Genomic DNA, 50660 nt, shown 5'->3' on the forward strand with positions numbered 1-50660 from the left:
CGCCCACCGGCCCGATCTCACCCGCCGCGAAGAAGCCGGCGACACCTTCGGCACCCAGGGCGTCGCGGACCGTGCGGACGTCATGGTCGGCGTCGGGGAACATCGTGGTGCCGCGGCCGTTGCAGGAGAACAGCAGCGCCCCGCGGGCCGGGTCGTCCGTGCCGCCGAGCAGCTCGGTGAGGTCCTCCCCCGCGCCGGCGGCGTCGCGCACCTGGAAGCGCACCGTCTGCCCGACCTCCACGACGTCACCGACGGCCACCGCGCCGGTCTCCTCGTCGGCGCCGACCACGCCGCGGATGAGGAAGTCGCCGCGGACGTGGTCCTCGGCGTACTCGTCCACGGCGATGCCCAGGTGCAGCCCCCGGGCGGCCAGCTCCTGCTCCGCGACGGGCAGTGCGGTGACGATCTCCACCAGCCGCGTGTAGGCGGGTGTGCCGGCCAGCTCCAGGAGGACGTTGCGGTCGGCGCGGGTGACGGTCATCGGTGGGCCGATCGGGCGGCACCCCTGGCTCACGACGACACGCGCCGAGACCTCCCCACCGAGCACGACGCCGACGCCGCCACGCGAGTGCACTTCGCCGTCGACGAACAACCGGTTGGCGCCGGGCCCTCCCGCCGCGCCCGCCAGCCCACCGACCAGCGGGAACCCGGGCATGATCGCGTTGCTGCGGTCGAGGAACCCGGCGACCGGGAACGAGTAGGGGTCGACGAGCATGGCCGCGACCCTGTCGTCGGACAGCAGCTGCGGAAGGCCGGTGACCTGCACGCCGTCGCCACTGCGTTCCGCCTCGAGCCGGTAGGGCCGGATGCGGGTGCCGGGCAGCGTGGCCGCCCACACGGCGACGGCGGGCCCGTTCTCCTCGCCGCGGCCGTCGCCGATCACCCCACCGGCGGTGGCGCCGATGGCGGTGCCCGCACCGGCCAGCTCCATCGCCCGCACTCCCGCGGCTCCGGCCTGGTCGGCCGTGTGGCCGGGACCGGGGGCGACGAAGACGCACATCAGGTCGGGCGTGGCCCCGTCCAGAGCGGCGAGCGCCTGCCCGACGGCCACCTCGGCCGCGCCCTCGAGGTCGGGTCCGACGGCGAGGCCGTCACCGAACCGGCGCCCGCTGGGCACGTCCTCACGTTCTTCCGCCATCGCTCCATCGTGACAGGAGCGGGGGTCGGCCGCCGTTCCCGAGCTTGCTGCACTTTACGTGCAGGACGCTCGGGCATGCGACACACCGCCGCCGTCTGAACGACCTCGTGCGCGGAAATCAGTGCCCTGGCACTGATTTCCGCGCACGGGCGCCGGAGGCGCGCAGCAGCAGGTGCATGGCCATGTCCGTCGAGCGCTCGCGGATGTCGGCCCGGGACCCGGGCATGACGGGGTCGCGGGAGAGAACCTCCCCGGACGACGTCGTCACGCAGAAGCACACGTAGCCGACCGGCTTCGCCTCCGTGCCCCCACCCGGCCCGGCCACCCCGGTGATGCCCACGCCGACGTCGGCGCCGAACCGTGCCCGGGCGCCGTCGGCCAGCGCCCGGGCCACCTCCGGTGACACGGCACCGTGCTCGGCGATCATCTCGGCCGGCACGCCGAGCAGCGCGGTCTTGGCCTCGTTGGAGTACGCCACCACCCCGCCCGCCACGTACGCGCTGGACCCGGCCCGGTCCACCAGCCGCGACGCCAGCATCCCGCCGGTGCAGGACTCCCCCGTGGCCACCGTCCAGCCCTGCTCCAGCAGCGCCGTGGCCAGCAGCTCGTCGGTGGTGGCGCCATCGGCGCTGACGAGGTGCTTCGCGTGCCGGGCAGCGAGCTCCGCGTGCAGCTCGGCGGCGACGTCCTCCGAGCCGGGCAGCGGGCGGATGTCCACCTCCAGCTCGGAGCGGCGCAGGCACGTGGTGACCTCGACGCCGGACAGGTCGCGGGACGCGCCGATCTCGCGGAGCGTGGCCGCGATCTCCGACTCGGGGAACCCGAAGAACCGCAGCTCCCTCGACGCCGCCGCCGGCACGCCCGCGAGCAGCTCCGCCACCGGCGCGGACGCGAGCGCCGAGGGCCACATCCCCTGCAGCTCGCGCGGCGGTCCGGGCAGCACGACGACGAGCGGCCCGTCCGGCCGACGCACGACCAGCCCCGGCGCGGTGCCCACCGGCATCAGCACGACGGCGCCGCGGGGCACCATCGCCTGCTTGCGGTTGGCCTCGTCCAGCGCCGGCCCGGAGAAGCCCGTGCGTGCGGCCCAGCCCGCGAGGATCCCGGCGATGTGGTCGCGCATCTCCTCGTCGAGCACCATGTCGGCGCCCGCGAACGACGCCACGACCTCGGCGGTGAGGTCGTCGGCGGTGGGTCCGAGCCCGCCGCTGGTGACGACGAGCGCCACCCCGGCGTCGGCGACGAAGGTCAGGGCGGCGACGAGGTCGTCGGGCCGGTCGCCCACCACCAGCAGGTGCGCCACCTCGAAGCCCAGCTCGCCGAGGGCCGCGGCCAGGAACGGCCCGTTGCGGTCGGAGATGACGCCGGTCAGCAGCTCGCTCCCGGTGACGACGACGGCGGCGCGGGGGCGCGAGTGGGTGTCCATGGTCCCGACCCTATGCCGGATCGAGGTCCCGCTCCGCCGCCGTGATCGCGGCCGTGACCGACTCGTCGCCGATCGTCACGGCGGCCTCGACGGGACCCGCGTCGACGCACAGCGCCCCGACGTCCGCCGACCGTGCGGGCCCGATCGCCATCAGGTGCCCGGGGCCGCGGTCGGGGTGGGCCGCGTCGGTGACGATGCGCAGGTCGGCGCCGTAGCGCCGCGAGCCCTGGGCGACCGTGCCGAGGCCGGGCACGAGCCGGTCGAGCCCGCGGGCCCACAGCGACAGTCCCGCGTCGGCGTCGGGATGGATGGCCTCGGTGCCGCGCGGCATCATCACGAGCACGTGGGTGGCGCCCCCGCGCAGCGCCCGGGCCATGGCCAGCGGCTCCCCCACCGAGCCGTCCACCCAGCGGCGCCCGCCGTAGGACACGGGCGGCCCGGCCAGCAGCGGGATCGACGCGCTGGCCTGCAGCGCCTGCCGCCACTCGGCGACCGTGCTCATCCCGAGGAGCTCGTCCGCCCGCAGGTCGGCGGTGTCGGTGGCCACCACGCGCAGCGGGGCGGGCGTGCGGCCGAGCGAGGCCCAGTCCAGCGGTTTGCGCACCCGCAAGACCTCGTCGAGGAGGTGGTCGAGCCGCACCACGGGACGACGCCCGCCGAGCCGGCGCATGCTGATGAACTCGGGCGTGCTGAGGTCCTCGTGGAAGCACGCGGCGCACTCGGCGGCGCTGCCGGTGAGGAACGCGGCCGCGCTGATCGCCCCGGACGACGAGCCGTAGACCTCGTCGAAGCCGGGTCGCAGGCCGGCCCGGTCGAGCGCGCGCAGCATGCCGGCCACGTACGAGCCGCGCATGCCGCCACCGCCGATCACGAGCGCCACCCGGTGCTCGTCGGTGCGCGTGCCGGGCGTGGTGCCCGCGTCGCGGCGGTCGAGCAGCACACGCAGGACGTCACGGTCGCCGTGCACGAACGGGAGGCGCTCTTCCACGGCGCCAGGGTACGGGCGCCCCGGGGCCGGGGCCAGACAAGGAGGGCGGGCCGGATCTCCCCGGTCCGCCCTCCCGTCCCCCGCCGCGGGTCAGCGGCCGGCTCCCCTCGTGCCGCTCACCCACTCCTGGTCGGTCATCCGCAGCCCGGCAACGCCCACGAGCACCATGAACAGGCCCAGGCAGGCACCCATCGCGATGTTCGGCAGGGCGCCGACCGGCGCCGCCATCGGCAGGACGTTCGCGACGACGACGAGCAGCGCGGCCGTCCAGTGGAAGAACCCGGCCCGCCAGGCGGCCACGCTCAGCAGGATCATCCCGACGAACGTCAGCATGATCATCGGTCCGGAGATGAGCACCCCGAGCGGCAGGGCCTGGGCGGCGTCGGAGACCGCGACGGCCTGGTCGGCCGGGAGGTTCTGGCGGATCGCCATGTCGTAGAAGTCGGTGACGAGCAGGCCGGGCAGCGACAGCGCGCCGAGCATGCTCAGCGCCAGCCCGACGTTGCCCGCCACGCGCCACGTCCGCCGGGTCATGATCGCGAGGACCAGCAGCATCGGCACCAGCGCGCAGTAGCCGAAGTGCAGGAGCACCGCGGCGACCTGGCTGCGCAGGGGGTCCACCACCAACGAGTCGAGGTAGCTGAGCTTGTCGGTGCCGCTCTCCCACTCCGTGGCGGCGAAGCCCGCGGCGGTGAGCAGGCCGCCGACCACCGTGCTGACGGCGAGCGCGCGGCGGCGGAACGGGGTGGCGGGTGCGACCGGGACGTCGGCGGCGGGGGCGGTGGGGGCGAGGGCGGTGGCGGTCACGGCGGGCTCCTGGGTGTGGGGTGGGCGGATCTGACGGGAATGACTCTGCTGGGGACGGGCGTCCGGCTCGACCCTGCTTCCTGGCCGGTCGGCGGTGTGGCCAGCACCCCCCTCGGGGTGCGGGTGGCGTTCAGTAGCCGGGTGCGCGGTGCCCGTCGGTCTTCTGCTCGTCGCCGACGCGGACGTGCACGACGGGCACACCGGGGGTGAGCACCGTGACGACGAGCGCGTGGGGGCCGGGAGTGGTGGGGGTGAACTCCGCGGACCACGCGTCCCAGTCGCACCGGTCGGTCTCGCCGTCGCAGCGGGGTTCGAGCGTCTCCGTCCGGTCGAGCAGCACGTGGCCCGCCGGGTCGCTGAGCTGCACCCGGATCTCGGCCGGCGCGTCGACGTCGACGTCGCTGGTGGGGGCGACGAGCAGGTCGTGCACGGCGCCGGGATGCTCCACGGGGACGTCGAACTCGATCCCGGCCGGCACGGCCGCACCGGGCCCCTCGGCGTCGATCTCGTAGAGGGTCTTCTCCGCCAGTCCCGAGTCGAGCAGGTAGGCGAGCCCGCCGAACGCGGTGGCGCCGAGCAGCAGCGCGACCGGCGCGGTCCAGCGCACCCGCTTGAACCCCGCATCGCGCGTCTGGGCGTACACGGCGAGCGCCGAGAACAGCAGGCCGCACCCCGTGGCGGTGAGGAACAGGATCGTGCTGGTGGTCATCGTGGGGCCTCCGGTGGGTGTGTCCGACCCCCTCGACACTTCCCGGTCGGCCCCGACCGGACGACCGTGTCTCCTGGCCGGTCCCGGTGTGGCCAGTACCCCTGCCGGGCCCCGCCGTCCTAGGCTCGCGGCGTGACGATCGGAGTGGTCCTCGCCGAGGACAACGCCCTGCTGCGCCACGGGTTGGCACGGCTCATCGAGGCCTCTGAGGGCATCGGGCTCCTCGGCGCGGCGGCCGACCTGCCCGGGCTGAACGCGCTCATCGAGCAGCACCGGCCGGACGTGGTGGTCACCGACATCCGGATGCCCCCGACCCACACCGACGAGGGCATCTCGGTGGCCGCGGACCTGCGCACGCGCCGCCCGGAGACGGGTGTCGTGCTGCTGAGCCAGTTCGCGGAGGCGACCTACGCGCTCGCCTTGCTGGCCGAGGGCACCGCACGGCGCGGGTACCTGCTCAAGGAACGGGTGGCCGACGGCGACGAGCTCGCCGACGCGATCCGGCGGGTGGCCGAGGGCGGGTCGGTGATCGACCCGACCGTCATCGAGGGCCTGGTGGCCGCCAACCGCGCGAAGCCGTCCGAGCTCGACGCCCTGACGCCCCGCGAGCTGGAGGTGCTGGGCGAGATGGCCCAGGGCAAGTCCAACGCCTCGGTGGCCGCCACGCTGGTGCTTTCCGAGCGCGCGATCGAGAAGCACACCAACTCGATCTTCTCGAAGCTCGGGCTCTCGGAGGAGCGTGACCTCAACCGGCGCGTCAGCGCCGTGCTGGTCTACCTGCAGAACCGCTGAGGGGTCAGGTGCCGGCCATCGCCTGACGGCGCCAGCGGACGAGCATCTGCACGAGCGGCGGCGCGGCGCCGTCGTCAATGATGCGGTCGCACCGGATGTCCTCGATCAGCTGGTCGTCGGCCAGTATCGACCGGCGGTCCGCCGGGCGACGCTGCTGGGGGATGGCATCGAACAGCTCGAAGGGGCGTGTGTCCCGGCCCTTTCGGTAGGAGTCCATCACGTTGGTTTGCCGTTCCGGTCCTCGATCATGTACGGGTGCGGAGTGACCTCTGTCACAGACGCTGGGAGCCCGGAACCGCTCGGCGGTCACCGAGGGGTTCCGGGCCCGGGGTCGTTCGCCGGCGTCACCAGCGGCCGGTGCCGCAGGCGCCGCAGAACCGGATGCGCGGGTCGCTCTCGGTTCCGCAGCCGCTGCAGGCCTGCGCGGGCGCGCGATCCGTCACGAGGGTCGCCCCGGCTGCGGGTGCCGCGGCCGCTCCGTCCGCCGGGGTGCCGACGGACCGGCCGTTCAGCGACGGGCCGCCCGCCGGGCCGCTCGACGGGCCGTAGGACGGACCGTAGGACGGGCCGTAGGACGGACCACTGAACGCCGGGACCGGGGGCACCGCGCCGACCGCAACGCCCGAGGCCTCCGCGGGCAGCGCCGGGGCCTGCCGGCGACGGCGGCCCAGCACGATCAGCAGCAGCGCCAGCCCGCTGAGCAGGACGGTCGCGCCGCCCACGATCGACCAGAACAGCACCGCTCCCAGCCCGAACGGCAGCCCCGACGAGGAGTCGGCGGGAGCCGGGGCCACGGGGACGTCACCGAACTTGTCCCGGGCCTTGGCCGCGGCGGTGCGGAACTGCATCGCCTGGGCGTGCTGCGGCGCCACCTGCAGCAGCTTGTCGAAGCCGGCGAGCGCGTCGGTGTAGTGGCCGGCGTAGTAGGCGCCGAGCGCATCCCGGAAGGCGTGGTCGTCGGGACCGAGCTCGTTGCGCACGCCGTTGCGGGTCATCAGCTCCGTGAGCCCGGACGAGGGCGCGATGAAGTTGAACGCCTGCGACTCCCCCGCCGGCATGAAGCTGTTGACACCCAGCACCCGACCCCCGAGGTCGACGGTGGGTCCGCCGCTCATGCCGGGGGTGAGGGCCGCGCTGGTCTCGTAGACCGGCGCCGAGCCGACGGTCTTGCGCGAGCTGACCTGCCCGTCCTTGTTCGACGGCTCCAGGCTCGGGTCGGTGACGGCGTCGGCGCTGGCCGGGTAGCCGACCGAAAGCAGCGGCGTGCCGATCTGCACGTCGGCGTCGGTCGCGAGCTCGATCGAGGGCAGGTCGGTGGTCGCCACCTTGAGCAGCGCGACGTCGCCCTGCTCGAAGGACCGCGCGTCGACGACGCGGGCGGGGAGGCTGCGGCCGCTGGCGCCGCCGTCGGTGGAGCCCGTGACGACGGTGATCGTGCTGTCGAGGGGTGATCCCTTGGCGAGACCCTCCACCGACCAGTTCGCGCTGCCGAACTCCACCAGCTGCCCGACCGTCACGCCCGGGACCACGGCAGCGGCGCCCCTGGCGGCGGCCGCGATGAACTCGGCCTTGATGCCGTTGGCGCTGGTGGTGTCGACGCAGTGCCCGGCGGTGGCGACGTAGCCGTCGGGGTTCACCCCGAAGCCGGTACAGGTGACGGTCAGCGTGTACGGGTTGCCGTCGTTGAAGAAGGTGCCGGTCTCGTCGGCCACGTAGCCGGAGAAGGTCTCCTTCAGGTAGACGACGGCGGGCCGGACCTCCGCCGCCGCGCGTTCGGCGGGCGTCGCCGCGGTGGGCGCATGGGCCTGGGCCGACGGCGTCGGCGGGGGTGGGGCCGGGGTCTGGGCGAGCGCCGGCCCGGCGGCGGCGAACGTGATCGCCAGCGCACTGGCGCCGACGGCGGCACCGTTCGCGACCCGGCGGGTGAGGGTGCGGTGGGTGGGGGTGTGACGTGCGGGCATCTTCGGTCCTCCGGGAGCCTGCGCCGGTCGATCCGGCGTCGGGGCAACGATGCGCCGGTCCGGGGCGGGTTCCGAGGTCACCACCTTGCCGGTCGGGGGTGCGGCCAGCCACACCCCCGACCGGTGCGGTTGCCTCCTGGGCACACCCGCCGTCGGGGGTCCACACTGGCGCGCATGACCGGTCCGAGGGTGCGCGTGCTGGTGGTCGACGATCACCGGCCCTTCCGCACGGCCGCGGCCGCGGTGCTCAAGCGCATGCCCGACTTCGAGCTGGTCGGGCAGTCGGAGACCGGCGAGGAGGCCGTCGACGCGGCGCGGGAGCTGCACCCCGACCTCGTGCTGATGGACGTCCGGCTGCCCGGGATCAGCGGCATCGACGCCGCGGCGCAGGTCACGGCGTCCGTGCCCGCTGCCGTCGTGGTGCTCTGCTCCACCTACGCCCGCGCCGACCTGCCGTTCCGGATCGACCAGCCGGGCGTCGCGGGCTACCTGCACAAGGAGGAGCTGCGCGCACCCGCGCTGCGCGAGCTGTGGGAGGGCCTCCGCCCGCCCGTCACCAACCTCTGACCGTCACCGGGCCGCGGCCCGCGCCGCGCGTGGCAGCACCGCCAGCACGAGGGCCGCCCCCAGCGCTATCGGGGCGGCGACGGCGAGCACCCCCCACGGCACGGACAGCTCGCCCGACACCCCGATCGACGTCGCGACCTGCCACCACAGGACGCGGGCGATCCCCAGCCCCAGCGGCACGCCGAGCAGCAGCGCGGGCACCACGGTCGTCGCGGCGAGTACGGCGAGCGTGGCCCGGACCTGACCCGGTGTCGCCCCCAGTGCCGCCAGGACGGTGAGCTCGCGGCGGTGGCGGCGGGCCGCCGAGAGCAGGGAGTGCGCCAGGGCCAGGCCGGCCACGAGGGTCAGGGTGACCGCGAGGATCTCCGGCAGCCGCAGCAGGTCGGCGAGGTTGCGCACCTCCGCCGGCATCTCCCGCCCGCTGAGCTCGAGGTCACGTCCCAGGTCCGCGGCCAGCGCGTCGGCCCGGCCCGGCGCGGCGACGATCTGGGCCGAGACGAGCGGTACGCCCTGCGACACCTGCCCCAGCTGCAGCGGTGCGACCAGCGCGCCGTCCCCGAGGCCGCCGCCCTCGTCCACCACCGCGACGGTGCCCACGACCCGGAAGTCGATGGGCCGCAGCCCGGAGGTCTGCACCGGCAGGACGTCGCCGACGCCGACGCCCAGCTCCCGGGCGACACGGGGGCTCAGCGCGATCTCGCCGTACCCGGTCGGCAACCGCCCGGTGGCGACGGCGACCGGGATCACGCCCTTGCGGGCGACAGCGGCCGAGCCCGGCAGCGGCCGTCCGTCGGCGAGCAGCACGGTGGAGGAGTAGACGGTGGCCAGTGCGGCCACACGCGGGTCGCCGACGAGCCGCGCCATGTCGGGCTCGCGGGCGTCCACGACCGTCAGGTCGGCGGCCTGCCCGTAGCGGGCGGGCTCGTGCACCAGTCGGTCGACGCTGGCCCCGAAGGCCAGCGTCGCGACGATCCCGGCCACGGACAGCACGGCCACCGCCACCGCCATGACCGCGCCGGGGCCGCCACCGCGGCCACGCACCGCCATGCGCACGCCCACGGTCACCGCGGGCCACCGCGACCACCACGTCACCGCCGGACGCACCGCGGGTGGACGGCGGCGGCGCACGGAGCCGGTGACGGCCGCGGCGACCCCGACGATCGCGAGGAACAGGGCCGCCGTGGCCACCGCGCCCACGGCCGCGATCGCCCACGGCGGGCGGAGACCGGGTTCGGGCTCGAACCGGGCCAGGCTGCCCAGCGGTTCGAGCCGGCCGGCAGCGAGGCCGAGTGCACCGGCCAGCAGGGCCGCGACGACGGCCGCGGGGGCTGCGGCGAGCAACCGGGCGGTCACCCGTTGGCCAGCCCCCATCCCCAGCGCCGACTCCACGAGCTGAGGCTCCCGGCGGAGCTGGTGGTGGCGCCCGACGCCCTGCCCGACGACGACCGCGCCACCCATCCCCAGCACCGCCGCGACGACGGCCAGCCCGACCACGAGCGTCTGCTCGGTGGTGGCGAGCGCGGGATCGGCGTCGCTGCGGGGCAGCTCCACGGTGCGCGGCACGTAGTCGGCCACGATCGAGCGTGACACCGCATCGGCCCGGGCGGCCGCGGCCGTGAACCCGGCGGTGAACGCCGCGGCGGAGCCGGGGTCGTCGGTGAGCCGGACGAAGACGGGACGGGCCGCCGCGTAGCCGGCGTGGCGCTGCGCGAAGGCGGGCCCGGCCAGGACGTTGGCGAGCGCGCCGCCCCACGCGGGCATGCGGCCGACGCCCACCACCGTCAGCTCCGTCGACGGGCCTTCGGGCGGGCCGAACCCGACATCGAAGTCGGAGACCTGGCGCAGCGTCAGCAGGGCCACCGGGATCCGCGAGCCGACGGTCAGCCCGCGGCGTTCCGCCAGCGGCTCGCTGACCAGAACCTCGTCCGGGGCGTCGGGGGCCGGCGTGCGGCCGGCGACCAGCACCGGGTGCAGCAGGTCGGCGGGCTGGTTCTGGCCGGCGCCGATCGAGACGAACAGCAGGGACTGGCCCCGCACCTGCGCGACCCAGGAGTAGGTGGCCCAGGCCTCCCGCACGCCCGGCAGCCGCCGGACGTCGGCGAGCAGCTGCGGCTGGTCGGCGGCCACCGCGACGCGGGCGTCGTCGAGCCCGACGGCGTCGACGAGGCGCGGGTAGGCCCCGCGCGTGCGCTCGGCCAGCGCGACGGTGCCGAGCACGACGCCGGCCACCAGTCCGAAGAGGACACCCAGGAGCAGCAGGCCGCGCAGGCCGGTGCGCCGCGCGGCCCGGGCCACCGCCCGGACCGCGCCCAATGCCGGCACGTCAACCCGCCCGGACGGGTGAGATCCGCGAGGCCACGCTGCGCGGGGGACGCGCCGGCATCCCGCCGACGTCCGGCAGCCGGACCTCCACCGTCGTGCCGTGCCCCGGCGCCGACCGCAGCGCGACGGTGCCGCCGATGGCGCCGATGCGGTCGACCATGCTCTCCGACCCGCCGCCGGCGGTGGCAGTGGTCGGGTCGAAGCCGGGACCGTCGTCGGTGACCGTGACGGTCGGCGAGCCGTCCCCGCCGTCGAGCGTGACGGTGACCGACGAGCCCGGGGCGTGCTTGGCCGCGTTCTGCAGGGCCTCCAGGCAGCAGAAGTACACCGCCACCTCCACGGGCTCGGGCAGCCGGCCCAGGCCGCGGTCGTGGACCGTCACGGCCAGGGGGCTGCGCTGGGCCGCCACCCGCAACGCCTCGGCCAGCCCGGCGTCGCGCAGCAGCGGCGGGTAGATCCCGTGGGCGAGGTCGCGCAGGTCCCGCACGGACTCGCGGGCGGCCAGATCGAGCTCGTCGAGCAGCTCCAGGTCGGGCCAGTCCGGCGGCAGACCGTCGCGCAGCAGCCGCAGCCCGACGGCCAGTGCCACGAGGTGCTGCTGCGCCCCGTCGTGCAGGTCGCGCTCGATCCGCCTGCGCTCGGCGTTGCCCGCCGTGACCAGACGCGCCCGGGACGCCTGCAGCTCGGTGTTGCTGCGCTGCAGGTCGGCCAGGGTCACGGCCAGCGCGTCGTCGAGGGCGCGGTTGCGCAGCGCGATCCCCAACCGCCGCGCCACCCCGGCCAGGGCCCGCTCGTCGGCCGCGGAGAACGCCGTGGCCGTGGCCGGCCGCTCGATCACGACGAGGGCCAGCACGCGTCCGCCGTGCACCGCGGGGGCCAGGCGCAGCTGGCGCGGCCCGGCGTCGGGGGCGGGGCGCAGGCGGGGCAACCACATCTCGAGCCAGCCCGGCCCGGCCACACCGGCCCGGGCCAGCACCTCCAGCTCGGGGCCGCGGAGCGGGTCGACGTCCACGTCGTCCAGCGGCGCCGGGACGACGACGCCGCGGTGCAGCACGTCGGAGGCGAGGTCGCCGTCGGGCCCGGACCAGATCTCGACGGTGGACAGGCGCCAGTCGCGACGCATCGACTCGGCCACCTGCCGCAGCAGCTCGGGCACCGGGGTGCCGCGGCCGGCGCGGTCGCCGAAGTCGGCGACCAGCTCGTCGGGCGAGCGGCGGACGCCGCTGAGCACCGAGCGGGCCGAACGCCCCGCCCAGCGCCCCAGCGGGCCGGCCAGCGTGGCCACGAGCAGCAGCCCGAGCAGCACCGGGTTCACCAGCTCCACCTGCATGCCCACCGGGACGCGACCGAACACGAGCAGCACCAGCAGCAGTCCCAGGTCCACCGCCACGGCGAGGCCCGCGAAGTCCGACGCCGCCACGAGCACGACGGCGCTGGCCCGGCAGGCCCGCGCGCTGACGCCGGCCGCGACGGCGAGCACCAGCGGCGCGGCGACCAGCGCCAGGGCCACCGGTAACGGCGGCCCCCCGCCGAGCAGCCCCACGCACAGCCCGACCGAGGCGATCCCGGCCGCGACGACGAGCCCCGACAGCAGCAGCGACCGCCGCTCCCGGCGGCCCGGTCCGGCGCTCATCCCGCGCCCACCGGGCTCGGCTGAGCACCCTGGGGCTCCACGACCTGGCCGTCGCGCATGTGGACCAGCCGCTGCGCACCCGCGGCCACCTCCGGGCTGTGGGTGACCATCAGGATCGTCTGCCCGGCCCCGTGCAGTCGGCCGAACAGGTCGAGCACCTCCGCGGCCCCCTCGGAGTCCAGCGCGCCGGTCGGCTCGTCGGCGAGCAGGATCGTGGGCCGGTTGGCCAGCGCCCGGGCGATCGCCACCCGCTGGCGCTGCCCGCCCGACAGCGCGGCGGGCAGCTCGCCGGACTTGTCCAGCAGGCCCAGCGTGTCGAGCAGGTCCCGCGCCCGGGCGGTGGCCTCCGGTGGCCGTAGCCCCGCCACCAGCGCGGCCAGCGCCACGTTCTCCAGCGCCGTCATGTGGTCGATGAGGTGGAAGAACTGGAACACCAGGCCGACGTGGCGGCGGCGCATCCGGGCCAGCCCCGGTACGTCCAGCGACTCGAGGAGCACCCCGGCGAGCTCGACGCTGCCCTCGTCCGCCGGCTCCAGCCCGGCGAGCAGGTGCAGCAGCGTCGACTTGCCGCTGCCCGAGGGCCCCATCAGCGCGACGAACTCACCGCGCGCCAACACCAGGTCCACCCCGCGCAGGGCCCGCACCGGGGCCGCGTCGGCGTCGTAGGTGCGGCGCAGGCCGCGCACCACCAGATCGTTCGGCACCGTTCCACTCCCGTGCACTCGTCAGCGAAGTCGTAATCGGCCGGTGGTCGTGCGGCGTTAGCCGTACAGGGACCCGGCCGCGAGGTAGGCCTCCGACTCCTGCTTGTGCCTCCGCTCGTCGTGCCCGATCTGGCGGAGCAGATCGGCGACGGAGTCGAACGCGCCGTACTGCGCGGCGAACCGGGAGAAGTGGTGCTGCGTCTCGAACTCGGGGTGCTCGGCGACGAACAGGGCGTACTCGTGCTCGGCGTGGTCCTCGAAGTCGGCGTTGAGGCGGTAGCTCCACCGCGGCGCGACGACGAACAGCAGCCAGGACACGTGGTAGTAGCCGCACGCCATCAGCCACGGCAGGACGCCGAACCACAGCCTCGACTGCCGGCGGCCCGTCGCCGCCACCAGCTCGGAGGTGATCAGCAGGTGCCACTGCTCGTTGTCCTGCTGCTCCCGGTTCTCCACGATCCGCTCGGTGATGCGGTGGGCCAGGCCCGCGTCGCGGTGGCGGCGGCCCAGCGTGCGGTAGGCCCGGGCGACGAGGCAGTAGTCGCGGCGCGGCGTGTCGAGCGTGGCCTGCTGCTCGCGGCGCAGGGCCCGGCGGCCCAGGCGGGGGGTCCGTGCGGCGGTGACGGGCTCGGCGACGGCCGGCGCGCGGTGGACGGGGACGAGGGTGGGGGCGGACATGGCGTGCTCCTGAGCTGGCGGTGCCGCGGGGTGTTCCGCGGTGGGGACGAGCGTGCTGCGCGGGCCGCGTCCGTTCACCGGTGCTGCCCGGCCGATCACCCGGCCCGATCCCGACGCCCCCGCGCCGCGCTGCCCACCCCGGCGCAGGTGTGGCCAGCACCCCTCCGGTCACACCGGGTCGAGCAGCTCCGGTGCCGTGGCCAGCTCCCGCAGCCGGGTCCCGGGGTCGGCGACCAGGCGGCGGGCGGCCGCGTCCAGCAGCCCCATCGTGCAGGTGATCTCGGCCGCCGCGACGTCGTCGGAGACGCGGCGCAGGGTGTGCTCCATCCGAAAGGTCCTCCCCTCCCCGAACGACAGCCGCGAGTCGATCTCCACCTCGTCGCCGTAGCGGAGCTCGCGCTGGAACCGGCAGGTGGTCTCCAGGAGCACGATGCCGAGCCCGTTCTCGGTGAAGCGGTCGATCGAGCAGCCCGCCGCGTTCATGTGCTCGGTGCGGGCGTGCTCGGCGTAGCGGTGGTAGTTGGCGTGGTTGACGTGCCCGTTCACGTCGATCTCGTAGCTACGGACGCCCACGCGGACCGCGAAGTGATCAGCCATTCCGGCAGGATCTCCCACCATGGACGACGAGATGCGACCGCCCCGCGTGACCATCCGGCGGCAGGTCGAATGGGCGCAGACGGACGCGGCCGGCCATCACCACTGGACGGCGGTGCTGCACTGGGCGGAGCAGGCCGAGACCGCGCTGCACGAGCGGCTGGGCGTGGCCGGGCAGATCTGGGGACGGGAGCCACGCGTGCACGTGTCCGTCGACTTCACCGCGCGGCTCTACTTCCGCGACGAGGTGGACATCGCGCTGTGGGTGGAGCGGCTCGGCACGACGTCGGCGACCTACGCGTTCACCGCCACGAAGGTGGCCACCGGCGAGCAGGCCGCCGCGGGCACGCTCGTGACCGCCTACGTCGACCTCGACTCGGGCCGCGCCACCGGATGGCCCGACGCGCTCCGGGCCGCGCTCAGCCGGGGCGCTGCTCCCGCGCCGCCGCCTGGATCCGGGGCTGCGGACGGTAGCCCACCGCCGGACGCGCCGGGACGGTGACCAGCCCGAGCGCGACCAGCACGTCGGTCAGCGTCGGGTAGTCGCCCGCCGGGAGCACCCACAGGTCGGTGCGGGTCGCGGAGTCGGCGCCGTACTGCTCCGCGTGCATGAGGAGCTGCCACTTCGCGGCCGGGAACGTGGCGTCGGCCAGCACCTGCGAGAGGCGTTCGACGTCGGCGCGGGAGTTGCTGCGATGCACGGTGTCCTCCTCGTGAGGCGTTCGCCCGCCGCGTCCGCCGAGTGTGGTGTACCCCACGTCACACTTCCCCAAACCACGGGAGAGGGGGCGTGTTGTGCGCCTCCCGGCGGGCGCCGTAGGGTTCCCCGGGGCGGTTGAGCAGCCAGTCGCGCCACAAGTCCGCGACGTCCATCAAGGAGCCGGTGCGCAGTATGAACGTCGATCCGCCTGTCGACACGGGTGCCGGTGACGGCACCGATGTCGGCGAGATCATCCGCTTCGACGTGGTCGACCACGGCCCGGACGCGCGCGTCCTGCACGTCGTCGGGGAGCTCGACACGCTCACCGCGCCGCTGCTGCAGGTCCGCCTCCTGGAGCAGCTGGCCCAGGTCAAGCACCTCGTGCTCGACCTCTCCGATGTCACGTTCCTCGGCTCGGCCGGCCTCGCCGTGCTGGTGGGAGCCAAGGACGACGCCGAGAACCGCGGCTGCCGGCTCGTGGTGGTGCCCGGCTCGCGCATCGTCAAGCGGGCGCTCGAGGCCACCGGTCTGCTCCAGCTCTTCACGATCGCCGACGACATCACCGAGGCCCTGGGCGCGGCGCACTAGTCGCCCCCGGTACGCCGGAATGGGTCCTCGACGGAGTGGAGGGCCGGGCCCGGATTGAGCCGGATCGGCTCAACCCGTACCTCACCTGAACGGAAGCGGCGGGTCGGTCGCGCATAACCCCAGATCAGTGCCATGGTGGTCGGATGGAGGACGCCGACCTGACCACGCTCACCGCGGCCGGGATCGTCGAGCGCGTGCACGACGGCCGCAGCAGCGCGGTGGAGGTGGCCCGGGCGCACCTGGTCCGCATCGCCGAACGCGATCCGGAGATCGGCGCGTTCCAGGCCCACGACCCGCAGCGGGTACTCGCCGAGGCGGGCGGCGTCGACAGTCGCGCCGACCGGTTCGCCCTGCCGCTGGCCGGGGTGCCCGTCGCCATCAAGGACTGCGTCGACGTGGCCGGCTACCCCACCCGGCACGGTTCCGCGGCCACCTCCACCGAACCCGCCCGCCGCGACGACGAGCTGGTCAAGCGGCTGCGTGCCGCCGGGGCGGTCGTCGTGGGCAAGACGAGGATGCCCGAGCTGGCGGTGTGGGGCTTCACCCAGTCCGCGCTGGGCGTCACCCGCAACCCGCTCGACCCGGCCCTGGACCCCGGTGGCTCCAGCGGGGGCAGCGCCGCCGCGGTCGCGGCCGGGATGGCCGCACTCGCCCTGGGCACCGACGGCGGCGGGTCGATCCGCATCCCGGCCGCCTACTGCGGCATCGTCGGGCTCAAGCCCGGTACCGGCGTGGTGCCCCTGCCGGGCGGCGCGGAGGAGCACTGGTGCGGGCTCTCCGCGGCCGGGCCGCTGGCGCGCACCGCCGGCGACGCCGCCCTGATGCTCGCCGTGCTCAGCGGCGGAGCCTGCGACCTCGACGTGCCCGGCCCCGCGCGCATCGCGCTGTCGGTGCGCAACCCGTCACCGGTCGGGAAGCTGCACCCCGACCACCGCGCGGCCGCCGTGGGGGCCGCGGCCCGGCTGCGCGCCGGCCCCGGCGGCGCCGTCGTCACGCTCGCCGACCCGCCCTACCCGCGCGGGCTCACGTCGCAGTGGATGCGGCGCTGGCACACCGGAGTGGCCCGCGACGTCGCCGCGCTCGATCTCGACCCGTCCCGGCTCGACCGGCGCACGGCCGTGATCGCCCGCAAGGGACGCCGCTTCGGGCTCCTCACCCGCCCCCGTCCCGCCGCGGCCCGGGCCTGGCGCGCGCAGATGATCGCCTGGTTCGACGAGGGCGGGCACGACATGCTGCTCGGGCCCGCCGTCGCCGGGCCGCCCGTGCGCGCCGGGTCGATGGCCGGGCGCGGCTACCTGTCCACGCTGCGGATCTCCGCCGCCCGCGTGCCGTTCACGCAGGCCTGGAACCTGGCCGGGCTGCCCGCCGTGGTGGCGCCGGTGCTGGTCGGCGGCCGGGCCGTCGGCGTGCAGCTCGTGGGCCGGCCCGGGTCGGAGGCCGCGCTGCTCGCGGCGGCCGCCCGGCTGGAACAGCAGGTGGTGCCGATGGCGGGGGCCGCGCCCCGGCGTTCCTACGCCTGACCCTCCTCCGGGAACGGCTCCAGCAGCCGCCGTGGCCACCGCGTCGAGCTTCAGCTCGTCGTCGGCCTCGCCGCCCTGGCGCCCCGTCCCGGTCGCGACGACGGTGAGCCCGGCGAGCCGGTGCCTGACGTCGGCGGCGAGGTCGACGGTGCGCGGCGGGAGCCCGAGCCACTGCTGCAGCGGCCCGCGCCGGGTGTCGACGGTCTGCACGCGCGACAGCGGCGCCACCCGCCAGTCCTGCAGGATCTCCGTACCGGCTGTGGTGGGACTACTCCTGACTCCGCCACGGGCCGGTGATGGCGAACATGTAGCCCGGCTCCTGGATGTTGGCGAACAGGATCTTCCCGTCGGGCGAGTAGACGGGCCCGGTGAACTCGACGTTCTTCGTGGCGTCCGAGAAGTCGTTGCGGGCCACGGGGAAGGTCCTGCCGCTGTCGGTGGCGCCCACGAGGTGCTGGATGCCCTCGCCGTCCTCGGCGAGGATCACGCCGCCGTAGGGCGAGACGCTGACGTTGTCCGGGCCGTCGAACGCGCCGTCGACGGCGGGGTCGGGGTTCTTGCCGAACAGCAGCTTCAGCGTGATCGTCGACCGCTTCGGGTCGTAGAACCAGATCTGCCCGTCGTGCACCTTCGACACACCCGGGTTGTCGGTCTCGCGGGAGAAGCTGGAGACGATGTAGGCACCGCCGTCGCCCCACCAGGCGCCCTCGAGCTTCTTCGACCGGGTGATCTCGGTGTCGGGGAGCTGCTTGCGGGTGGGGGTGGTGCGGGCGTCGCGGTCGGGGATGGCCTTCCACTCCACCTTCAGCACGGTGCCGGGCACGGTCACCAGCGACAGGTCGGCGACGTGCTTGCCGGCCCTGTCCGAGGCCTTCAGCGCCGCCAGCACGCCGTCCGTCGGCCCGAGCCGGCGCAGCACCCTTCCTGCCGCGGTAGCCCTTCGGGGGCTCCCAGCGGTAGAGCAGGCCGGTGGGCGTGGACGCGTCCTCGGTGAGGTAGATGTGGCCGCGGTGGGGGTCCACGGCCACGGCCTCGTGCTCGAAGCGGCCGAGCGCCTTGATCGGCTGCGGGTTCTTGTTGGCCTCCCGGTCGAACAGGTCCACCTCGAAGACGTAGCCGTGGTCCTTCTGGAACCCGTCGGTGCCGGGTCAGGTCGTCGAGGTGGGGCACGGGGAGGTCGGTGCCGAAGGGCTCGCGGATCTCGTGGTTGTTGACCAGGACCGTGCGCCCGCCCTCGCCCTTGAAGGTGCCGGTGCCGTCGTGGTTGCGGGGGGTGAACTCCCCCGACTCCAGCAACGTGGAACCCGCCTGCGTGACGATCGTGTACGAGAAGCCCTTCGGCAGGGCCAGCCGCCCGGCCGGGTCGGCGACCAGCGCGCCGTATCCGGCGGCCGGGGCGGGGCGGGCCGTGGTGGCCGCGGACGCCTCCGGCGTGGTCAGCAGCATCTCGGTGCTGCCGATCAGCGCCACTCCCGCGCCCGCCATGGCGCTGCGCGCCAGGAAGTCCCGCCGGTTCAGTCCGTCAGTCATGCGATGTCTCCCGTTTCCGTGCACGGCCGATCGAGATCCTTCGATCGGGTGGTGGCCGTGCGTCACCGTCTCTGACCGAACCGTCCAGAAGGTGAACAACGGATATACAGCCGCTATCGGACACACCTGCTCAACCGGGCGGAGGGGACCATTCACCGCTGCTCATGAACTCCTCGAGTGCGGCCGTGTACGGAGCGAGATCCATGCCCTGCTCCGCCACCCAGCCGTCGTCGTAGTAGCTGTGGCGGTAGCGCTCGCCGCCGTCGCAGATGAGCGTGACGACGCTGCCGCGCACGCCCTCGTCCCGCATCCGGGCCACCAGCTGCCAGACACCCCACAGGTTGGTGCCCGTGGAGCCGCCCGCCCAGCGCCCCGTGACGGCGTGCAGGTGCCGTGCCGCGGCGACGCTGGCCGCGTCCGGGACGGCGATCATGCGGTCGATCACCCCGACCACGAAGCTGGGCTCCATCCGCGGCCGCCCGATGCCCTCGATGCGCGAGGAGATGCCGGTGGTGTGGTCGGGCGTGCCGCTCGCCCACCCCGGCAGGAACGCCGAGTTCTCCGGGTCGACGACGGCCAGCTGCGTCGGGTGGCGCCGGTAGCGCAGGTAACGGCCGATCGTGGCCGACGTGCCGCCCGTGCCGGCGCCCACGACGATCCATGCCGGCACGGGGTACCGCTCCAGCGCGAGCTGATGGAAGATCGATTCGGCGATGTTGTTGTTGCCGCGCCAGTCCGTGGCGCTCTCGGCGTGGGTGAACTGGTCGAGGTAGTGCCCACCCGAGGCCGTGGCCAGCTCCTGGGCCTCGCCGTACATGTCCGCGGCCCGGTCGACGAAGTGGCAGCGCCCGCCGTACCGCTCGATCAGCGCGATCTTCTCCGGACTGGTGGAGCGCGGCATGACGGCGACGAACGGCACCTCGATCAGCCGCGCGAAGTACGCCTCCGACACGGCGGTGGATCCGGAGCTGGCCTCCACCACCGTGGTGCCCTCGACGATCCAGCCGTTGACCAGCGCGTGCAGGAACAGCGACCGCGCCAGCCGGTGCTTGAGGCTGCCGGTCGGGTGCACCGACTCGTCCTTGAGGTAGACGTCGACGCCCCACTCGGCCGGCAGCGGGAAGACGTGCAGGTGGGTGTCGGCCGAGCGGTTGGCGTCGGCCTCGACGCGCCGGATCGCCTCGTCGACCCAGGCGCGGGTGCGGGAGCAGGAGCGGTCGACGGTGGCGGTCACCGGCCGAGGCTAGTGCTTGAAGTGGCAGGTGGAGCCCGGGAGCCCTACGGTGTCCCCGATGTCTGAGACGCGAGAGAACCCCGCCTTCGATCCGCCGCCGGTACCCCGCGGCGGGGAGGCCGACGACCAGATCACCCTCTCGCTGAGCTCCCCGGGCGAGAAGCAGACCGTGATCGAGGTGGGCGGCGAGGTCGACATGGTCACCTCACCGCATCTGCGCTCGTCCGTGCTCGACCAGTACGCGGCGGGAGCCGAGCTCGTCGTCCTCGATCTCGACGGGGTGACGTTCCTCGGCACGAGCGGGCTCGCCGTCCTCATCGAGGTGCGCGAGGCCGCCCACGCGGCCGGGGTGGAGCTCCGCCTCGCCTGCACCGCCCGGCGGGTGCTGCGCCCGCTGTCGATCGCGGGCCTCGTCCCGCTGTTCGACATCCACGACACGATCGACCAGGCGCTCGCCGAGACCTGATCGGCCGTGACGTACGTCACATCTGCCCGCCGGAGTGGATGCGGAGTCCCTCCTGCGCAAACGCCCTGAGCTGCGGAATCGCCGCCGGGAACGGCGCCGCGCGACACCACTGCTCTGGGTACCGCGCAATCCAGGCGTTTGGCCGTGCAACGACCCGGGAAGTTGCTCCTCGATCGCCCGGCCAGCCCGGGCACGAGTGAAGAGGTGACGATGAGCGACGTTTCCCGGCTTCCCGGTCCCATGGACTTCGCCTGGCAGTGGCAGCGCCTCGGCTCCTGCCGCGGCATGGACAGCGGCGTGTTCTTCCACCCGGACGGCGAGCGCAACCCGTCCCGGGCCCGACGCACCGCCCAGGCCAAGGAGGTGTGCGGCCGCTGCCCCGTGGTGGAGCAGTGCCGTGAGTTCGCCCTGCAGACGCGGGAGCCGTTCGGGGTGTGGGGCGGTCTCGCCGAGGCGGAGCGCCGCGTCATCCTGGAGCGCCAGGGGATCCCGCTGGCGAGCTAGTCCTCCACGACCACGACCGACAGCTCGAGACAGCGGTAGCGCAGGAGCGGGATGCCGTAGACCTGCGCGATCCGCTGCGCCGCCCGTCCGACCGCCGTCCGGCCGGCGTCGGACGGCGACACGGCCGGGGCCAGGCAGTACACGCCGGGCTCCGGGTCGAACCCCACGAGCTCGCTCATCGCGGCCACCATGTCGGCCTCCGCCGCGGGGCCGAGCGGGCCCGTCAGGCCCAGCCGGTGGACCTTCAGGTCGGTGAGGTCGAGCGCCGACGCCCTGGCCTGGACGTCATCCGGCTCGTCGTCGCCGTCGTCACCATCGCCGTCGTCGAGCACGATCGGCTCGCTCCCCGCAGGGCCCAGGACGTGCACGGACCCGCAGGCCTGCACCGGGATGTCGTCGGCCGCCAGCAGCAGGTCGACCTCCTGGAAGCTCTCCAGCAGGCGGGCGAGATCCGACTCGGGCCGGAACAGCTCCATGGCGCTCGCGGCCACCGCGACCGCCCGCCGGTGCCGCACGGGAACACCGATCCGGTCGGCGGCGCCCAGCGCGACCGGAGCGGCGGAGGCGGGGAGCTCCGGGACCGCGACCATCGAGTACGTCTCCTTCGACGTGAGCCCTTCACGGAGCCTGCAGGTCTTCCACCGTGCAGTAGACAGGTCGTGCACCGCACGAATCCAGCCCGGAGGGCCGAGCGGCCGACCGAGGTCCGTGAACGGTGAACTACCCGCGGGTAGGGTGATCGGGATCTGCCCTGTCCACGGTGGACGGTCGACCGGCTGTCAGTCGTCGAGCCGCACCGCGAGCAGCGCCACGTCGTCCCGGAGCCCGTCCGGCACGCAGACCCGGAGCACCTCCTCCACCACGCTCTCGGCGTCCGTGCCCGGCTCGAGGTGCGCCACGGTGCGCTCGAGCAGGTCGGTGCGCTCGTCGGCGTCCTCGCCCGCGATGTCGGTGATGCCGTCGGTGTAGAGCAGCAGGATCGAGCCGGGGGCGCACGAGACCTCCGCCTCCGCCCGGCCCGGGCCGCTGCGCCGGCCGAAGTCGGGCACCGCCCCGATCATCGGGCTGCGCTGCCGGTCGAGACGCACGAGCGTGCCGTCCGGCTCCAGCAGCAGCGGCGCCGGGTGCCCGGCGTTGGCGTAGCGGACGATCCGGTGACCGGCCAGGTCCGGTTCCTCGATGCGCGCGTACACCGCGGTGGCCATGGCCGCCATCTCCAGGCCCTGCACCAGCTGGTCGCAGCGGTCGAGCACCGATCCGGGCAGCCCGCCGTCCCAGGCGTAGGAGCGCACCACACCGCGGAGCTGGCCCATGGCGGCCGCGGCGCGCAGGTCGTGCCCCACGACGTCGCCGACGGCGATGCCCACGGCGCCGTCGGGCAGCGGGAGCACGTCGTACCAGTCGCCGCCGACCTGGTTGCCGTCCATGCCGACGAGGTAGCGCGCGGCGAGCCGCAGCCCCTTCACGGTGGGCAGGGCGGGCAACAGGCTGTGCTGCAGCGTGACGGCCGCCGCGTGCTCGGTCTCGTAGAGCCGGGCGTTGTCGACGGTGAGCCCGGCCCGCCCGGCCAGGTCGGTGGCCAGGTGCAGGTCGCGCGAGGTGTAGCGGCGGCCGTAGGGGTGCTGCGTCATCAGGGTCAGCGAGCCGAGCACCCGGCCCCTCGCCCGCACCGGCACCACCATCGCCGAGCGCATCCGCAGCCGCTCGTAGGTGGCCGCGGCCGGTGACCCGACCGCGGCGTCGTAGCGATCGGTACCGCTCTCGGGCAGCTCGGACAGCAGCACCGGCTCCAGGCCCGCGAGCACCGCTCCCGTGTCGCTGCCGGCGCCCACCCGGTAGTCACGCAGCTCGCCGAGGGTGCGCAGCCGCGCCTCGTCGTCGGCGTCGCGGGCGGCCACGGCCATGCGGACCGGCGTGGCCGAGCCGGGACGGTCCAGCAGGTCCACCGCGCAGAGGTCGGCCAGCTGCGGCACGACGATGCGTGCGAGGCGCTCGCAGGCGTCCGCCACGTCGAGCGCGCCGGTCATCTGCGTGGTGGCCTCGGCCAGCAGCCGCAGCTGCCCCCGGGCCTCCTCGGCGTCGGCGAGCGCCGTCCGGCGCTCCTGCTCGACGAGCACGCGCTCGGTGACGTCGTTCTGGACCCCGACGAAGTTGACGAGCTCGCCGGTGCCGTCGAACACCGGGGAGATCGACACCTGGTTCCAGTAGGCCGTGCCGTCGCGCCGGTAGTTGAGCAGGATCTCGGTGATCGGCTCGCGCCGGCGCAGCGCGCCCACGATCCGGTCGACCGCCGACCGGTCGGTGTTGGGCCCTTGCAGGAGCCGGCAGTTCTTGCCCACCACCTCGTGCAGCGGGTAGCCGGTGAGGCGGGTGAACGCCGGGTTCACCCAGATCAGCGGGTCGTCCTCGCGACGCGGGTCGGTGATCGTGAACGACATCTCGGTGGCGACCACGGCCCGGTCGCGCAGCACCTCGAGTCGGCGCCGCTCGCCGTGCTCGGTGTTGGAGAGCTGCTGGAACACCACGAGGGCACGGGACTCCAGGTCGCGCTCGTCGTCCGGGCCGTCCACCGGCATGTCGAGGACGCCCGACAGCGCGAAGCCGGTGACCCAGAGCAACCGCCCCTCGGTGGCCTCCCGCTGCTCCGAGGTGGCCGACGAGCCGCGGCGCGCGGCATCGTGCACGGCCACCGGCTCGCCCGCCACCGGGATCCCACCCGCCACCAGCGACAACGGCGACTGGGTCTCGCTCATGCGCTTGCCGCCGAGGTCGGTGAGGCCCGCCGCGTCGCCCCACACGTCGATGTCGACGGGCAGGCTGACGCGGTCGCCCGTCAGCTCGATGGCCGAGGAGTTGGCGTAGACGACCTTGCGCTCCCGCAGGTCGATCATGAGGATCGCAGCCGGCGCACCACCCAGGACCTGCGGCAGCTGTGCGGCGGTGGTCGCCGCCGCCGTCATTCCCTGAACATCCACCACCGCAGCAGCCTAGGACGCGACGCCCCGGAGTCGCGAGACGAAGCAGCGCGGCTAATGTTGGGCACAACGTGGTTGAGACTCCAGCCGCTCCCGAGAACTGCTGCCGTGACCAGCCGGAGGTGACCCACCGTGAGCGACCCCGTCGCGCCCTGCTCCCGGCCCACCGCCGACGCCCCGCCGCTGCGGACCTCCATCACCCTGCCGCAGCCCGGCACGGTCCTCCTCGACGTCCACGGCGAGGTGGACACCCTCACCGCTCCCCCGCTGGAGCAGGCCCTGAGCGACCTGCTCGCGGAGCAGGAGGCGGACCGCCTCGTGGTGGACCTGAGCGGCGTCACGTTCCTCGCGTCCAGCGGCCTGGCGGTGCTCATCCGGGCCGCCCACCGGGCCGCCGACCGCCGGCTCCGGCTGCGTCTCGTCACCGCTTCGCGGGCCGTGCGGAGGCCGTTGCAGATCACCGGTTCCGAGCAGCTTTTCGACATGTACGAGGATGTGTCCGCAGCGGTCGATTGAACGATCGCCCGCGCGGGTAGCAAGATGACCGGCACGACCCTCGCCAGTTCCACCGGAAGGAGATCGCCAGCGTGTCCGACCTGGACTTCCCCACATCCGCCGAGACGCTCGACGGGGTGTCCACCGTGGAGGTCCGGACGTCGGCGAACGCCGCGCTGATCCCCACCATCCGGGCGGTCGCCTCCGATCTCGCCGCCCGGGCCGACTTCGACCTCGACGCGATCTCCGACCTCCGGATGGCCGTGGACGAGGCCTGCGCCACGCTCGTGGACGTCGCGGCGCCGTCGTCCTCGCTGCGGTGCACGTTCCTCGTGCGCCGGGAGCGCATCGAGGTCCGCGCCGAGGTCAACGCCGGGCAGCCCGACGCGGCCGTCTCCACCGACACGTTCGGCTGGCGCGTGCTCCAGACACTGGCCGACGACGTGCAGGCGCTGCGCACGCCCGGCGTCGACGGCAACGGCCCGACGGTCGGGATCCGGCTGGACAAGCACGCCGGCGACGCCCCCCGGTGACCCAAGGCGACCCCGAGTACGGCCACCTCTCTCCTCTACTCGAGAAGTACGCCGCTCTCGATCCCGACGACCCCCGCCGCGAGGCGCTGCGCGACGAGCTGGTCACCGGCTTCCTGCCCGTCGCCCAGCACATCGCGCGGCGGTTCAACAACCGCGGTGAACCACTGGACGACCTCGTGCAGGTCGCCACGGTCGGTCTCATCAACGCCGTCGACCGCTACTCCCCCGAACGCGGCACCGACTTCTTCTCCTTTGCCGTGCCCACCATCAGTGGCGAGGTGCGTCGGCACTTCCGGGACCTCGGCTGGTCGATGCGCGTGCCGCGGCGGCTGAAGGACCTGCACGTGTCGATCAACACCGCCGTGTCGAACCTCTCCCAGGACCTCGGCCGGGCCCCGCGCCCCAGCGAGATCGCCGACCAGCTCGGCGTCCCCGTCGCCGACGTGCTGGAGGGGCTCGAGGCGTCGGAGGCGTACCGCAGTTCGTCGCTGGACGAGATGCTCTCGTCCGAGCAGGGCAGCGCCACCGTCGGCGAGCTGGTGGGCGAGGCCGACGCCGAGCTCACCCGCGTCGACTTCCAGCAGGCCCTGCGGCCCGTCCTCGCCGAGCTGCCCGAGCGCGAGCGCACCATCGTGCTGCTGCGGTTCTTCGGCAACATGACGCAGACCCAGATCGCCGACAAGGTCGGCATCTCGCAGATGCACGTCTCGCGGCTGCTGGCCCAGACGCTCGACCGGCTGCGCACCCGACTCGACCCGGACACGCGCTCCGGTTGAGCGTCGGCGACGATCAGGGCATGCGTCTCCCCGCCCACCCCCATCACGGCACCGGTAGCGGCCGCCTCGCCGGAAGGAGCACTCGGTGACCAACCCTGAACATGTCCTCGTGGTGGGCGCGGGCCTCGGTGGCCTGCGCACCGTGGAGCAGCTGCGCGCCACGGGCTACGAGGGCCGCATCAGCCTCGTCGGGGCCGAGGAGCACGCGCCCTACGACCGGCCGCCGCTGTCCAAGCAGGTGCTCACCGGCGACTGGGAGCCCGAGCGCACCGGGCTGCGCACCGTCGAGGAGCTCGAGAACCTCGGCGTGCGCACCCACCTGGGGCTGCGGGCCGTCGCGCTGCGCCCGGGCGAGGTCGAGCTGTCCGACGGCGCCACGCTCTACGCCGACGCGATCGTCGTCGCCACCGGGCTGGTGGCCCGTCGGCTCCCCGACCAGCCCGCGTCGGTCCACACGCTGCGCACCCTCGACGACGCGCTGGCCCTGCGTGCGCAGCTCGAGAAGATCGGGTCGCTGCTCGTCGTGGGCGGCGGGTTCATCGGGGCCGAGGTGGCCAGCTCCGCGCGATCCCGGGGTGTGGAGGTGACGGTCCTGGAGGCGCTGCCGGCGCCGTCCTCGCGCGCGCTGGGGGCCGATCTGGGCGCCGTGGCCGGCCGCCTGCTCACCGAGGGGGGCGTGGACCTGCGCACGAACGTCCGCATCACCGGGTTCGTCGACGGGGGCGTCGCGCTGGAGGACGGAAGCACCGTCACCGCGGACGCCGTCGTCGTCGGGATCGGCGGCGTGCCGGACCTGGACTGGATCGAGGGCGTCGACGCCTCCCGTGGTCTGCTCTGCGGCCCCAGCGGGCGCGTGGAGGGCCTGGAGGGCGTCTGGGCGGTCGGCGACGTCGCGTCCTGGGACGGGCACCGCAGCGAGCACTGGACGAGCGCGGGAGACCAGGCGGCGGTGGTGGCCCGCGACATCGTCGGCGAGGAGGCCCCGCCCGCCACCGTGCCGTACTTCTGGTCCGACCAGTTCGGGCTCAAGATCCAGCTGATCGGACGGCCCGACGGGGCCGACGAGGTGCTCCCGCTGCACGGCACGGGGCTGGACGGCGGCCCGATCAAGGGCACGGTGGCCGGGTACCTGGCGGGCGGGAAGCTCGTGGCCGTGGCCGGATTCGGCGCGGCGCGGCTGATCGCCCGCTACCGGGCGCTGGTGGCCGACGGGGCGGACCGGGCCGCGGCGCTGGAGTTCGCCGCGACCCTGTAGGCCCTACCTACCTGAAGAGCTTGCGCAGGATCGCGAGCCCGACGATCGCGCCGACCGCGATCAGGGCGTAGCGGACCTTCGGCTGGTTGAGCGTGTCGGTCACGCTCTGCTTGCCCGCGTCGACGAACTTCTTCGGGTTCGCCCGCTCGCTGAGCACGTCGAGGCTGTCGGCGAGGGCGTCCCTCGCCTTCTCGATCTCGCGCTGGATGGTGTCCGGGTCGCGCGCCACGACGCCTCCTGACGTACAGATGGTTGCTGAGGTGGTCACCGTAGATCACACCCGCCGTCACCGTCGGAGGGGCGTGCCAGGATCGCGTCATGAGCACCCGACTCGCGGCCGGCGACCCGGCCCCCGACTTCACCCTCCCCGACGCCGACGAGAAGCCCGTCTCGCTCTCCGACTACCGCGGCCGCCGCGTCGTCGTCTACTTCTACCCGGCCGCCAGCACGCCCGGCTGCACCAAGCAGGCCTGCGACTTCCGCGACAACCTGGCCGAGCTGAACGACGCCGGCCTCGACGTCCTGGGCGTCTCCCCCGACAAGCCCGCCAAGCTCGCGAGGTTCCGCGACAAGGAGGGCCTGACGTTCCCGCTGCTGTCGGACCCGGGGAAGACGGTCCTCAACGCCTACGGCGCGTTCGGGGAGAAGCAGATGTACGGCAAGACGGTCACGGGCGTCATCCGTTCCACGTTCGTCATCGACGCCGACGGGAAGATCGAGGAGGCGCAGTACAACGTCCGCGCCACCGGCCACGTGGCGAAGCTGCGCAAGGACCTCAAGGTCTGACCCTGTGGACAACTCCACATCGATCGAACTGACGTTCGGTACGATTCGGGCATGCCGAGACCTCGGAGCTGGACCGCCGAGGCCGGCCCTCCACCAGGGCGCCACACCGCTGCAGGACCTTCCGGCGCAGGGCTCCATCGTCCGTTCGAGCCTGCTGCGGAGGCGTCTCATCGCGGCCGGCCTGAGCGACCGGCGAGGAGAGCCACTCCCCTTGGTCCTGGACCACATCAACGGCGACCACACCGACAATCGGCCGGGGAACCTCCGTATTCTGTGCCCGAACTGCCACGCGCCGACCGACACATGGTGCGGGCGGAACAGGAGCCGGCGTACTCCAACTGGCAGAGAGGCGGCACTTAGAATGCCGACAGTGCGGGTTCGAATCCCGTCGCCGGCACCACCGCGGGGGTCCGCCCTCTGCGCCGCAGCGAGCTATGCGGCCGTTTCCGGGCCGGTTTCCGGGGCTGCCGCGGAGGGGGCGAGCTCCGGGCGGGCCGCCGGTCCCCGCCGCGACGCGATGGCCGCCCCGGCCAGGCCCAGGAGGCCACCGGCGATCGAGACCGCGAACGAGGCCGGGTTGATGCTGCCGCCGGTGGCCGCGTCGCCCAGCACCACGATGGCCACCGTGCCGGGCAGCACGCCGAGCACCGTGCCCACCGCGTACGGCAGCACGCGCACCTTCGCCAGCCCCGCGGCGTAGTTCATCACCGCGAACGGCACCGCCGGGATCAGCCGCAGCGACACCACCGCGAGCAGGCCGTTGTGGTCGAGCCGCCCGCGCACCCAGGCCACGCCCGGGCGGTGGGAGTGCCGGTCCACGAACGCGCCACCCACGAACCCCACCAGCCAGTACGCGGCCAGGGCGGCGAGCAGCGTGGCCAGCACGGTGAGCACGACCCCGAAGACCGCGCCGAAGAGCACCCCGGCGGCCACGGTGAAGACCGTGCGCGGCAACGGGGTGATCGTCACCACGCCCTGCAGCAGCACGAACAGCACGGGCGCCCACGCGCCGGCCTCGGCCACCGTGCGGCGCACGTGGTGGATGCCGCCCGAGCGGACCAGCAGCACCACCACCACGAGCAGGGCGAGCAGCACGAGCACGCCGGCGACCGCGCGCCACCATGTCGCGGCACGCCACGTCCCGGGTCGGGTCATGGCACCGACGGTACCCACGTCCGGGTGCCGCCCGCGGGAAGGGTGGGCCGATCGTCTCCCGGCTACCGTGATCGATCGTGGACACACCCGATCTCGACCTCGATCCCGACGGCCTCGCGGTGCGCCGTGAGGTGCTCGGCCCCGAGTACGTCGACGCCGCGCTGGCGAAGGCCGACGCCACCACCGCCGAGTTCCAGAAGATGATCACCGAGTACGCCTGGGGCCACGTCTGGACCCGCCCGGGCATCGACCGCCGCATGCGCAGCGCCGTGACGCTCACCGCACTGGTCGCCCACGGCCACCTCGCCGAGCTGGAGCTGCACCTGCGCGCCGCCCTGCGCAACGGGCTGACCCGTGAGGAGATCGTCGAAATCCTCCTGCAGACCGCGATCTACTGCGGCGTGCCGGCGGCCAACAGCGCGTTCGGGGTGGCCCGCCGGGTGCTGGCCGAGGAGGACCCCGTCACACCCTGAGCGCCGCCAGGTGCGGCACCAGCGCCCGCAGGGCGCGGCCGCGGTGGGAGGCCGCGTCCTTCTCCCCGGCGGACAGCTCCGCCGAGGAGCGCTCCTCCCCCTCGGGCACGAAGATCGGGTCGTAGCCGAAGCCGTTGGTGCCGCGCGGGGCCCGGATGATCCGCCCCGGCCACTCGCCGTGCACCACCGTCTCGGCGCCTCCCGGGACGGCCAGGGCGGCGGCGCAGACGAACGCGGCGCCGCGACGCTCGTCGGGCACGTCACCGAGCTGGCCGAGCAGCAGCTCCAGGTTGGCGACGTCGTCGCCGTGCTTGCCGCACCAGCGCGCCGAGAGCACCCCGGGCATGCCGTTGAGGGCGTCGACGGTCAGCCCGGAGTCGTCGGCCACCGCCGGGAGCCCGGTGGCCGCCGCCGCGTCCCGGGCCTTGGCCAGCGCGTTCTCCGCGAAGGTGGCGCCGGTCTCCGGAACCTCGGGGAACTCGGGCACGTCGGCGAGCCCGAGGACCGTCAGGCCGCCGAGGTCCGCCGTCTCCACGATGCGGCGCAGCTCGACGAGCTTGCCGGCGTTGCGGGTGGCGAGCAGGAGCCTGGTCATGCCGAGTTCTCCTCGACCGGTGCGGCCGATGCCACGAGAGCCGTGATGGTGGCGGGCGACATCACGGAGCGAGCTCCCCGGGGTAGGGCAGCGCGAGCGCCTCGGCCTGGATCTGCGCGATGCGCTCGATGCCGGCGAGCGCGGAGTCGAGCATGGCGTCGAGGGTGCGACGGCTGAACGTGGCGCCCTCACCGGTGCCCTGGACCTCGATCAACGTGCCGGTGTTGGTGGCGACGACGTTCGTGTCGACCTCGGCGCGCGAGTCCTCCTCGTAGGGCAGGTCGAGCCGGACCCGGCCGTCCACCACGCCGACGCTGACCGCGGCCACCTGGCACGACAGCGGCTTGGGGTCCGACAGCTTCCCGTGCGCGCCCAGCCAGGTGACGGCGTCGGCCAGCGCGACGTAGGCGCCGGTGATGGCGGCGGTGCGGGTGCCCCCGTCGGCCTGCAGGACGTCGCAGTCCAGGGCGATGGTGTTCTCCCCAAGTGCCTTGAGGTCGATGCAGGCCCGGAGCGAACGGCCGACGAGCCGGCTGATCTCGTGGGTGCGGCCGCCGACGCGACCCCTGACCGACTCGCGGTCGCTGCGGGTGTTGGTGGCCGAGGGCAGCATCGCGTACTCGGCGGTGAGCCAGCCCAGGCCGGAGCCCTTGCGCCAGCGCGGCACGCCCTCGGTGACGCTGGCCGCGCACAGCACCTTCGTGTCGCCGAACTCCACCAGCACCGAGCCTGCGGGGTGCTTCTGGAAGCCGCGGGTGATGGTCACCGGTCGGAGTTCGTCGTCGGTCCTGCCGTCTGCGCGTGCGGTCGCCTGGGTCACGGCGCCCAGCTTAAGGACGGCGCTTCACGCGGACCTCTTGACCTCACCGGTTTACTCCTTGAATGTTCACCATCAACGGGATCCCGGCGCACCCTCTGGTGATCCACGCTGTGGTCGTCCTCCTGCCACTGGCCACCCTGGGCGCGCTGCTGATCGCCGTCCGCCCCCGGTTGCGCCGCACCTTCGGCATCCCGGTGCTGCTGATGGCGCTGGTGGGCGTGGCCGCGGTGCCGGTCGCCACGCAGACGGGTGAGCAGCTGCAACGGGTGCTGCCCGGCCCGAACCCGTTGATCCAGATCCACGAGCAGCGCGGCAACACGCTGCTGCCGTGGGCGGTGGCGTTCCTGGTGGTGCTGGCGGTGGCGGTGGTGACCGAGTTCCGGACGAGCCGCCCGGTCGACGGGGCCACCACCCGGACCTCGTCGCGGGTCACCACGATCGCCACCGTGCTGGCGGCCGTGCTCGGGCTCGTCGTCACCGGCCTCGTCGTCTGGATCGGCGACGCCGGCGCGACGGCGGTCTGGAAGGGCGTGGGCAGGGGCTAGACCTCGTAGGCGGCATCCGGGGCCACCAGCTCCACCGGGCCGTCGAACGCCTCCTTGGCCTCGGCCATGAGCTGCTCGCCGTCGAACCAGACGGGCACGTGCGTGAGCAGCAGCCGCCCGACGCCGGCGGCGGCCGCGTGCTCCCCCGCCTCGCGCCCGGACAGGTGGACGCCGGGCGGGGCGTCGTCGTGGTGGGGCCAGGTGGCCTCGCAGAGCAGGACGTCGGCGCCGCGCGCGATCTCGACCAGCCCGGCGCAGGGGCCGGTGTCGCCGCTGTAGACGATGGTGCGACCCCCGGCCTCGACGCGGAGGCCGTAGGCGTCGCACGGGTGGTCGACGCGGCCGGCGCGCACGGTGGCCCCGGCCAGCTCGGACGAGCTGCCGTCGGAGATCGGGCGGAAGTCGAACACGTCGGTCATGTCGGTCTCGGCCAGCTCGGCCGCCGACGGCGCGTACGCGGCCGCGAAACGCGTCGGGGCCTCGGCGGGGGCCAGCACCGGCAGCCGGCGCGCGGTGACGTCGTAGGGCGGGCGCGGGTGGTAGCGGCGGAACACCGCTAGCGAGGCGAAGTCGGAGCAGTGGTCGGGGTGCAGGTGCGAGAACAGCACGCCGTCGAGCGTCCAGGGGTCGCAGTGGCGTTGCAGCGCACCGAACGTACCGTTGCCCAGATCGAGGACGAACCGCGCGTCACCGGCCTCCAGCAGGTACCCGGACGCGGGCGAGACCGGCCCCGGCCCGCTGCCCGAACAGCCCAGCACGATCAGCCTCATGGCCGAACGTTAGCCCTCGTGCGCCGCAGCCACCACAGTCCGATGAGGGGGAGCACGAGCGGGATGAACCCGTATCCGCGGCCGTAGACCGACCAGACCGTGTCGTCCGGGAAGTCGCCGCTGTCGAGCACCGTGAACGTGCCGACGGCCAGCACCCCGACCAGCTCGATCACGACGGCGGTCCACGCGAGCCGCCGTGACCAGGGACGGTGCCCGGCCAGGCCGATCGTCGCCAGGATGTAGACGACGCCCGAGAGCGCGGAGAGCAGGTAGGCCACGGGGGCCTCGTGGAACTTCGACGCGATCTGCACGGCGGCCCGGGCGGTGGCCGAGAGAGCGAAGATCCCGTAGACGGCGATGAGCACCCGCCCCGGACCCGAGGAGGTGGCGCGGACGGAGTCAGACACGGGCGTCCCACAGGTACTGGAGGCGGACCACCGCGACCGCGACGGCGATCGCGCCGACGGCGATCACCGTGCCGCCCCAGCGGGTGGGGCCGTCCCCGGTGTTCTCGTCGGTGGCGGTGGCGAACTGCGTGGCGATGGGCAGCACGCCGATGGAGACGGCCAGGTAGATGAGGAACGTGGAGGTCTCCACGAGCTGGACGCCGCCGAGCACCTGGACCACGGCGACGGCGGCCTGCACCACCAGCAGCGCGACGACGACCCCCACGGCGATCGTCGAGATGCGGTCCGGCGGCCGGTTCAGCACGGTGAGGACCAACCCGTAGACGGCGAGCACGCCGAGCGCCACGAGCACCACCACCTCGAGCGCAGCGATCACGGGGAAGACGCTACCGGGGCGGCGTGCAGCGCCTGCACGGAGGCGATCTCCGGGCCGAGGAAGCGCCGGCCCAGCCGGCGGAACGGCTCCGGGTCGCCGGTGGCGAGGAACTGGTGCGGGGCGTGCGGCGGGTCCTCGGGCTGGCGGGCGAGGTCGCGGGACATGAGCACGCGCACGAGGTCCTTGGCGGTCTCCTCGGCGCTGGACACGAGCGTGACGTCCGGGCCCATGACGATCTGGAGGACGCCCGCGAGCAGCGGGTAGTGGGTGCAGCCCAGCACCACGGTGTCGACGCGGGCGCGCTGCAGCGGCTCCAGGTAGCTCTGGGCGAGGCCGAGGATCTGGCGGCCGCTGGTCATGCCGCGCTCCACGAAGTCGACGAACCGCGGGCACGCCACGGCCGTGATCTCGAGGTCGCGGGCGGCGGCGAAGGAGTCGGTGTAGGCGCCGGAGGCGATGGTGGCCTTCGTGCCGATCACGCCGATGCGGCCGGTGTGGGTGGCCGCGACGGCGCGACGCACGGCGGGCAGCACCACCTCCACGACCGGCACCGGGTAGCGCTCCCGGGCGTCGGCGAGGCAAGCGGCGGAGGCGGTGTTGCAGGCGATGACCATGGCCTTGACGCCCCGGTCGACCAGCGCGTCGCCGAGAGCGAGCGCGTGGCGGCGGATGTCGGCGATGGACTGCGGGCCGTAGGGGCCGTTGGCCGTGTCGCCGACGTAGATCACCTGCTCGGCGGGGAGCTGGTCGATGACGGCCCGGGCGACCGTGAGCCCCCCGACCCCGGAGTCGAAGATGCCGATCGGCGAGTCCAGACCCATGGGGTCGAGCCTAGGCTCCCAGCGGTACCGGCCCGACCCGGTGGTCGGCGCGGGCCACCAGCGACGCCGCCAGCAGGCCGGCCAGCGCCCCGAACAGGTGCGCCTGCCAGGAGATGCCGGGCTGCCCGGGGATGACGCCGAACAGCACGCTCCCCCAGATCGCGAACAGCACGATCGCGAGCCCGATCTGCCGGGCGCTGCGCGCGAAGAACCCGCGTGCCAGCAGGAACACCAACCATCCGAAGATCACGCCGGAGGCGCCGACCGTGTAGGCGTTGTCCGGTCCGACCAGCCAGACCCCCAGCCCGCTGACGACCCAGATCGTGGCCGTGACCGCCACCCACTGCCGGATGCCGCCCGCCATCGCGAGGAACCCGAAGAGGAGGAACGGCACGGTGTTGGCGAGGAGATGACCCCAGCTTCCGTGCAGCAGCGGCGCCCAGAGGATGCCCCACAGCCCGTCGAGATGGCGGGAGATGATGCCACCGCCCCGTTCGAGGTCGTCGCCGGTGATCTGGTCCACCGCCTCGATCGCGTACAGCAGCGCGGTGAACGCGAGCATCGTGACGGCGGCGGCAGCGGGAGACGGCGGGAGCACGCGTGCGATGGACCGCCGGGGGGCCGGAGCAGGAGCGACCATGCCGTCGAGGGTACGCGGATCGGCCCCCGACCAGCGAAGATCGCCGCCGACCGCACGCCGCCGCCCGGTGCGGGGCCGCGGCGTGCGGCCGATCACGATCATCGGGCGACGCGTACCGCCGTGATCGCCGTTCACCGCACAGTGTCGCCGATCGGAGAGCCGTACGGTGCGACCGGAAGCGATCATGACCGGGTGGGAACCGGTGATCAGGCCCAGAGGTGGCCGTCGATGCCGTCGGCCGCCTCGTCCAGGGTGCCGCTGTAGGCGCCCGTGGAGAGGTACTTCCAGCCGCCGTCGCAGACGATGAGCACGATGTCGGCGGCGTCGCCCGCCCCGGCCGCCTTCTCCGCCACGGCCAGCGCCGCGTGCAGGATGCCCCCGGTGGAGATGCCCGCGAAGATGCCCTCCTGGTCCACGAGCTGGCGGGTGCGGCGCAGCGCATCGTGGCTGCCCACCGAGTAGCGGGCGGTGAGCACGTCGGGGTCGTAGAGCTCGGGGACGAAGCCCTCGTCGAGGTTGCGCAGGCCGTAGACCAGCTCGCCGTAACGCGGCTCGGCGGCCACGACCTGCACGTCGGGCTTGTGCTCGCGCAGGTACCGCCCGGCGCCCACCAGGGTGCCGGTGGTGCCCAGGCCCGCGACGAAGTGCGTGATGGTGGGCATGTCCCGGAGGATCTCCGGGCCGGTGCCGCGGTAGTGCGCGTCGGCGTTGGCGGGGTTGCCGTACTGGTAGAGCATCACCCAGTCCGGGTTCTCCGCCGACAGCTGCTTGGCCATGGCCACCGCCTGGTTGGACCCGCCCGCGGCCGGGGAGGAGATGATCTCCGCGCCGTACATAGTGAGCAGCTGCCGGCGCTCGTTCGAGGTGTTCTCCGGCATCACGCAGATGAGCTTGTAGCCCTTGAGCTTGCAGGCCATCGCGAGCGAGATGCCGGTGTTGCCCGACGTCGGCTCCAGTACCGTGGCCCCGGGCTCGAGCAGCCCGTCCGCCTCCGCCTTCTCGATCATGGCCAGCGCGGGGCGGTCCTTGATCGAGCCGGTGGGGTTGCGGTCCTCGAGCTTGGCCCACAGCCGCACGTTCGGCGCGGGCGAGAACGAGGGGAGCCCGACGATCGGCGTGTCGCCGACCGCCTGGATCAGGGAGTCGTACCGGGCCATCTGGGTCAGCCTCCGGCGACGGTACGGGAACTCTTGATCGCAGCGGAGTCGACGGGCGAAGTGATCTCGGCACCCCCGGCGACCGCCGGAAGGATGGTGACCGTCGAGTTCTCCGTGACGGGGGCGTCGAGGCCACCGGCGAAGCGCACGTCCTCGTCGTCGACGTAGATGTTGACGAAGCGGTGCAGCTTGCCGTCCTTGAGCAGGCGGTCGGAGATGCCGTTGTGGTTGTTCTCCAGGTCGGCGATGACCTGGGCGACGGTGCTGCCCTTCGCCTCGACGGACTTCTCACCGCCGGTGTGGGTGCGCAGGATCGTGGGGATGGATACGGTGACGGCCACTAGTCTTCAACTCCAGGTCGTGGAACGGGGATGGGCGGGGAACATCAGTCCTGGTCGGGGACCGTGTCCGCGCCGTTGTGCGCGAACATATAAGTCTCCACGACCTGAACTTCTTCCTCGGTGACCACACCGTCGACGATCCGGTAGGACCGGAGCTCGTGGCCGGTGGAGTTCACCACAGCCGGCTCCCGCGTCGAGACGAGCACGTAGTGCGCCTCGGGCTCGGAGGCGTAGGAGATGTCGGTGCGCGACGGGTAGGCCTCGGTGGCGGTGTGCGAGTGGTACACCACCACGGGCACCTCGTCGCGGGAGTCCATGTCGCGGTAGAGGCGCAGCAGGTCGCCGGAATCGAACTCGTAGAACGTGGGCGAGCGCGCCGCGTTGAGCATCGGGACGAAGCGTTCGGGCCGGTCGGAGCCCTCCGGCCCGGCGATGACGCCGCAGGCCTCGTCGGGGTGGTCCCGCCGGGCGTGGGCCACCATCTCGTCGACGAGATCTGCTCGGATCACCAGCACGGGCCCCAGACTACGGGCCGGGCCCGAGCGTCCGCACATCAGCGGACGACTCTCACACCTTCATGCGCGCCTGGACGAGCCCGTCCTGCACGTAGGTCAGCCAGTGGTAGACCCCCAGGTGGGACGCACGGGGGTCGTCGGCCGGGAGCTGCTCGGGCATGTCCTCGCTCACGTCGAGCGCGGTGCCCAGCGCCAGGCGCACGTCGTTGAGGGCGGCCAGCCACACGTCACCCTGCTCGGGCGCCAGCTCCACGCGCCCGCCGGTGACGGGCAGCGTGTCCAGCACGAGGTCGGCAGCGGCCTCCTTGGCCTCGATCAGAGCGGGCTCGTGCAGGGAACGCAGGCCGGCGGCGAGGTCGGCGTCCTCGGTGGTGAAGTCGGGCAGCAGCCGGGCCAGCACGCGATCGTCCGGGCGGGTGGACGGGCCGGTGCGGATACCGGTGAGCGCGGCCAGCTCGTCGGCGGGGTTGTCGGCGGTGCGGCCGGCGAGCATCTGCCGCACCTCGCCGATGAGCCCGCGCAGCACCACGGCCTCCTGCTCGTCGAACGAGGCGACGAGCCGCACCTTCGCACCCCGTCCGGCCTTCTTCCAGCCGTTCACGATGTCGCCTCCACGGGACCGAGCATGTCGGCGGTCATGAGCTCTTCTGCATGGTCGCCCACAGTCCGGCCGCGTGGAGCTTCGCCACGTCGGCCTCGATCTTGTCCTTGTCGCCCGCCGACACCGCGGCCTTGCCCTTGAGGTGCACGTCCATCATCAGCGCGGTGGCCTTCGCCTCGGGATAGCCGAAGAGCTTCTGCAGCACGTAGGTGACGTACGACATCAGGTTCACCGGGTCGTTCCAGACGATCGCCTGCCAGGGCACGTCCGGCGAGACGTCCTCGACGACGACCGGCTCCACGGTCGGGGAGGGAAGGGGCGCGGCCATGGTATCCATGGTGGCACTCCGTCGGATCCGGACGCACGGCACATAGGCTCTCGCTCCATGAGTGGTAGTCCGTCCACGGCGGGTGTCAGCACGGCGCTGCTGACCGACCGGTACGAGCTGACGATGGTGGCGGCGGCGTTGGCCGACGGCACGGCCGACCGCTCATGCGTCTTCGAGGTGTTCGCGCGGCGGCTCCCCGACGGGCGGCGCTACGGCGTGGTCGCGGGCACGGGGCGGCTCCTGGAGTCGATCAGCCGGTTCCGGTTCGGTGACCAGGAGCTGGCCGCGCTGGCCGACATCGTCGACCGCAGCACGCTCGACTGGCTGGCCGACTACCGCTTCACCGGTGAGGTCGACGGCTACCCGGAGGGTGAGCTGTACTTCCCGGGCTCCCCCGTCCTCACCGTGCGCGGCACGTTCGCCGACGCGGTGATGCTGGAGACGCTCGCGCTGTCGATCCTCAACCACGACAGCGCGATCGCGTCGGCGGCCGCGCGGATGGTCACCGCGGCCGCGGGCCGGCCGCTGATCGAGATGGGATCGCGGCGCGCCCACGAGGCGGCCGCCGTGGCCGCCGCCCGGGCGGCCTACCTGGCGGGGTTCTCGGCCACGTCGAACCTGGAGTCCGAGCGCCGCCACGGCATCCCGACGGCCGGCACGGCCGCGCACGCCTGGATCCTGCTGCACGACGACGAGCTGGGCGCGTTCGCGAGCCAGGTCAAGGCGCTGGGCGCCGACACCACACTGCTGGTCGACACCTACGACATCCGCCACGGCATCGAGCTGGCCGTCGAGGCGGCGGGCACCGGTCTGGGCGCCATCCGCATCGACTCCGGCGACCTGGGCGAGATGGCGCGTCAGGCCCGTGAGCAGCTCGACGCGCTGGGCGCCACGAACACCAGGATCGTGCTCTCGGGCGACCTCGACGAGTACGCCATCGCCGCGCTGCGCGCCGAGCCCGTCGACACCTACGGCGTGGGCACCTCGGTCGTCACCGGCTCGGGCGCGCCCACGGCGGGGATGGTCTACAAGCTCGTCGAGGTCGACGGGCGACCGGTGGCCAAGCGCAGCGCGTCCAAGGAATCGCGGGGCGGGGCGAAGTCGGCGGTGCGGCGCTTCAAGCCCACGGGCACGGCGGTGGAGGAGGTCGTGCACGCCGCGGGCTCCCCTCCGGAGACCGGCCCGCACGACCGGGTACTGCCGGTGCCGATGATTCGCGGCGGCGAGCGGGTGGAGGGTCTGGAGACCCTGGAGCAGTCGCGCGAACGCCTGCGGGCCGCCCTGGTGGCGGTGCCGTGGGAGGGGCTGAAGCTCTCGCGCGGCGAGCCGGCGATCCCGACGGTCTTCGCATGACCCGCGTACTGGTGGTGGTCGACGTCCAGAACGACTTCTGCGAGGGCGGGTCGCTCGCCGTCGCGGGCGGGGCGGCCGTGGCCGCGGCCGTCTCGACGCACATCCGGGCCGGCGGGTACGACCACGTCGTGGCCACCCGCGACCACCACGTCGACCCCGGCGCCCACTTCTCCGACACGCCGGACTTCCGCGACTCCTGGCCGCCGCACTGCCGCGTGGGCACGCCGGGCGCGTCGTTCCACCCCGACCTCGACGTCGCCGGCATCGAGGCCGTCTTCGACAAGGGCGCCCACGAGGCCGCGTACTCGGGTTTCGAGGGCACCGAGCCCGGCGGCACGCCGCTGGAGGAGTGGCTCGCGGCCCGCGGCGTCACCGAGGTGGAGGTGGTGGGCATCGCCACCGACCACTGCGTGCGCGCCACCGCCCTGGACGCGGCGCGGGCCGGCTTCCCCACCACGGTGCTGCTGGCCCTCTGCGCCGGCGTGGCCCCGGACTCCACCGAGCGCGCGCTGGCGGAGCTCCGGGACGCGGGCGTCACCCTGGCGTGACGTCCGGCCCCTCGAACCGCCGGAACGACGCGTCCTGCTGCGCGAGCCTGCGCAGCGCGAGCAGCAGCGGTTCGAGCAGCACGGTGCCCGCCACCACGAACCGGACGGCGTCCGCCGGTGAGGTGGTGGGCACGGCGGCGACGTCGAATGCCGCCAGCTGCTCCGCCACGGCCGCGTAGCGTCCGACCAGGCGCTCCATGCCGGGGATCCCGACCGCGTCGCACGCGTCCAGCGCGGCGGCGAGCTGCGCCAGGGCGGGCGAGTCGCAGGCGACCTGCCATCCCTGGGCCTCCACGAGGCTGCGGGCGCGGTCGAGGGCCTCCGGCTCCGCGGTGACCTCCGGCCCGATCGCCTGATGGGCCGTGCCGATCACCTCGTGGATCGACGGCGCCGGCGCGTCGATCATCTGCAGGGCCGCGCGGGCCGCCGCGACCGTGAGCCCGCCCGTCCCGACCAGCACCCGGATCAGCGCGAGCCGCTCGACGTGCTCCTCCCCGTACTGCGCCTGGGTGGCCGACGTCGGCGTTCCGGCGGGGAGCAGGCCCTCCCGCAGGTAGTACTTGACCGTGCCGACCGGCACGCCTGCCCGCCGGGCCAACTCCGAGATCCGCACCCGGCCATCTTGACATTGGATAGTGTCACCGTCCAATATTGGGAAGTCGCAGTTCCCAATGTGAGGAGATGGTCCCGATGGCGATCGCACGCGGACGGTGGACCCACGACAGCGCCACGACCGGCGAGGACGTGGTCGTGTTCCTCATCGGCATGCACGTCACCAAGCCGTGGCGGCCCGACCAGTGGCTCCCGACGTTCCTGGCGATGGGCCCGATGCTCGCCGAGCTGAGCCGCGATCCCGATCTCGGCCTGCTCGGCTTCCGCACGCTGCTGGGCAACGGCGGACCGACGATCGTGCAGTACTGGCGCGACACCGAGTCGCTCTACCGCTACGCCTCCTCGACCGACGCGAAGCACCGCCCGGCCTGGGCGGCCTTCAACCGGCGCGCCCGCAAGGCCCCCGACGCGGTGGGGGTCTGGCACGAGACCTACCGGGTCGGCGCGGCCGAGACGATGTACGTCAACACCCCGACGATGGGTCTGGCGAAGGCGGTGGGCGCCAAGGCGGTGACGGCGGGGTTCGACGCCGCCCGCGCCCGACTGACCGGGGGTGCCTAGACCTTGCGCATCCGCCAGGCGCCCAGGCTGGCCGCCACGTCCCCCGTCGTGCCGTCGGCGTCCGCGTGGGAGCCCACGGCCTCGGCCAGCCCGATGCAGCGCGGGCCGTCGAACAGGCCGCAGGCGTAGCGCACCGAGCTGGCGTCGAGCTCCAGCACGCCGACGCGCAGCTGGTAGATGCCCGGGTAGTGCACCTCGGCGAGGTACTCCACGTGCAGGGAGCTGGGCGAGAGGTCGTCGAGCGGGCCGCCGGTGGGGTAGCCGAGCATGTCGAGGTGCAGCTCGGCGAGGGCGTCGAAGTACCAGCCGGCCAGGGCCACGTTGTTGACGTGCCGGTTGGTGTCGATGTCGCCGAAGCGGGTGCGGATGTCGAGGCGGAACGGGTAGGCCTCGCGCACGAGACGTCCGGGCAGGCGTTCGGCCCGCTCCTGCTCCGCGCCCTCGACCTTCAGGGCCGTCAGGGCGGCGCGCACGTCGGCGGGCAGCTCGGTGGGACCCTCGTCGGTGACGTACACGCTGACCGACCGGCCGGTGGCCACGCACTCGTCGCCCGCGAACACGGCGTAGGTGTAGGTGAACGACGACGTGCCGATGTGCGCCACGCCGACGCCGATCCGGTAGCGGCCCGCCACCTTCAGGGGCGCGATCACCTCGACGCCCACGGAGGCGAGCAGCAGCTTGAACTGCCGGGACCGGTAGCGGGTGGACAGGTCGGCGCCCAGTGCGTCGAGCTCGACCGACACGCGGGCGTCCTCGAACCAGCGCACGAGGGCGTCGCGGCCGATGCGGCGGCTGGGATCCAGGTCGCTGTAGCGGGCGGCGTGCTCGATCAGCACGGGGAACGAGGACGGCTCGAGCCGGAGCTGGGTGGACGTCACGCTTTCGATGATGTCAGGCACCCCCTGTGTGACCCCGCACGCACACCGGTTACGTGGTTCTCCCACGGACCTCCCGCGCCTGCGGGTAGCCTCCTCCGGTGGCCATCGCCGATGCCGCCTCCGCGGTACGAAGAACGTCGGCGGGCGCGACCCAGATCCCCGGCGTCGCCGAGCTGCTCGAAGCCGCCGTCACCGCCGTGGGCGGCCAGCGCCGCGAGGGCCAGGACGCCATGGCCCAGGCCGTGCGCAAGGCCATCAGCAGCGGTGAGCACGTGGCGGTGCAGGCCGGCACCGGCACCGGCAAGTCGCTGGCCTACCTCGTGCCGTCGATCCACCACGCGGTGTCGAAGGACTCCACGGTCGTGATCTCCACGGCCACCATCGCGCTGCAGCGCCAACTGGTGGACCGCGATCTCCCCCGCCTCGCCAAGGCCCTCAAGCCGCTGCTCGGCCGCACCCCGACGTTCGCGATCCTCAAGGGCCGCCGCAACTACCTGTGCCTCAACAAGCTGCACGGCGACGGGGGTGACGAGGAGGAGGACCAGCTCTTCGACCCCTTCACGATCTCGGCGATGGGCCGGGCCATCAAGCGGATGCACGAGTGGGCCGACACCACCGAGTTCGGCGACCGCGACGAGCTCGTGCCCGGTGTCCCCGACGCCACCTGGCGACAGGTCTCGGTCACCGCCCGGGAGTGCCTGGGCGTGTCCAAGTGCCCCGTGGGCGAGGACTGCTTCGCCGAGAAGGCCAAGGCGCAGGCCGGCCGCGCCGACATCGTGGTCACCAACCACGCGCTGCTGGCCATCGACGCCCTCGAGGGCCGACCGGTGCTGCCCGAGCACGACGTCGTGGTGGTGGACGAGGCCCACGAACTGGTCGACCGCGTCACGGGCGTGGCCACCGCCGAGCTCACGGCCGGCATGGTCGGCGTCACCGCGCGGCGGCTGGGCAAGCTCGTCGACCAGGCGGTGGCCGACCGGCTCGCCGAGGCCGGCGAGGGGCTGGGCCTGGTGCTGGAGGATCTCGCACCCGGTCGCTGGGACGCGCTGCCGCAGGCCCCGTCGGGAGCGCTGTCGGCGATCGTCAACGCGGCAGGCGCCTGCCGCACCGCGCTCGGGTCCGAGAAGCGCGAGGACCCCGAGGCCGCGGCCGGCCGGAAGATGGCCCAGGCCGCCCTCGACGAGGTGCTCGACACCGCCACCCGGCTGCTCGGCGCGTTCGAGGAGCCCGATCCGGCCAAGCGTCGCGACGTCGTGTGGCTGGGCGAGCAGGGCCCGGACGGCATGCGCCACAAGGTGTTGCGCGCCGCGCCGCTGTGGGTGGGCGGGCTGCTGCGGGAGCGGCTGTTCGGCCGGTCGACGGTGGTGCTGACCAGCGCCACGCTCGCCCTGGGCGGCAACTTCGACGCGCTGGCGCGGCAGTGGGGGCTGCCCCCGTCGACCGTCGAGAAGTCCGACGACCCGATCCCCGACCCCGACGCGCCCAAGTGGTCGGGCATGGACGTCGGCTCGCCGTTCGCCCACGCCCGCAGCGGCATCCTCTACGTCGCCAAGCGGCTGCCCCCGCCCGGCCGCGACGGCCTGCCGCCCGCCTACCTCGACGAGATCGCCGGGCTGGTGGAGGCCGCGGGCGGGCGCACGCTGGGGCTCTTCTCGTCGATGCGCGCGGCCAAGCAGGCCACCGAGGCGCTCCGCGGCCGGCTCGACACGCCGCTGCTCTGCCAGGGCGACGACTCCACGATGACGCTGGTGAAGAAGTTCGCCGAGGACGAGCCCACGTCGCTGTTCGGCACGCTCTCGCTGTGGCAGGGCGTGGACGTGCCCGGCCCGTCGCTGTCGTGCGTGATCATCGACCGCATCCCGTTCCCCCGCCCCGACGATCCCCTGGTGGCCGCCCGGCAACGCGCCACCGACGCGCACGGCGGCAACGGCTTCCTGTCGGTCTCGGCCACCCACGCCGCCCTCCTGCTCGCCCAGGGCGCCGGGCGCCTGCTGCGCGGGATGGACGACCGGGGGGTGGTGGCGATCCTGGACCCCCGGCTCGCGACGGCGCGCTACGGCGGCTTCCTCCGCGCGAGCCTCCCCCCGTTCTGGCCCACGGACGACCGCGAGAAGGTGCACGCGGCCCTGCGCCGCCTGCGCGGCGCCTGACCTACTGCAGCTGGGCCAGCACCGGCGAGGGGTAGCGCACCGTGAAGCGGACCTCGCCCAGCAGTCGCTCGATCATCCCGGCCCGCTCCTCCAGCCCCGCCCGCGCCTCCGCGTCCACCTCGGCCGTCAGGTGCAGGGCCACCGTGCCGTCCTTGCGGTGGTGCCAGGCGCCGACCACCCGGCCGTCGACCCACGCGGTGGGGCCAGCGTTGCCGTTGCGGTCGAACAGGACCGGCACGTCGGCGGGGTCGAGGTGGAAGTCGCGCTGCTTCCACCCCATCGTCGTGGGGTCCAGACCCGGCAGGAGCACGAACGACCGCGGAGCAGCAGGCGGCTCGTCGACGTCGTCGGGCAGGACGTAGCCCGGGCCCCCGTCCAGCTCCACCTCCACCGCGCCGACATCGGCCAGCGCCGTCTTCGTGGTGGCGGCCGTCCAACCGGCCCACCAGGCCACGTCGGCGCGGGTGCCGGGGCCGAACGCCGCCAGCCAGCGTCGGGCCAGGCCGGCGGCGGCCTCCCGGACGTCGAGCGCGCCGAAGCCGTCGGGGAACCAGGCGTCGGCGGCGGCCCAACGGTACTGCCCGTTGATCCACGTGCCGGTGGGGCGGGCCCGCAGGACCTGGCCCGCGAACCCCATGTTCAGCAGCAGCCGGGTGTGGGCGGGCTGGGTGGCGGTGTACTTGCCCCCGCCGATGGTCAGCGGTACCGCCAGCCCCGGCAGCCGCGCCCCGATCTCCCGGGCCGGGAGCGGGCCCGACTCGCGGAGCAGAGCCAGGACGTCGGCGGTGGCCGATCTCAGCCAGCCCTCGGGTGAGGTGATGCCGGCAGCCTCCAGCCCGGTGAGCAGGCTGCGCCGCTGCACCTTCGCGACGGCGAGCGTGGCGCCGTGGTGGGCGTCCCGGGCGGCGTCGTGATCGAAGATCCACAACGTGCGCCGCATGGAGTGGTGGCGCAGCAGCGACCGGTGGTCGTAGAGCGCCGCGTCGACCGCGGCCAGGTCCGGGTGCTGCATGCGCGCGGCCACCGAGAGGTAGACCGTGACGGGATCGGTGGAGTGCAGCGCCACCAGCGAGCCGGTGATCTCCTCGACGGAATCCGTACGCCGATCGGGGACGAGCCGGTGCCGCACGGCGAGCCGCGAGCGCCGCTCCGCATCGGTGATGTGTCGAGAGGCCACGGCGGCAGCATCCCACCGGGCACCGACAGTGCGGAGCGACGCGGGTGAGATGACCGTCGCGGGGCTCGGTCGACCGCCGTGCCCCCATCACGTTCATCTCACGCGAGACCGAGCAGCTCCCGGATCCGGTCCGGGCGCATCCCGAGCCGCCCCGTCACGGGGTCGTCGACGGGCAGCGCGGCGATGAGTCGCTCCAGTGCCTCGTGACGCCGGGGATCCGCCGCCGCCTCCCGGGGGGTGGATCCCCCCAGCTCCGGTGCGGGGTCGTCGCACCATCTCCGTTCCCGGCGCTCCTGCAGCTGCAGCACCGCCGCCGAGGGGGCCGCGGCCGGGGCGGGCCTCGGGGGTGTCGAGCGCAGCACCGTCCGGGGCGGGGGCGGACCCGCGCCGAGCAGGTCCAGCAGCTCGAGGCCGTCGCGCTCCTCCAGGACGGCCAGCAGCTCCTCCTCCAGGTCCCGGTCCACCGCGACGACGGCCACCAGCACGCGGCGGCCGGTGCCGTCGGGCAGGGCGCGCGCGCAGATCCGGGCGCCGACGGTCGCGATCCGGCCGACGGTCTCGAACTGCTCACCGGTGCGGACGTCCCGCACGTGCGTGGGGTCCGCCACCTCGTAGACGCTGCGCTCCACCGTCAGCCACGACGCGCCCAGCTCCCGCTCGTCGGCGGGTAGCAGCGGCCCGCGGTCGGCGAGGAACCGCGCGAACCAGCCGCCCTCGTGCAGCACGGCGTCGACGACGACCGGCTCGTGGTAGGCGGCCTCCAGATCGCCGTCCTCGCCGGCGAGGGCCTCGGCGTACTCCTCCAGCAGGTCGGCCGCCGCGCCGCCGCGGCGTTCGACGTAGCCGACGGCCTTGCGGTGCAGCCAGCCGACGCGTTCGGCGAGTGGAACGGCGGGCCGCTGCCCGGGGTGGCACTGCTTGTACTTGCGGCCCGACCCGCACCAGCAGGGGTCGTTGCGTCCCGGCTCGGGGCCCGCGGCGGCGGCGAACGGCCGGACCGTCATGACGTCGGGCTCGCCCTCCCCCGCGTCGACGGAGCGCCACCGGCCCAAGGCCGCCGCGGCGTCGCCCCGGTCGGACTCGTAGGCCGCGAGCCGGTCCTCCACCAGCCCCCACCCATCGGCGGCCGCGGACGCGGCCCGCAGGTGCGACTCGGCGTCGAGGACCCGGCCGTCGCGCTCCGCGGCGGTGGCGGCCACGAACTCCGCCACGGCCGCGCGGGGCGAGCGTCCGGCCGCGGCGACCAGCCGGGCGCCCAGCGCGACGAGGGCGGCGACCCGCTCGGCGTCGTGCTGGTCGTGCTCGTCGAGCAGCTCGTCCAGGACCGTGACCAGCACGTCCGGATCGCCGAGCAGGTCCAGCGACCGCCGCAGGGCCGACGAGTCCCCGGCCGCGGCGGTGAGCAGGTCGAGCGCCTCCAGGGCCGCGTCGCGCTGCTCGGGGGTGGGCAGCCGCTCCACCACCCGGGACGCCCGGTCGGCCTCCTCGGCGTTGGCCCACACCGACTCGTCGTGGGCGAACTCGTCCTCGCGCCGCTCCAGGCCCGCGGCCGCGGCCAGCTCGGTCAGCGGCGGGACCGGACGGGCGAAGACGTCGGGGTCGCGCAGCAGCATCCCGACCACGAGCATCTCGCCGGTGACCGGCAATCCGGGCTCGGCGACCTCGACATCGTAGACGGAGCGGAGCAGGTCCACCAGGCCGGGAGGGGCGACGGGCTCGTCGTCCAGCACCGCGACGCTCACCTCCCCGTCCCCGGTGACGCGCACGGCGAGCAGGGCGTCGAGCGGCAGGGGCGCGAGCCAGTCGACGGGCCCGGCCCACGCCATGTCGTCCACCACGAGCGCGCCCTGGGCCACCCGCGGCTGGGGGAACCGGAGGAACGCGGCGAGGTCGGCGTCGAGGTCGAGGTAGTCCTCGGCGTGCTCGGCCGCGGAGAGCCGGTGGGTGAGCACGATGCCGTCGACCAGCCCCGGCACGTGCACGACGACGTCGGGGTAGGCCATCGTGATCGGCGAGGCGGGGTCCAGCATCAGCTCGGCCTCGACGGCGGCGAACCAGGCCGGGTCGGCGCTGTCGACGCCCAGCGGCTCGGCCACCAGCTCGATCAGCCGGCCGAGCGCCACGGACCTCTGCGCCCGGACGACGTCCAGGTAGGCGGCCCGCAGCGTCTCCGGGGCCGGGGCGGGGAGCCGTTCCAGGGCCGCCTCGTACGCCGCCGGGTCGATGTCCTCGCCCCGCAGCGCCGCCTCGATCTGCGGCAGGATCGCGCCCACCAGCTGGTCCATCGCCGCGTGGCGGTCGAGCCCGAGCCCGAGCAGCCGGACCGCGGTGGCCCACGTGGCGGGCGGGTCGCCGTCGAGCACCTGGTTGGCGATCACCACCCGGATCGACGGCGGCGGCCAGCCCTCGTCGGGATCGGGCCGGTCGGCGTGCAGGAGGGCGATGCGGCCGTCCTCGTCCGCGTAGTCGTCCGCGTCCGGGACGGAGCCGAACAGGAACCTCAGGCGTGCCTCGTCCACGTGCGGAAGCCTAGTCAGCGGTAGTTCGCGTACCCCGTCCACGCCTGGCGACGGGCGCGGCGGGGGTCGCACTCGACGCGGTCCTCGGCGTCGATCACCAGCGTGCGCCGGTCGGCGACGTCGTAGCCGGGCCAGCCCGCGGCCGGCGCACCGGTGCGGGCGAAGGAGATCCAGTGCTCCTGCACCCGGCGGGTGACCCCGGCCAGGTCCTGGCGGCCCCCGAACGCGGTGAGCAGGCGGGAGAGCCGCTTCGCGCCGAACACGGCCGCCATCTCGGTGCCGTGCGTGGCGTCGACGCCGAGCACCTTCAGCGCGCGCGGCGCGAAGTCGTAGCGGTAGACCCAGGTGGGGGCCACCGCCGAGTGCCCGTCGGCCGCCCGGACGCTGGGCCACCAGAACGTCACGTCACCGCCGAGGTCCACCGCCGACGACGCGGCGGGGTAGCGCGGGTAGGCGGACAGGATGCGGGCGCGGGCGCCCGGGTCGGTGACCGCGAACATGCGATCGATCAGGTCCGTCGACGTGGGCAGCACCCGGCCGGAACGCGCGAACAGGGTGGCCTCGCGGTCGTTGGTGCCGATGAGCAGCGGCACCGGGTGGGTGCGGCCGCCGTCGAAGGCGTCGATCGGGTGCTCGGGCAGGTAGTCGCCGTCCACCACCGGGGCGAAGCAGAGGGTGCCGGGGGTGCGTTCGTTGGTCCAGTCGTCCAGGGTGGCCCCGGCGGCGACCAGTGCGGCCGGGTCGGCGCGCAGCACCGCGTCGAGGGCGTCGTGCGGGCCGGCGCCGAGGATGCCGGCGAGGTCCGCGGCCCAGCCGGCCGCCCGCCCGGACGTGTACGCGGCCTCGACGGCCGAGCTCTCCGAGATGGCCCGGGCGAACAGGCCGCGCGCGGCCGGGGTGGCCATCAGCGTGGTCACCGAGATCGCGCCGGCCGACTCCCCGAACACCGTGACGTTGTCCGCGTCGCCCCCGAACGCGGCGATGTTGTCGCGCACCCACTCCAGTGCGGCGACCTGGTCGCGCAGCCCCAGGTTGGCGTCGACCGGGCGGACCGGCGTCGCGTAGCGGGTGAAGTCGAGGTAACCCAGCACGCCGAGGCGGTAGTTGAAGGTGACGTGCACGACGTCGCCCGCGCGGACCAGCTCCTTGCCACCGTAGAGCGTGGCGGCCGACGAGCCCGCACTGAACGCGCCGCCGTAGATCCACACCATCACCGGGCGGGGCCGGGTGGACCCCGCGGCGGGGCGCAGGACGTTGATGCTCAGGCAGTCCTCGCCCATCGGGGTGCGGCGACCCGCACCGAGCATCGCGTTGTTGCGGGCCTGGGGCGGCACCGGGCCGAACCGGGACGCATCGCGGACGCCGGTCCACGGCTCGGGCGCACGCGGGGCGCGCAGCCGGCCGTCACCGGCGGTGGACGCGGCGTAGGGGATGCCGCGCCAGGCCACGAGATCACCCTCGACGGCGCCCCGGACGACGCCGCTGCCGGTCTTCACCTCGATCATGTGGGGCTCCCTACTGGGTGATGCATGTGGTGGTGCCGGGGGCGACCTCGGTGAAACCCCCGTCGCGGACGGCCACCGCCTCGCCCCGTTCGACCGCCGCGGTGAGCTCCGCCCAACGCTCCGGCGAGGCGTCCCGCACCGCGAAGGCCGGTACCTCCGTGAGGCCGTGGGCCGCGGCGAACAGCATCGAGGCGTGCCCGACCTGCGCGGCGGCCTTGCCGACGGTCATGTGCAGGGCGGCGTTGACCCAGATCACCGGCACCCCGGCCGCCGGCGCACCCGGCTCATCGGGATCGAGCTCGGTGCCACCGATCTGCAGCCGCGACAGCGTCCGGGGCACGTCGTCGACGGGCCCGGGAACGAGCGCGCGGGCCTCGGCGTCGCCCACCCGGCACGTGACGCCCGGGAGCTCCTGCACCGCGTCCCAGTGCGAGGTCCGCGCCCGGCGGGCGATCTTGCGGATGCGGCTGGCCACCCACATCTCCACGGCCTCGTGCCACTCGCCGCCGGGCTCGGCCCGTGGGTCGAGGCACAGCGCGAGCGCCGCCACGGCGGCCGCCTCCAGCACCGGGGTGCGTGCCGCGGGCGGGCGTTCCAGCCGCAGGACGACGGGCATGGCGCGCGTGATCCCGTGTGCAGCGTGAGCGGAACGCGCATCAGCACCGTCGGGCTCGGGCGGGATCACGACGGACGCCGTCCCGTACCGGTCCGCGAGCGGCGCGAGCACGGTCACGCGATCGGGACGCGCCGGCCGACGCCCTCGGCCGCGTCGGCCCGCTCGATCTCGTCGCGGGTGATGCCCAGGACGAACAGCACCACGTCGAGGTAGGGCAGGGACAGTGCGGTGTCGGCCACCTCGCGCAGCGCCGGTTTGGCGTTGAACGCGATGCCCAGGCCCGCGGTGGAGAGCATGTCGATGTCGTTGGCCCCGTCGCCCACGGCCACGCACTGCTCCAGGGGCACTCCGAACGTCTCCGCGAAGCGCCGCAGCGCCACGGCCTTGCCGGGCCGGTCGACGATCTCTCCGACGACCTTGCCGGTGAGCCGCCCGTCGACGACCTCCAGCTCGTTGGCCGCGCAGAAGTCCAGCCCCAGCTCGTCGGCCAGGCCTGCGATCACCCGCGTGAAGCCGCCGGAGACCACGCCGCAGCGGAACCCGAGCCGCTTGAGCGTGCGGATGGTGGTGCGGGCGCCGGGCGTGAGCTCCAGCTCCGCCGCGACCTCGGCCAGCACCGTCTCGGGCAGCCCGGCCAGTGCGGCGACGCGGCGGTGCAGTGACTCGGCGAAGTCCAGCTCGCCCCGCATGGCGGCCTCGGTGACGGCCCGGACCTCGGCCTCGGCGCCCGCCCGCGCGGCGAGCATCTCGATCACCTCGCCCTGCACGAGCGTGGAGTCGACGTCGAACACGATGAGCCGCTTGCTGCGCCGCCCCAGGCCGGCCCGCTCCACGGCGACGTCGACGCCCGCGGCCCGCGCCACGTCGACGAGCTTGGCGCGCAGCGTGCCGGGCGGGTAGTTCTCCGACCCCTTGCCGGGCACGGGCGAGACCATCAGCTCCAGGCCGGTGACCGGGTAGTCGGCCACGCGGCGGATGGCGTCGATGTTGGCACCCGCGTCGGCCAGGGCCTGGGCGATGGACCCGAAGGCCCGCGCCGTGATCGGGCGGCCGATCACCACCACCACGTGGGTGGAGTGGCGCCGGGCCTCCGGGTCGTCGTGCGTCTCGATGGACGTGTGCACCTGCATCGCAATGCCGGCCATCGCCTGCTCGACGACCTCCTGCAGGCCCTCCGGGTCGTGGTGGGCCGCCACGAGGGCACCGAGCGTGAGCCGGCCCCGGATGACGACCTGCTCGACGTCGAGCAGGTCGACCCCGTGCCGGGTGAGCGCGGCGAAGAGCACCGAACTCACCCCGGGACGGTCCGGACCGGTGACCGTGATCAGGACTGTGGTGTCACCCGTCATCGTTCAGCGGGACTTGGGGTCCCCGTTCGGATGGGACTCCTTGCCCACTCCCTGGGTGACGATCTCCGCCACCTGCGCGTGGCCGCCCACATGGGCTTCCTCGCGGAAGCGTTCCACCAGGTGCGGGTAGTGCAGCTCGAACGCCGGACGCTCCGACCGGATCCGGG

55 protein-coding genes, 1 tRNA gene and 3 pseudogenes are annotated in these 50660 nt (G+C 74.0%); 19 read left to right on the forward strand and 40 right to left on the reverse strand.

Annotated elements, in window-relative coordinates; translation table 11 throughout:
* From BGP03_RS20155 to BGP03_RS20175, 5 genes are all read right to left on the reverse strand, one after another.
* Positions 1-1138, reverse strand: a 1138-nt coding sequence (locus BGP03_RS20155; protein WP_299737042.1) for an FIST N-terminal domain-containing protein, incomplete at its 3' end; no start/stop codon positions are given.
* 118 nt (positions 1139-1256) lie between these two features.
* Entirely contained in the window at positions 1257-2564 is a 1308-nt protein-coding gene (locus tag BGP03_RS20160; RefSeq protein ID WP_298800470.1) for a competence/damage-inducible protein A, read from the reverse strand.
* A gap of 10 nt (positions 2565-2574) precedes the next feature.
* Positions 2575-3552, reverse strand: a complete 978-nt coding sequence (locus BGP03_RS20165; protein ID WP_298800471.1) for a patatin-like phospholipase family protein — start codon at positions 3550-3552, stop codon at positions 2575-2577.
* 90 nt (positions 3553-3642) lie between these two features.
* Positions 3643-4359, reverse strand: a complete 717-nt coding sequence (locus tag BGP03_RS20170) for a hypothetical protein (RefSeq protein WP_298800473.1) — start codon at positions 4357-4359, stop codon at positions 3643-3645.
* A 130-nt stretch (positions 4360-4489) separates the two neighbouring features.
* Positions 4490-5068 carry a hypothetical protein gene (locus tag BGP03_RS20175; protein ID WP_298800474.1) on the reverse strand — a complete coding sequence of 193 codons (579 nt, stop codon included), beginning with the start codon at positions 5066-5068 and terminating at the stop codon, positions 4490-4492.
* Between the two features lie 138 nt (positions 5069-5206).
* Between BGP03_RS20175 and BGP03_RS20180 the strand changes: the two genes are divergently transcribed.
* Positions 5207-5860 carry a response regulator transcription factor gene (locus BGP03_RS20180; RefSeq protein WP_296373852.1) on the forward strand — a complete coding sequence of 218 codons (654 nt, stop codon included), beginning with the start codon at positions 5207-5209 and terminating at the stop codon, positions 5858-5860.
* A gap of 4 nt (positions 5861-5864) precedes the next feature.
* On the opposite strand, the gene BGP03_RS20185 is transcribed toward BGP03_RS20180, so the two are convergent.
* Complete coding sequence (locus BGP03_RS20185) at positions 5865-6077, reverse strand: hypothetical protein (RefSeq protein ID WP_296373751.1); 213 nt, start codon at positions 6075-6077, stop codon at positions 5865-5867.
* Positions 6078-6204: 127 nt separating this feature from the next.
* A complete protein-coding gene (locus BGP03_RS20190; RefSeq protein WP_298800476.1) occupies positions 6205-7821 on the reverse strand; it encodes a trypsin-like peptidase domain-containing protein in 1617 nt (538 codons plus the stop codon).
* A gap of 174 nt (positions 7822-7995) precedes the next feature.
* On the opposite strand from BGP03_RS20190, the gene BGP03_RS20195 reads away from it, so the two are divergent.
* Positions 7996-8388 (forward strand): response regulator transcription factor, encoded by a 393-nt coding sequence (locus BGP03_RS20195; RefSeq protein ID WP_296373755.1) that lies wholly within the window; start codon positions 7996-7998, stop codon positions 8386-8388.
* A 3-nt stretch (positions 8389-8391) separates the two neighbouring features.
* Here the strand turns inward: BGP03_RS20195 and BGP03_RS20200 are convergent, their stop codons facing one another.
* From BGP03_RS20200 to BGP03_RS20220, 5 genes are all read right to left on the reverse strand, one after another.
* On the reverse strand, positions 8392-10701 hold the full coding sequence (locus tag BGP03_RS20200; RefSeq protein WP_298800477.1) for an FtsX-like permease family protein: 2310 nt from the start codon (positions 10699-10701) through the stop codon (positions 8392-8394).
* A 10-nt stretch (positions 10702-10711) separates the two neighbouring features.
* Positions 10712-12343: a histidine kinase gene (locus BGP03_RS20205; protein WP_298800478.1), complete on the reverse strand. Its 1632-nt coding sequence runs from the start codon at positions 12341-12343 to the stop codon at positions 10712-10714.
* Positions 12340-13047 (reverse strand): ABC transporter ATP-binding protein, encoded by a 708-nt coding sequence (locus BGP03_RS20210; protein ID WP_296373760.1) that lies wholly within the window; start codon positions 13045-13047, stop codon positions 12340-12342. Before BGP03_RS20210 ends, BGP03_RS20205 begins: the two co-directional genes overlap by 4 nt.
* 57 nt (positions 13048-13104) lie before the next feature.
* On the reverse strand, positions 13105-13725 hold the full coding sequence (locus BGP03_RS20215; protein WP_296373762.1) for an alternative oxidase: 621 nt from the start codon (positions 13723-13725) through the stop codon (positions 13105-13107).
* A gap of 168 nt (positions 13726-13893) precedes the next feature.
* Entirely contained in the window at positions 13894-14322 is a 429-nt protein-coding gene (locus BGP03_RS20220; protein WP_298800479.1) for an acyl-CoA thioesterase, read from the reverse strand.
* A 19-nt stretch (positions 14323-14341) separates the two neighbouring features.
* On the opposite strand from BGP03_RS20220, the gene BGP03_RS20225 reads away from it, so the two are divergent.
* Entirely contained in the window at positions 14342-14821 is a 480-nt protein-coding gene (locus BGP03_RS20225; RefSeq protein WP_298800480.1) for a thioesterase family protein, read from the forward strand.
* Here the strand turns inward: BGP03_RS20225 and BGP03_RS20230 are convergent.
* Complete coding sequence (locus tag BGP03_RS20230) at positions 14739-15020, reverse strand: DUF2795 domain-containing protein (RefSeq protein ID WP_296373768.1); 282 nt, start codon at positions 15018-15020, stop codon at positions 14739-14741. The genes BGP03_RS20225 and BGP03_RS20230 overlap by 83 nt on opposite strands.
* A 191-nt stretch (positions 15021-15211) precedes the next feature.
* Here BGP03_RS20230 and BGP03_RS20235 point away from each other — a divergent pair, with 191 nt between their 5' ends.
* Together BGP03_RS20235 and BGP03_RS20240 are read left to right on the forward strand one after the other, a co-directional pair.
* Entirely contained in the window at positions 15212-15607 is a 396-nt protein-coding gene (locus BGP03_RS20235) for an STAS domain-containing protein (protein WP_298800481.1), read from the forward strand.
* Between the two features lie 143 nt (positions 15608-15750).
* Positions 15751-17127, forward strand: coding sequence for an amidase family protein (locus tag BGP03_RS20240; protein WP_298800482.1), 1377 nt, complete (start codon positions 15751-15753; stop codon positions 17125-17127).
* A 268-nt stretch (positions 17128-17395) separates the two neighbouring features.
* Here BGP03_RS20240 and BGP03_RS20245 read toward each other — a convergent pair whose 3' ends face one another.
* The 4 genes and pseudogenes from BGP03_RS20245 to BGP03_RS20260 all read right to left on the reverse strand — a co-directional run bounded on the left by BGP03_RS20245 (position 17396) and on the right by BGP03_RS20260 (position 19891).
* The gene (locus BGP03_RS20245) at positions 17396-18016 is read right to left on the reverse strand and encodes an alkaline phosphatase PhoX (RefSeq protein ID WP_298800483.1); all 621 of its coding nucleotides are present in this window, start codon (positions 18014-18016) and stop codon (positions 17396-17398) included.
* A gap of 88 nt (positions 18017-18104) precedes the next feature.
* Positions 18105-18230, reverse strand: a pseudogene (locus BGP03_RS20250) (alkaline phosphatase PhoX); the annotation flags it as partial.
* 145 nt (positions 18231-18375) lie between these two features.
* Positions 18376-18657 (reverse strand): annotated as a pseudogene (locus tag BGP03_RS20255) (twin-arginine translocation signal domain-containing protein); the annotation flags it as partial.
* A 130-nt stretch (positions 18658-18787) separates the two neighbouring features.
* Positions 18788-19891, reverse strand: coding sequence for a PLP-dependent cysteine synthase family protein (locus BGP03_RS20260; RefSeq protein ID WP_296373780.1), 1104 nt, complete (start codon positions 19889-19891; stop codon positions 18788-18790).
* A 58-nt stretch (positions 19892-19949) separates the two neighbouring features.
* Between BGP03_RS20260 and BGP03_RS20265 the strand changes: the two genes are divergently transcribed.
* The gene (locus BGP03_RS20265; RefSeq protein WP_296373781.1) at positions 19950-20357 is read left to right on the forward strand and encodes an STAS domain-containing protein; all 408 of its coding nucleotides are present in this window, start codon (positions 19950-19952) and stop codon (positions 20355-20357) included.
* A gap of 210 nt (positions 20358-20567) precedes the next feature.
* Positions 20568-20861, forward strand: a complete 294-nt coding sequence (locus BGP03_RS20270; protein ID WP_296373782.1) for a WhiB family transcriptional regulator — start codon at positions 20568-20570, stop codon at positions 20859-20861.
* Here BGP03_RS20270 and BGP03_RS20275 read toward each other — a convergent pair.
* Both BGP03_RS20275 and BGP03_RS20280 read right to left on the reverse strand, forming a co-directional pair.
* Entirely contained in the window at positions 20858-21451 is a 594-nt protein-coding gene (locus tag BGP03_RS20275) for a hypothetical protein (protein WP_298800484.1), read from the reverse strand. The genes BGP03_RS20270 and BGP03_RS20275 overlap by 4 nt on opposite strands.
* Before the next feature lie 189 nt (positions 21452-21640).
* On the reverse strand, positions 21641-23839 hold the full coding sequence (locus BGP03_RS20280; RefSeq protein ID WP_298800485.1) for a SpoIIE family protein phosphatase: 2199 nt from the start codon (positions 23837-23839) through the stop codon (positions 21641-21643).
* A gap of 129 nt (positions 23840-23968) precedes the next feature.
* On the opposite strand from BGP03_RS20280, the gene BGP03_RS20285 reads away from it, so the two are divergent.
* The 4 genes from BGP03_RS20285 to BGP03_RS20300 all read left to right on the forward strand — a co-directional run bounded on the left by BGP03_RS20285 (position 23969) and on the right by BGP03_RS20300 (position 26895).
* A complete protein-coding gene (locus BGP03_RS20285; RefSeq protein ID WP_296373786.1) occupies positions 23969-24352 on the forward strand; it encodes an STAS domain-containing protein in 384 nt (127 codons plus the stop codon).
* 71 nt (positions 24353-24423) lie between these two features.
* A complete protein-coding gene (locus BGP03_RS20290) occupies positions 24424-24864 on the forward strand; it encodes an ATP-binding protein (protein WP_298800486.1) in 441 nt (146 codons plus the stop codon).
* A complete protein-coding gene (locus BGP03_RS20295) occupies positions 24861-25640 on the forward strand; it encodes a SigB/SigF/SigG family RNA polymerase sigma factor (protein ID WP_296373789.1) in 780 nt (259 codons plus the stop codon). The genes BGP03_RS20290 and BGP03_RS20295 overlap by 4 nt, the downstream gene beginning before the upstream one ends.
* Before the next feature lie 85 nt (positions 25641-25725).
* Positions 25726-26895 carry an FAD-dependent oxidoreductase gene (locus tag BGP03_RS20300; RefSeq protein WP_298800487.1) on the forward strand — a complete coding sequence of 390 codons (1170 nt, stop codon included), beginning with the start codon at positions 25726-25728 and terminating at the stop codon, positions 26893-26895.
* Positions 26896-26902: 7 nt separating this feature from the next.
* Here BGP03_RS20300 and BGP03_RS20305 read toward each other — a convergent pair whose 3' ends face one another.
* Entirely contained in the window at positions 26903-27124 is a 222-nt protein-coding gene (locus BGP03_RS20305) for a DUF3618 domain-containing protein (protein WP_296373793.1), read from the reverse strand.
* 89 nt (positions 27125-27213) lie between these two features.
* On the opposite strand from BGP03_RS20305, the gene bcp reads away from it, so the two are divergent.
* Positions 27214-27681: a thioredoxin-dependent thiol peroxidase gene (gene bcp / locus BGP03_RS20310; protein WP_298800488.1), complete on the forward strand. Its 468-nt coding sequence runs from the start codon at positions 27214-27216 to the stop codon at positions 27679-27681.
* 323 nt (positions 27682-28004) lie between these two features.
* Positions 28005-28081 (forward strand) — tRNA-Leu (locus tag BGP03_RS20315).
* A gap of 32 nt (positions 28082-28113) precedes the next feature.
* On the opposite strand, the gene BGP03_RS20320 is transcribed toward BGP03_RS20315, so the two are convergent.
* The gene (locus BGP03_RS20320) at positions 28114-28836 is read right to left on the reverse strand and encodes a TVP38/TMEM64 family protein (protein ID WP_298800489.1); all 723 of its coding nucleotides are present in this window, start codon (positions 28834-28836) and stop codon (positions 28114-28116) included.
* Positions 28837-28913: 77 nt separating this feature from the next.
* Between BGP03_RS20320 and BGP03_RS20325 the strand changes: the two genes are divergently transcribed.
* Entirely contained in the window at positions 28914-29309 is a 396-nt protein-coding gene (locus tag BGP03_RS20325) for a carboxymuconolactone decarboxylase family protein (RefSeq protein WP_296373799.1), read from the forward strand.
* On the opposite strand, the gene rdgB is transcribed toward BGP03_RS20325, so the two are convergent.
* Complete coding sequence (rdgB, locus tag BGP03_RS20330) at positions 29299-29904, reverse strand: RdgB/HAM1 family non-canonical purine NTP pyrophosphatase (RefSeq protein WP_298800490.1); 606 nt, start codon at positions 29902-29904, stop codon at positions 29299-29301. The two genes, BGP03_RS20325 and rdgB, sit on opposite strands and share 11 nt — an antisense overlap.
* A gap of 61 nt (positions 29905-29965) precedes the next feature.
* The gene (gene rph / locus BGP03_RS20335; protein ID WP_296373803.1) at positions 29966-30724 is read right to left on the reverse strand and encodes a ribonuclease PH; all 759 of its coding nucleotides are present in this window, start codon (positions 30722-30724) and stop codon (positions 29966-29968) included.
* 62 nt (positions 30725-30786) lie between these two features.
* Here rph and BGP03_RS20340 point away from each other — a divergent pair, with 62 nt between their 5' ends.
* Positions 30787-31269, forward strand: coding sequence for a DUF2231 domain-containing protein (locus BGP03_RS20340; RefSeq protein ID WP_296373806.1), 483 nt, complete (start codon positions 30787-30789; stop codon positions 31267-31269).
* On the opposite strand, the gene BGP03_RS20345 is transcribed toward BGP03_RS20340, so the two are convergent.
* The 10 genes and pseudogenes from BGP03_RS20345 to clpS all read right to left on the reverse strand — a co-directional run bounded on the left by BGP03_RS20345 (position 31266) and on the right by clpS (position 37225).
* Positions 31266-32039 (reverse strand): MBL fold metallo-hydrolase, encoded by a 774-nt coding sequence (locus BGP03_RS20345; protein ID WP_298800492.1) that lies wholly within the window; start codon positions 32037-32039, stop codon positions 31266-31268. The genes BGP03_RS20340 and BGP03_RS20345 overlap by 4 nt on opposite strands.
* Positions 32036-32446 (reverse strand): hypothetical protein, encoded by a 411-nt coding sequence (locus tag BGP03_RS20350; protein ID WP_296373809.1) that lies wholly within the window; start codon positions 32444-32446, stop codon positions 32036-32038. The genes BGP03_RS20345 and BGP03_RS20350 overlap by 4 nt, the downstream gene beginning before the upstream one ends.
* Positions 32439-32822, reverse strand: a complete 384-nt coding sequence (locus BGP03_RS20355; RefSeq protein WP_296373811.1) for a hypothetical protein — start codon at positions 32820-32822, stop codon at positions 32439-32441. Before BGP03_RS20355 ends, BGP03_RS20350 begins: the two co-directional genes overlap by 8 nt.
* Complete coding sequence (gene murI / locus BGP03_RS20360; RefSeq protein ID WP_296373813.1) at positions 32819-33643, reverse strand: glutamate racemase; 825 nt, start codon at positions 33641-33643, stop codon at positions 32819-32821. Before murI ends, BGP03_RS20355 begins: the two co-directional genes overlap by 4 nt.
* A gap of 10 nt (positions 33644-33653) precedes the next feature.
* Positions 33654-34283 (reverse strand): rhomboid family intramembrane serine protease, encoded by a 630-nt coding sequence (locus BGP03_RS20365; RefSeq protein WP_298800493.1) that lies wholly within the window; start codon positions 34281-34283, stop codon positions 33654-33656.
* A 206-nt stretch (positions 34284-34489) separates the two neighbouring features.
* Complete coding sequence (locus BGP03_RS20370; protein WP_296373817.1) at positions 34490-35440, reverse strand: cysteine synthase; 951 nt, start codon at positions 35438-35440, stop codon at positions 34490-34492.
* A gap of 71 nt (positions 35441-35511) precedes the next feature.
* Positions 35512-35781: pseudogene (locus BGP03_RS20375) on the reverse strand (MoaD/ThiS family protein); the annotation flags it as partial.
* Positions 35782-35825: 44 nt separating this feature from the next.
* Complete coding sequence (locus BGP03_RS20380) at positions 35826-36296, reverse strand: M67 family metallopeptidase (RefSeq protein ID WP_296373818.1); 471 nt, start codon at positions 36294-36296, stop codon at positions 35826-35828.
* Between the two features lie 52 nt (positions 36297-36348).
* Complete coding sequence (locus tag BGP03_RS20385; RefSeq protein ID WP_298800494.1) at positions 36349-36897, reverse strand: DUF2017 domain-containing protein; 549 nt, start codon at positions 36895-36897, stop codon at positions 36349-36351.
* A gap of 34 nt (positions 36898-36931) precedes the next feature.
* On the reverse strand, positions 36932-37225 hold the full coding sequence (gene clpS / locus BGP03_RS20390; protein ID WP_296373822.1) for an ATP-dependent Clp protease adapter ClpS: 294 nt from the start codon (positions 37223-37225) through the stop codon (positions 36932-36934).
* A 57-nt stretch (positions 37226-37282) separates the two neighbouring features.
* On the opposite strand from clpS, the gene BGP03_RS20395 reads away from it, so the two are divergent.
* Together BGP03_RS20395 and BGP03_RS20400 are read left to right on the forward strand one after the other, a co-directional pair.
* Entirely contained in the window at positions 37283-38578 is a 1296-nt protein-coding gene (locus BGP03_RS20395; protein WP_296373824.1) for a nicotinate phosphoribosyltransferase, read from the forward strand.
* Positions 38575-39126 (forward strand): isochorismatase family protein, encoded by a 552-nt coding sequence (locus tag BGP03_RS20400; protein WP_296373826.1) that lies wholly within the window; start codon positions 38575-38577, stop codon positions 39124-39126. Before BGP03_RS20395 ends, BGP03_RS20400 begins: the two co-directional genes overlap by 4 nt.
* Here the strand turns inward: BGP03_RS20400 and BGP03_RS20405 are convergent.
* The gene (locus tag BGP03_RS20405; protein ID WP_296373828.1) at positions 39113-39739 is read right to left on the reverse strand and encodes a MerR family transcriptional regulator; all 627 of its coding nucleotides are present in this window, start codon (positions 39737-39739) and stop codon (positions 39113-39115) included. The two genes, BGP03_RS20400 and BGP03_RS20405, sit on opposite strands and share 14 nt — an antisense overlap.
* Before the next feature lie 77 nt (positions 39740-39816).
* Here BGP03_RS20405 and BGP03_RS20410 point away from each other — a divergent pair, with 77 nt between their 5' ends.
* Positions 39817-40299 carry a DUF4188 domain-containing protein gene (locus BGP03_RS20410; protein WP_296373830.1) on the forward strand — a complete coding sequence of 161 codons (483 nt, stop codon included), beginning with the start codon at positions 39817-39819 and terminating at the stop codon, positions 40297-40299.
* On the opposite strand, the gene BGP03_RS20415 is transcribed toward BGP03_RS20410, so the two are convergent.
* The gene (locus BGP03_RS20415; protein ID WP_296373832.1) at positions 40296-41177 is read right to left on the reverse strand and encodes a thioesterase family protein; all 882 of its coding nucleotides are present in this window, start codon (positions 41175-41177) and stop codon (positions 40296-40298) included. The genes BGP03_RS20410 and BGP03_RS20415 overlap by 4 nt on opposite strands.
* Before the next feature lie 98 nt (positions 41178-41275).
* Between BGP03_RS20415 and BGP03_RS20420 the strand changes: the two genes are divergently transcribed.
* Positions 41276-43327 carry an ATP-dependent DNA helicase gene (locus BGP03_RS20420; protein WP_296373834.1) on the forward strand — a complete coding sequence of 684 codons (2052 nt, stop codon included), beginning with the start codon at positions 41276-41278 and terminating at the stop codon, positions 43325-43327.
* A gap of 1 nt (position 43328) precedes the next feature.
* On the opposite strand, the gene BGP03_RS20425 is transcribed toward BGP03_RS20420, so the two are convergent.
* From BGP03_RS20425 to serB, 5 genes are all read right to left on the reverse strand, one after another.
* Positions 43329-44504, reverse strand: a complete 1176-nt coding sequence (locus BGP03_RS20425) for a winged helix DNA-binding domain-containing protein (RefSeq protein ID WP_298800495.1) — start codon at positions 44502-44504, stop codon at positions 43329-43331.
* A gap of 98 nt (positions 44505-44602) precedes the next feature.
* A complete protein-coding gene (locus BGP03_RS20430) occupies positions 44603-47023 on the reverse strand; it encodes an SEC-C domain-containing protein (protein WP_298800496.1) in 2421 nt (806 codons plus the stop codon).
* A gap of 14 nt (positions 47024-47037) precedes the next feature.
* A complete protein-coding gene (locus tag BGP03_RS20435; RefSeq protein WP_298800497.1) occupies positions 47038-48528 on the reverse strand; it encodes a carboxylesterase/lipase family protein in 1491 nt (496 codons plus the stop codon).
* 10 nt (positions 48529-48538) lie between these two features.
* Complete coding sequence (locus BGP03_RS20440; protein WP_298800498.1) at positions 48539-49144, reverse strand: peptidyl-tRNA hydrolase; 606 nt, start codon at positions 49142-49144, stop codon at positions 48539-48541.
* Positions 49145-49257: 113 nt separating this feature from the next.
* The gene (gene serB, locus BGP03_RS20445) at positions 49258-50493 is read right to left on the reverse strand and encodes a phosphoserine phosphatase SerB (protein ID WP_296373843.1); all 1236 of its coding nucleotides are present in this window, start codon (positions 50491-50493) and stop codon (positions 49258-49260) included.
* Between the last annotated feature and the right edge of the window lie 167 nt (positions 50494-50660).

The sequence above is a fragment of the Pseudonocardia sp. 73-21 genome (assembly GCF_001899645.1).
GTDB lineage: Bacteria > Actinomycetota > Actinomycetes > Mycobacteriales > Pseudonocardiaceae > Pseudonocardia.

Excerpts from the sequence above, each read along its gene's own strand:
- BGP03_RS20160 (WP_298800470.1), bottom strand. The coding sequence starts at position 2,564 with ATGGACACCCACTCGCGCCCCCGCGCCGCCGTCGTCGTCACCGGGAGC.
- BGP03_RS20175 (WP_298800474.1), bottom strand. The coding sequence starts at position 5,068 with ATGACCACCAGCACGATCCTGTTCCTCACCGCCACGGGGTGCGGCCTG.
- BGP03_RS20185 (WP_296373751.1), bottom strand. The coding sequence starts at position 6,077 with ATGGACTCCTACCGAAAGGGCCGGGACACACGCCCCTTCGAGCTGTTC.
- BGP03_RS20190 (WP_298800476.1), bottom strand. The coding sequence starts at position 7,821 with ATGCCCGCACGTCACACCCCCACCCACCGCACCCTCACCCGCCGGGTC.
- BGP03_RS20195 (WP_296373755.1), top strand. The coding sequence starts at position 7,996 with ATGACCGGTCCGAGGGTGCGCGTGCTGGTGGTCGACGATCACCGGCCC.
- BGP03_RS20205 (WP_298800478.1), bottom strand. The coding sequence starts at position 12,343 with ATGAGCGCCGGACCGGGCCGCCGGGAGCGGCGGTCGCTGCTGCTGTCG.
- BGP03_RS20215 (WP_296373762.1), bottom strand. The coding sequence starts at position 13,725 with ATGTCCGCCCCCACCCTCGTCCCCGTCCACCGCGCGCCGGCCGTCGCC.
- BGP03_RS20220 (WP_298800479.1), bottom strand. The coding sequence starts at position 14,322 with ATGGCTGATCACTTCGCGGTCCGCGTGGGCGTCCGTAGCTACGAGATC.
- BGP03_RS20225 (WP_298800480.1), top strand. The coding sequence starts at position 14,342 with ATGGACGACGAGATGCGACCGCCCCGCGTGACCATCCGGCGGCAGGTC.
- BGP03_RS20235 (WP_298800481.1), top strand. The coding sequence starts at position 15,212 with ATGAACGTCGATCCGCCTGTCGACACGGGTGCCGGTGACGGCACCGAT.
- BGP03_RS20240 (WP_298800482.1), top strand. The coding sequence starts at position 15,751 with ATGGAGGACGCCGACCTGACCACGCTCACCGCGGCCGGGATCGTCGAG.
- BGP03_RS20265 (WP_296373781.1), top strand. The coding sequence starts at position 19,950 with ATGTCTGAGACGCGAGAGAACCCCGCCTTCGATCCGCCGCCGGTACCC.
- BGP03_RS20270 (WP_296373782.1), top strand. The coding sequence starts at position 20,568 with ATGAGCGACGTTTCCCGGCTTCCCGGTCCCATGGACTTCGCCTGGCAG.
- BGP03_RS20275 (WP_298800484.1), bottom strand. The coding sequence starts at position 21,451 with ATGGTCGCGGTCCCGGAGCTCCCCGCCTCCGCCGCTCCGGTCGCGCTG.
- bcp (WP_298800488.1), top strand. The coding sequence starts at position 27,214 with ATGAGCACCCGACTCGCGGCCGGCGACCCGGCCCCCGACTTCACCCTC.
- BGP03_RS20320 (WP_298800489.1), bottom strand. The coding sequence starts at position 28,836 with ATGACCCGACCCGGGACGTGGCGTGCCGCGACATGGTGGCGCGCGGTC.
- rdgB (WP_298800490.1), bottom strand. The coding sequence starts at position 29,904 with ATGACCAGGCTCCTGCTCGCCACCCGCAACGCCGGCAAGCTCGTCGAG.
- BGP03_RS20340 (WP_296373806.1), top strand. The coding sequence starts at position 30,787 with ATGTTCACCATCAACGGGATCCCGGCGCACCCTCTGGTGATCCACGCT.
- BGP03_RS20345 (WP_298800492.1), bottom strand. The coding sequence starts at position 32,039 with ATGAGGCTGATCGTGCTGGGCTGTTCGGGCAGCGGGCCGGGGCCGGTC.
- murI (WP_296373813.1), bottom strand. The coding sequence starts at position 33,643 with ATGGGTCTGGACTCGCCGATCGGCATCTTCGACTCCGGGGTCGGGGGG.
- BGP03_RS20365 (WP_298800493.1), bottom strand. The coding sequence starts at position 34,283 with ATGGTCGCTCCTGCTCCGGCCCCCCGGCGGTCCATCGCACGCGTGCTC.
- BGP03_RS20370 (WP_296373817.1), bottom strand. The coding sequence starts at position 35,440 with ATGGCCCGGTACGACTCCCTGATCCAGGCGGTCGGCGACACGCCGATC.
- clpS (WP_296373822.1), bottom strand. The coding sequence starts at position 37,225 with ATGGCCGCGCCCCTTCCCTCCCCGACCGTGGAGCCGGTCGTCGTCGAG.
- BGP03_RS20395 (WP_296373824.1), top strand. The coding sequence starts at position 37,283 with ATGAGTGGTAGTCCGTCCACGGCGGGTGTCAGCACGGCGCTGCTGACC.
- BGP03_RS20400 (WP_296373826.1), top strand. The coding sequence starts at position 38,575 with ATGACCCGCGTACTGGTGGTGGTCGACGTCCAGAACGACTTCTGCGAG.
- BGP03_RS20410 (WP_296373830.1), top strand. The coding sequence starts at position 39,817 with ATGGCGATCGCACGCGGACGGTGGACCCACGACAGCGCCACGACCGGC.
- BGP03_RS20435 (WP_298800497.1), bottom strand. The coding sequence starts at position 48,528 with ATGATCGAGGTGAAGACCGGCAGCGGCGTCGTCCGGGGCGCCGTCGAG.
- BGP03_RS20440 (WP_298800498.1), bottom strand. The coding sequence starts at position 49,144 with ATGCCCGTCGTCCTGCGGCTGGAACGCCCGCCCGCGGCACGCACCCCG.
- serB (WP_296373843.1), bottom strand. The coding sequence starts at position 50,493 with ATGACGGGTGACACCACAGTCCTGATCACGGTCACCGGTCCGGACCGT.